53 protein-coding genes (1 of these 53 cut by a window edge) are annotated in these 57244 nt (G+C 61.6%); 25 read left to right on the top strand and 28 right to left on the bottom strand.

Annotated elements, in window-relative coordinates; all coding sequences use genetic code 11:
• The 3 genes in view from FB009_RS23040 to FB009_RS23030 are tightly spaced (each overlapping or abutting the next) and all read right to left on the bottom strand, a layout consistent with a single transcriptional unit that may run on beyond the window.
• Window positions 1-25, bottom strand: partial view of an ATP-binding cassette domain-containing protein gene (locus tag FB009_RS23040; RefSeq protein WP_012061627.1) — the start only. It extends 1724 nt beyond the left edge of the window; 25 of the gene's 1749 nt are visible here — the first part of the coding sequence; its start codon is at window positions 23-25; the stop codon falls past the left edge of the window.
• Window positions 25-1029 carry a secretion protein HlyD gene (gene hlyD, locus FB009_RS23035; protein ID WP_024311715.1) on the bottom strand — a complete coding sequence of 335 codons (1005 nt, stop codon included), beginning with the start codon at window positions 1027-1029 and terminating at the stop codon, window positions 25-27. The genes FB009_RS23040 and hlyD overlap by 1 nt, the downstream gene beginning before the upstream one ends.
• Window positions 1026-1730 (bottom strand): CerR family C-terminal domain-containing protein, encoded by a 705-nt coding sequence (locus FB009_RS23030; RefSeq protein WP_012061629.1) that lies wholly within the window; start codon window positions 1728-1730, stop codon window positions 1026-1028. Before FB009_RS23030 ends, hlyD begins: the two co-directional genes overlap by 4 nt.
• Window positions 1731-1915: 185 nt before the next feature.
• Between FB009_RS23030 and FB009_RS23025 the strand changes: the two genes are divergently transcribed.
• From FB009_RS23025 to FB009_RS23010, 4 genes are all read left to right on the top strand, one after another.
• The gene (locus FB009_RS23025) at window positions 1916-2308 is read left to right on the top strand and encodes a VOC family protein (RefSeq protein ID WP_102045108.1); all 393 of its coding nucleotides are present in this window, start codon (window positions 1916-1918) and stop codon (window positions 2306-2308) included.
• A gap of 139 nt (window positions 2309-2447) precedes the next feature.
• Window positions 2448-2828 carry a hypothetical protein gene (locus FB009_RS23020; RefSeq protein ID WP_024311713.1) on the top strand — a complete coding sequence of 127 codons (381 nt, stop codon included), beginning with the start codon at window positions 2448-2450 and terminating at the stop codon, window positions 2826-2828.
• Window positions 2829-3031: 203 nt separating this feature from the next.
• Entirely contained in the window at window positions 3032-3691 is a 660-nt protein-coding gene (locus FB009_RS23015) for a metallophosphoesterase family protein (RefSeq protein WP_024311712.1), read from the top strand.
• 164 nt (window positions 3692-3855) lie between these two features.
• The gene (locus FB009_RS23010; protein WP_024311711.1) at window positions 3856-4530 is read left to right on the top strand and encodes an HAD family hydrolase; all 675 of its coding nucleotides are present in this window, start codon (window positions 3856-3858) and stop codon (window positions 4528-4530) included.
• A gap of 75 nt (window positions 4531-4605) precedes the next feature.
• On the opposite strand, the gene FB009_RS23005 is transcribed toward FB009_RS23010, so the two are convergent.
• The 10 genes from FB009_RS23005 to FB009_RS22960 form a co-directional block, all read right to left on the bottom strand.
• Window positions 4606-5559: a hypothetical protein gene (locus FB009_RS23005; protein ID WP_024311710.1), complete on the bottom strand. Its 954-nt coding sequence runs from the start codon at window positions 5557-5559 to the stop codon at window positions 4606-4608.
• Window positions 5560-5602: 43 nt separating this feature from the next.
• Window positions 5603-6925, bottom strand: a complete 1323-nt coding sequence (locus tag FB009_RS23000; protein ID WP_028053478.1) for a glycosyltransferase family 4 protein — start codon at window positions 6923-6925, stop codon at window positions 5603-5605.
• Window positions 6922-9129 (bottom strand): hypothetical protein, encoded by a 2208-nt coding sequence (locus FB009_RS22995; RefSeq protein WP_102045121.1) that lies wholly within the window; start codon window positions 9127-9129, stop codon window positions 6922-6924. Before FB009_RS22995 ends, FB009_RS23000 begins: the two co-directional genes overlap by 4 nt.
• A 10-nt stretch (window positions 9130-9139) precedes the next feature.
• Window positions 9140-9847, bottom strand: coding sequence for a hypothetical protein (locus tag FB009_RS22990; protein ID WP_024311707.1), 708 nt, complete (start codon window positions 9845-9847; stop codon window positions 9140-9142).
• A gap of 11 nt (window positions 9848-9858) precedes the next feature.
• Window positions 9859-11121 carry a glycosyltransferase family 4 protein gene (locus FB009_RS22985; protein WP_024311706.1) on the bottom strand — a complete coding sequence of 421 codons (1263 nt, stop codon included), beginning with the start codon at window positions 11119-11121 and terminating at the stop codon, window positions 9859-9861.
• Window positions 11118-11963, bottom strand: coding sequence for a class I SAM-dependent methyltransferase (locus FB009_RS22980; protein ID WP_024311705.1), 846 nt, complete (start codon window positions 11961-11963; stop codon window positions 11118-11120). Before FB009_RS22980 ends, FB009_RS22985 begins: the two co-directional genes overlap by 4 nt.
• Complete coding sequence (locus tag FB009_RS22975) at window positions 11960-14209, bottom strand: glycosyltransferase family 2 protein (protein ID WP_024311704.1); 2250 nt, start codon at window positions 14207-14209, stop codon at window positions 11960-11962. The genes FB009_RS22980 and FB009_RS22975 overlap by 4 nt, the downstream gene beginning before the upstream one ends.
• Window positions 14210-14334: 125 nt before the next feature.
• The gene (locus FB009_RS22970; RefSeq protein WP_012061641.1) at window positions 14335-14994 is read right to left on the bottom strand and encodes a calcium-binding protein; all 660 of its coding nucleotides are present in this window, start codon (window positions 14992-14994) and stop codon (window positions 14335-14337) included.
• A gap of 273 nt (window positions 14995-15267) precedes the next feature.
• Window positions 15268-16689 carry an HlyD family type I secretion periplasmic adaptor subunit gene (locus FB009_RS22965; RefSeq protein WP_018012871.1) on the bottom strand — a complete coding sequence of 474 codons (1422 nt, stop codon included), beginning with the start codon at window positions 16687-16689 and terminating at the stop codon, window positions 15268-15270.
• A complete protein-coding gene (locus tag FB009_RS22960) occupies window positions 16686-18455 on the bottom strand; it encodes a type I secretion system permease/ATPase (protein ID WP_127580614.1) in 1770 nt (589 codons plus the stop codon). The genes FB009_RS22965 and FB009_RS22960 overlap by 4 nt, the downstream gene beginning before the upstream one ends.
• Window positions 18456-18663: 208 nt before the next feature.
• Here FB009_RS22960 and FB009_RS22955 point away from each other — a divergent pair, with 208 nt between their 5' ends.
• The 11 genes from FB009_RS22955 (at window position 18664) to rfbD (ending at window position 31970) form a co-directional block, all read left to right on the top strand.
• The gene (locus FB009_RS22955; protein ID WP_018012869.1) at window positions 18664-19236 is read left to right on the top strand and encodes a MarR family transcriptional regulator; all 573 of its coding nucleotides are present in this window, start codon (window positions 18664-18666) and stop codon (window positions 19234-19236) included.
• A gap of 140 nt (window positions 19237-19376) precedes the next feature.
• Window positions 19377-20624, top strand: a complete 1248-nt coding sequence (locus tag FB009_RS22950; protein WP_102045105.1) for a glycosyltransferase family 4 protein — start codon at window positions 19377-19379, stop codon at window positions 20622-20624.
• A 180-nt stretch (window positions 20625-20804) separates the two neighbouring features.
• On the top strand, window positions 20805-22274 hold the full coding sequence (locus FB009_RS22945) for a DUF6212 domain-containing protein (protein ID WP_024311702.1): 1470 nt from the start codon (window positions 20805-20807) through the stop codon (window positions 22272-22274).
• Window positions 22261-24942: a glycosyltransferase gene (locus tag FB009_RS22940; protein WP_145161979.1), complete on the top strand. Its 2682-nt coding sequence runs from the start codon at window positions 22261-22263 to the stop codon at window positions 24940-24942. The genes FB009_RS22945 and FB009_RS22940 overlap by 14 nt, the downstream gene beginning before the upstream one ends.
• A 35-nt stretch (window positions 24943-24977) precedes the next feature.
• Window positions 24978-26156, top strand: a complete 1179-nt coding sequence (locus FB009_RS22935; protein WP_012061648.1) for a polysaccharide pyruvyl transferase family protein — start codon at window positions 24978-24980, stop codon at window positions 26154-26156.
• A 40-nt stretch (window positions 26157-26196) separates the two neighbouring features.
• The gene (locus tag FB009_RS22930; protein ID WP_024311701.1) at window positions 26197-27369 is read left to right on the top strand and encodes a polysaccharide pyruvyl transferase family protein; all 1173 of its coding nucleotides are present in this window, start codon (window positions 26197-26199) and stop codon (window positions 27367-27369) included.
• Entirely contained in the window at window positions 27344-28528 is a 1185-nt protein-coding gene (locus FB009_RS22925; protein ID WP_012061650.1) for a hypothetical protein, read from the top strand. Before FB009_RS22930 ends, FB009_RS22925 begins: the two co-directional genes overlap by 26 nt.
• A gap of 23 nt (window positions 28529-28551) precedes the next feature.
• Window positions 28552-29433, top strand: coding sequence for a glucose-1-phosphate thymidylyltransferase RfbA (gene rfbA / locus FB009_RS22920; protein ID WP_024311700.1), 882 nt, complete (start codon window positions 28552-28554; stop codon window positions 29431-29433).
• Window positions 29426-29989 carry a dTDP-4-dehydrorhamnose 3,5-epimerase gene (gene rfbC, locus FB009_RS22915; RefSeq protein WP_012061652.1) on the top strand — a complete coding sequence of 188 codons (564 nt, stop codon included), beginning with the start codon at window positions 29426-29428 and terminating at the stop codon, window positions 29987-29989. Before rfbA ends, rfbC begins: the two co-directional genes overlap by 8 nt.
• Before the next feature lie 11 nt (window positions 29990-30000).
• Window positions 30001-31071: a dTDP-glucose 4,6-dehydratase gene (gene rfbB / locus FB009_RS22910; RefSeq protein ID WP_012061653.1), complete on the top strand. Its 1071-nt coding sequence runs from the start codon at window positions 30001-30003 to the stop codon at window positions 31069-31071.
• Entirely contained in the window at window positions 31068-31970 is a 903-nt protein-coding gene (gene rfbD / locus FB009_RS22905; protein ID WP_024324820.1) for a dTDP-4-dehydrorhamnose reductase, read from the top strand. Before rfbB ends, rfbD begins: the two co-directional genes overlap by 4 nt.
• Here the strand turns inward: rfbD and FB009_RS22900 are convergent.
• A complete protein-coding gene (locus FB009_RS22900; RefSeq protein WP_012061655.1) occupies window positions 31967-32785 on the bottom strand; it encodes an SIR2 family NAD-dependent protein deacylase in 819 nt (272 codons plus the stop codon). The genes rfbD and FB009_RS22900 overlap by 4 nt on opposite strands.
• Before the next feature lie 457 nt (window positions 32786-33242).
• Here FB009_RS22900 and FB009_RS22890 point away from each other — a divergent pair, with 457 nt between their 5' ends.
• From FB009_RS22890 to FB009_RS22875, 4 genes are all read left to right on the top strand, one after another.
• Window positions 33243-33452, top strand: a complete 210-nt coding sequence (locus FB009_RS22890; protein WP_012061657.1) for a CsbD family protein — start codon at window positions 33243-33245, stop codon at window positions 33450-33452.
• A gap of 70 nt (window positions 33453-33522) precedes the next feature.
• Complete coding sequence (locus FB009_RS22885) at window positions 33523-34020, top strand: BON domain-containing protein (RefSeq protein WP_145161976.1); 498 nt, start codon at window positions 33523-33525, stop codon at window positions 34018-34020.
• Between the two features lie 48 nt (window positions 34021-34068).
• A complete protein-coding gene (locus FB009_RS22880; protein WP_024311696.1) occupies window positions 34069-34428 on the top strand; it encodes a hypothetical protein in 360 nt (119 codons plus the stop codon).
• 191 nt (window positions 34429-34619) lie between these two features.
• Window positions 34620-35327 carry a DUF1236 domain-containing protein gene (locus FB009_RS22875; protein ID WP_145161973.1) on the top strand — a complete coding sequence of 236 codons (708 nt, stop codon included), beginning with the start codon at window positions 34620-34622 and terminating at the stop codon, window positions 35325-35327.
• 117 nt (window positions 35328-35444) lie between these two features.
• Here FB009_RS22875 and FB009_RS22870 read toward each other — a convergent pair whose 3' ends face one another.
• On the bottom strand, window positions 35445-36524 hold the full coding sequence (locus tag FB009_RS22870) for an AI-2E family transporter (protein WP_018012857.1): 1080 nt from the start codon (window positions 36522-36524) through the stop codon (window positions 35445-35447).
• Window positions 36525-36816: 292 nt separating this feature from the next.
• Between FB009_RS22870 and FB009_RS22865 the strand changes: the two genes are divergently transcribed.
• The 4 genes from FB009_RS22865 (at window position 36817) to FB009_RS22850 (ending at window position 41772) form a co-directional block, all read left to right on the top strand.
• Window positions 36817-37698: an AraC family transcriptional regulator gene (locus tag FB009_RS22865; RefSeq protein WP_018012856.1), complete on the top strand. Its 882-nt coding sequence runs from the start codon at window positions 36817-36819 to the stop codon at window positions 37696-37698.
• 126 nt (window positions 37699-37824) lie between these two features.
• Window positions 37825-38484, top strand: a complete 660-nt coding sequence (locus FB009_RS22860; RefSeq protein ID WP_024311695.1) for a 2Fe-2S iron-sulfur cluster-binding protein — start codon at window positions 37825-37827, stop codon at window positions 38482-38484.
• Between the two features lie 3 nt (window positions 38485-38487).
• Complete coding sequence (locus tag FB009_RS22855; RefSeq protein ID WP_024311694.1) at window positions 38488-39474, top strand: FAD binding domain-containing protein; 987 nt, start codon at window positions 38488-38490, stop codon at window positions 39472-39474.
• 21 nt (window positions 39475-39495) lie between these two features.
• Complete coding sequence (locus tag FB009_RS22850; protein ID WP_024324818.1) at window positions 39496-41772, top strand: xanthine dehydrogenase family protein molybdopterin-binding subunit; 2277 nt, start codon at window positions 39496-39498, stop codon at window positions 41770-41772.
• Window positions 41773-41888: 116 nt separating this feature from the next.
• On the opposite strand, the gene FB009_RS22845 is transcribed toward FB009_RS22850, so the two are convergent.
• The 5 genes from FB009_RS22845 to FB009_RS22825 all read right to left on the bottom strand — a co-directional run bounded on the left by FB009_RS22845 (window position 41889) and on the right by FB009_RS22825 (window position 47373).
• The gene (locus tag FB009_RS22845) at window positions 41889-42737 is read right to left on the bottom strand and encodes a phytanoyl-CoA dioxygenase family protein (RefSeq protein ID WP_024311692.1); all 849 of its coding nucleotides are present in this window, start codon (window positions 42735-42737) and stop codon (window positions 41889-41891) included.
• A 45-nt stretch (window positions 42738-42782) separates the two neighbouring features.
• Window positions 42783-43775: an ABC transporter permease gene (locus tag FB009_RS22840; protein WP_024311691.1), complete on the bottom strand. Its 993-nt coding sequence runs from the start codon at window positions 43773-43775 to the stop codon at window positions 42783-42785.
• A gap of 12 nt (window positions 43776-43787) precedes the next feature.
• A complete protein-coding gene (locus tag FB009_RS22835) occupies window positions 43788-44792 on the bottom strand; it encodes an ABC transporter permease (protein WP_024311690.1) in 1005 nt (334 codons plus the stop codon).
• A gap of 1 nt (window position 44793) precedes the next feature.
• Window positions 44794-46287: a sugar ABC transporter ATP-binding protein gene (locus FB009_RS22830; protein WP_024311689.1), complete on the bottom strand. Its 1494-nt coding sequence runs from the start codon at window positions 46285-46287 to the stop codon at window positions 44794-44796.
• Window positions 46288-46389: 102 nt separating this feature from the next.
• Window positions 46390-47373, bottom strand: coding sequence for an ABC transporter substrate-binding protein (locus FB009_RS22825; protein WP_012061670.1), 984 nt, complete (start codon window positions 47371-47373; stop codon window positions 46390-46392).
• A 163-nt stretch (window positions 47374-47536) separates the two neighbouring features.
• On the opposite strand from FB009_RS22825, the gene FB009_RS22820 reads away from it, so the two are divergent.
• Window positions 47537-48649 carry a LacI family DNA-binding transcriptional regulator gene (locus FB009_RS22820; protein ID WP_018012849.1) on the top strand — a complete coding sequence of 371 codons (1113 nt, stop codon included), beginning with the start codon at window positions 47537-47539 and terminating at the stop codon, window positions 48647-48649.
• 48 nt (window positions 48650-48697) lie between these two features.
• On the opposite strand, the gene FB009_RS22815 is transcribed toward FB009_RS22820, so the two are convergent.
• The 8 genes from FB009_RS22815 to uxaC all read right to left on the bottom strand — a co-directional run bounded on the left by FB009_RS22815 (window position 48698) and on the right by uxaC (window position 55983).
• Window positions 48698-49033, bottom strand: a complete 336-nt coding sequence (locus FB009_RS22815; RefSeq protein WP_024311688.1) for a cupin domain-containing protein — start codon at window positions 49031-49033, stop codon at window positions 48698-48700.
• A 9-nt stretch (window positions 49034-49042) separates the two neighbouring features.
• Entirely contained in the window at window positions 49043-49807 is a 765-nt protein-coding gene (kduD, locus tag FB009_RS22810) for a 2-dehydro-3-deoxy-D-gluconate 5-dehydrogenase KduD (protein ID WP_024311687.1), read from the bottom strand.
• Entirely contained in the window at window positions 49804-50649 is an 846-nt protein-coding gene (gene kduI / locus FB009_RS22805; protein ID WP_024311686.1) for a 5-dehydro-4-deoxy-D-glucuronate isomerase, read from the bottom strand. Before kduI ends, kduD begins: the two co-directional genes overlap by 4 nt.
• Before the next feature lie 117 nt (window positions 50650-50766).
• Entirely contained in the window at window positions 50767-51516 is a 750-nt protein-coding gene (locus FB009_RS22800; protein WP_018012846.1) for a FadR/GntR family transcriptional regulator, read from the bottom strand.
• 8 nt (window positions 51517-51524) lie between these two features.
• On the bottom strand, window positions 51525-52808 hold the full coding sequence (locus FB009_RS22795; protein WP_018012845.1) for a TRAP transporter large permease: 1284 nt from the start codon (window positions 52806-52808) through the stop codon (window positions 51525-51527).
• Window positions 52809-52812: 4 nt separating this feature from the next.
• Complete coding sequence (locus FB009_RS22790; RefSeq protein WP_018012844.1) at window positions 52813-53373, bottom strand: TRAP transporter small permease; 561 nt, start codon at window positions 53371-53373, stop codon at window positions 52813-52815.
• Between the two features lie 191 nt (window positions 53374-53564).
• Entirely contained in the window at window positions 53565-54542 is a 978-nt protein-coding gene (locus FB009_RS22785; protein WP_024311685.1) for a TRAP transporter substrate-binding protein, read from the bottom strand.
• 31 nt (window positions 54543-54573) lie between these two features.
• Window positions 54574-55983 (bottom strand): glucuronate isomerase, encoded by a 1410-nt coding sequence (gene uxaC / locus FB009_RS22780; RefSeq protein ID WP_024324817.1) that lies wholly within the window; start codon window positions 55981-55983, stop codon window positions 54574-54576.
• Between the two features lie 154 nt (window positions 55984-56137).
• Between uxaC and FB009_RS22775 the strand changes: the two genes are divergently transcribed.
• The gene (locus FB009_RS22775; RefSeq protein ID WP_018012841.1) at window positions 56138-57157 is read left to right on the top strand and encodes a Gfo/Idh/MocA family protein; all 1020 of its coding nucleotides are present in this window, start codon (window positions 56138-56140) and stop codon (window positions 57155-57157) included.
• The last annotated feature ends 87 nt before the right edge of the window (window positions 57158-57244 follow it).

The following is a 57244-nucleotide window of genomic DNA, read 5'->3' as shown; positions in this document are numbered from 1 at the left end:
CGAGCGCCGTTGCCATGGCGGTCATCAGGACGCTTCCTTCGTTTCCGGCAGCTGCACGGTGACCGGCATGCCCTGGCGAAGATCCTTGCCGGGATTGGTGATGACGATCCTCAGGCGGTAGACGAGGTCGGTTCTGAGCTCGGGCGTCTCCACCGATTTCGGCGTGAACTCTGCGACCGGGGAAATGAACCCGACGGTGCCCTCATAGGCGCGACCGGGCGCCGTGTCGGAGGCGATCGTCACCTTCATCCCCGGATAGAGACGGCCGAGATCGGGCTCTGCGACATAGGCGCGGACCCAGACGGGTTCTGTCAGCGAAAGTACGTAGACGACATCCGCTGGTGAGACGATCGCGCCTGTTTCCCGCACACGCGAGAGCACGACGCCGTCGTTCGGGGCGACGAGCTCTGTGTCCTTGAGCGAGGTGCGGGCGCTCGCAGCCTTTGCCGCTGCGGCGTCCACCTGAGCCTCGGCCGATGCTATATCCTCGACACGGCTTCCCTCTTCGAGGAGTGCCAGACCTTCGCGGGCGGACCTTGCGCGCGCTGCTGCCGCTGCGCGGCCTGCGCTTGACTGGTCTAACTCCGCCTGTGAGATCGTGCCGTTCGGACGGAGCTGCTTCGCGCGCTCATAAGCAAGCTCCGCATTTTCGAGCTCGGCGAGGCGTTCCTCGTGGGTGGCGCGCGCCTGAGCGATTTCGCCGGCGCGCGCGCCGGCCTTGAGCTTTGTCAGGGTCGCCCGGGAAGCCTCGGCTTCCGCTTCGGACGCATCGAGCGTCTGTCGGAATGGCTCGTCATCGAGCCTGGCAATGACGTCCCCCTTCCTAACGCTATCACCCTCGTCCACGCGCAACTCGGCGATGCGCCCGCTCACCCGAAAACCGAGCGATACCTGACGAATGTCGACATTGCCGTAGAGCACCGCCTGCCGCGTCTCGCCGGCAAAGCCGAGGCGAACCGGAAGATCGAACCACCATGCCCCGGCGACGGCCGCGGCGAGGATTACAACGATCAAGGCGATCTTTTTCATGAACGGCGGTCCTTTTCGGCACCGAGCACCGCCACGAGTTCGACGGCATGCCGGTGCAGTGTCTCGATCTCCTTCGGTCCGGCGGTCTCCCATTCGAGTTGGGCATAGACGGCCGCATGCGCCATTCGGAACACGAGAATGCTTCCGACGAAGGAGAGGGTCCTCAGACGGATGTGCTCAGAGGCCGGGTCGTCGTGGAGAATGGCGCCGATCAGCCGCCGCGCCATTTCGATCATCGGCCCCATAATGCTGCCGTAGATGCGCCTGAAGGCCTCGGTCGGCTCCATCTGCTCGCGAATGATGAAGCGCGCCCAGCTTTCCGACTGTTTGCTGACGAAGAGGATGATCATCCGCTGGACCATCTGGGTCAGGAAGTGGCGCGCCTCCGCGGATGTCAACTGCGCGCCCGCTGCGTCGAGTTCGGCTATGCGCGAGACGATCGTGCTGCGCAGGTCGCCGACATGCCCGCCGATCGCCGAGGCGAGGTGCTCGGCGGCCGCTATATAAAGCCCTTCCTTGCCGCCGAAATAATAGGGGATCGCCTGAAGGTTGACGCCCGCTGCGTCGGCGAGCTTTCGCGTCGTCGCGCCATCGAAGCCGTATCGTCCAAAGACGTCGATTGCAATGATGAGCAGTTTCTCCCGCGTCGCATCGCCGCGGTCGCCTCTGGGTATCGTGGGTCGGTTGGCGTCCTTTTTCATGCCTGGAGAATGCACCATTCGATCGAATAAGTCAATCGATCGAATGAGAAAGCTGGCAATCCGGTACGAATGGGTACATTGGCCGTCTTTGGCGGTGCAGTGCGAACCGGATGGGTTGAAAGGGCCTCGCAAGGGCCTTGCCGAAAATCTACAATAATGAGCTTGAATTTCGAGGAAGGAACTCAATGCGCTTTATCAATCCCATCCCTTTCGTGCGCGACATAAGCCGATCGAAGGAATTTTATCGGGACATACTCGGTATAAAGGTGCTGAAGGGTTTTGGAGACTTCGTTCTCTTTGAAACCGGTTTCGCCATCCACGCTGGAAGCTCGCTCGAAAGAACAGTTTGGCGGATGGCTTCAAAGTCGGAAGAATCCTACGGCCGAAGAAATTTGCTCTTGTATTTCGAACATGACGACGTTGAGGCGGCCTTCGAAAACATCGCCCGACACGTGGAATTGATACATCCCATTGAGCGGCAAGCATGGGGCCAGCGAGTGTTCCGTGTCTATGATCCGGACGAACACGCGATAGAAGTTGGTGAGCCGCAAGATCTCGGCGGTTTGCACGGTTCCTGAAAACCTCGGTGATTATTCGCTCGCCTGGGTTCGGCGGATACCTCCGCCGGGCAAGCTGTTGGCGCTCCGCCAAATCTGGTAGACTAAAGGCGCCACCGCATCCGCGCCCCGGCGGGGCGTGCATTAGAGGGAGAAGCCGATGCAGATCGCGGGAATTCAGGTCTATCCCGAGCGCGGCGGGAAGGCGGGCTTCACCGTCGAATTCGTTGGCGCCAACGGCGAGGTCATCTCCGTCTCCTGTCCGCAAAACGCCGAAGGCAGCCTGAACAGGCTGAATGCCGTTGCCAGGGCAAAGGAGATACTCTCCGCAGCAATCGACGCGGATGAAACACTTCTCGCCATCACCGGGACGAAACGGTCTCCGTCCGTCCCTGAAGGCGCGCTTGCGAACGCCCGGCAATCACACGACCAGCATGCTATGGAAGAGCAGTTGGAAGAGGGCCTCGAAGATACGTTTCCCGCAAGCGATCCGGTCTCGATTACCAGTTCGGCGATTCCGAAGGGTTCGTCTGGCCGCTAGACCCGACGAATAGCGGTCGAAGCTTGATGGGGGCGGCTGTTCAAGCCATTTAGGAGGGCGCGCTTTCGAGTGGAAACCCATTCCTGACGGCTGCCGAATCCGTTAGAGCTTTTCTCGGATATACCGGTGCGGCCACCGACGGCCGATTCTGTCAAACAGCGAAAGGAGCACGCCGTCTTGGACGAGCAAAGGAGAAGCGATTCATGAATGGCCGGCGTCTCACCTTTGCCGTCGGAGACATTCACGGGTGCCTCGCACAACTCGAGACCTTGCTGGCCAGTATTGAATCGATCGCCGCCGGCGGCAGGGTGATCTTCCTCGGCGATCTTGTCGATCGCGGCCCGGATAGCCGCGGGGTCGTCGAGCGCATCATGGCCGGGCCGCGTACAACGGGCTGGAAGTGGATAACGCTCAAGGGCAACCACGAAGCCATGCTGGTGGCGGCGCGCAAGGGCCGGCCCGAGATGTCTCTTTGGCTGACCAACGGCGGCGAGGAGACGATGGCCTCTTATGGGGGTGCCATTCCCTTGAGCCATCTGGTCTGGATGGCAGAACTGCCATCGATCATCATCGAGCGCCATCGCATTTTCGTCCATGCAGGCGTGGACGAGAATATTCCTCTCGACGAACAGGGCGATGATATTCTCCTCTGGATGCGCACCGATCCGAACTATTCCGGCACCTATTGGGGCAGGCATGTCTGTCACGGGCATACGCCGAGCCGGAGCAATCCGCGCACTGTCGGCAACAGGACCAATGTCGATTCCGGCGCGGTCTTCGGCGGCATGCTGTCCTGCGCCGTCTTCGACGACGACCGGGCGGGAGGACCGATCGACTTTCTGGTAACGGACGGATACGGCTAGGGCACTGCACGCCTTCGCCCCCCTCCCGTTGGCTACCTTGCTACCTGAATTGGGTAATGCTGTGTGGGGCCATAAAACCCCCGCTGAAGCATTGTGCCGCACCGCTTCAGGCGATAGTTGTGCCGACCTGGAAAGCATATGAACTCAAATCCAAAGGACCCGGTTTGGATACCTCCTCCTCCGCAATCTTCACAAAGAATTTCGCCGCCCTCCTTTTCGATATGGACGGCACACTCCTCAACTCGATGGCAGTCGTTGAAAGGGTCTGGGGATCCTGGGCAGTCCGCAACGGCATCGACCCGGTGGCGCTCATGAAGGTCGTCCATGGGGTGCGAGCCGTCGATACGATCCGCGCACTGGGCCTGTCGGTCGATCCGGAACAGGAGGCGCGTATTCTTGCCGAGGCGGAGATCGCGGACGTGGACGGGATCGTCGAAATCCCCGGGGCGGTGACCTTCCTGAAGACGCTGCCACCGGAGAAGTGGGCGATCGTAACCTCCGCACCGCTGGAACTGGCAGCGCGCAGGCTGGAGGCGGCTGGAATCCCGGTACCACGCCTAATGGTGACAGGCGAGGATGTCACGGTCGGGAAGCCGGATCCGCAGGGCTACCTGCTTGCTGCCGAGCGGCTCGGAGTTCGTGCTGAGGATTGCCTCGTCTTCGAAGACGCGCCCGCAGGCGTTCTCGCTGGCAAATCCGCGGGCGCCGAGGTGGCCGTCATCACCGGAGCCCATGCGGCGGCGGCCGAACTGCCGCATGTCATGCTTGCGCATTACAGCGATGTCGAGGCACGTCTCGTGGAGGACGGCTGGCTTTCGCTGCATCGGCGCCGCGGCTGACGCGGGCAGACTCGTGTGCCAATTAGGTCTAGAGCGGGACCCAGAGGCCGAGCTGGCAATATGGCCAACCCACCCCTATACGGCTTCGAGCGTGGCGACGCGGGCGCGCGACATCCGGCTTTCAAGCTCCTCGAGGCGACGGGCGAACCCGGCATTGGTCGGCTGAAGTGCTACCGCCTGGGCAAGCATCGCACGCGCGACCGAAAGCTCGCCGTCCCGGATGTGGCGGTTGGCCCGATGGTAGAGGAAGTTGACCCGCTCGACAGGCGAAAAGCCATGCCCGAAGCGTTGAAGGAACCGGTCGGCCCAGGCTGGATGGCGCGCTATCGCGGCAACCGCGATCTGATAGGGGCGCATGGTGGCACCGACACGGGCCGAGCGTGCCAGCGCTTTCAAACCGGCCCGGTCATCATTCCGGCAGGCCTCTATGAGCGATAGCGCGCGTGCCGTGCCGGCGAACGCTCGGACCGTTCCGTGTCCGGTCATGTGGACGGGGATCAGATGGGTGTCTTCCTGGATCGCGGCGATCCGCTCCGCATGCCGGCGATCCACGGTGTGGAAAGGATCGTAGAACAGGTAGGCGCGCCCGGCCGCCTGATCCGCGGCAATTCCCATTTTCCCGTGCAGGTCTGCCGCAAAGTGGCGGATGAAGCGATTGTCGAATGGCACGGCCTTTGGATCGATCGAGATCTGCGGACAGAAGGCTATAGCGACGGCTGCGCCGAAACGCCGACGGTATCGCAGCGCCGCGTAACCACCCTGCGAGTGGCCATAAAGAATTCGTTCCGGCGCCGCGGCGAGGATCGGCGCTGCGGCCCTGACCGCCGCGACCACGCTTGCGGCCGGAAACCAGTTCGGCCGACGGCTGATGAAGCCGAGCGCGGCAATGTCTGCCTTTTCGCAGAAACGCTGCCCCCAGAAGCGGCTGCCGTTCGCCTGCATTTCCATCTCGTTAAAGGTGACGAGAAGATAGGGCGATCCTCCGCGCCGATGGATGACCTCCAGGTTTTCGTCGGCATAAACAAGCATGTGATTTCCCGAGAAGCAGTGAAATTCGTTTGAACGGCAGCGTCTACGGAACGGCCTGTGCCAAGGCGTCATATTGTTCCGCACCCATCGGGCCCCGTTTGTCGTCCAGCAGGCGGCGGTAGAGATCTGCATGCGCGCGGGCCGACTCCATGTGGCTGGTCGGCTGCCGCAGCATTGCGTGCAGCCGATCCCACATGTCCGGGTTTCCAAGCACTTCGGCCAACCGATCGGCGAGGTCCTGAGCGCTTCCGGCCCGGAAATGCAGCCCATCCCTTCCGTCCCGGACTTTCTCGGCCATGCCGCCGATATCGGAGCAGATGACCGGCCTGCGGTGGTGCAGGGCTTCCTGGATGACGACGGGCGAGTTTTCCCACCAGATGGAAGGAAGCACCACCCAGTCCACTGAGCGCATGAGCCTCGCCATGTCGCCATTCTGATAGGCGCCGTAGAAACGTACGCGCCGCCCTGCCTCGTCGATGAGCTTCTTCAGGCGCTCCTGAAATTCGGGAGGCTGCCGCTCGAGGTTGGCACCGAAGATCATCAGACAGGAATCCTCGCCCCAGATTTTTTCCGGCACCCGCGAGACCGCGTCGACCAGCACGTCTATGCCCTTGAAGGGCGTGATCTGCCCGAAATAGGCGAAGCGGTTCCGTCGGGCGGACGGAACCGGCAGATCGCGTATCGGGGCGGCTTCGCCCAAGACGATGCCGTTTTCGATCACGGAGAGCTTTTCCGGATCTATGCCCCATTCGGCATAGCGCGTGGCGAGGAACATGCTGGGTGAGATGAAGGCATCTGAGAGGCCGAGCATGCCGCGGAGGAACTCTTCCCGCCGTAGAAAACGCGAGACGGGTATGTCGGGAAAGCAACCGTGGCAGCTGATCGGGGACGAACTGTTGCAGAGTTGGGCGGAGGGACGTTTCACCATTTGCCCGTGGTTGTGGCAAAGCGAGAGATATTCATGGAAGGTGACGACGATCGCCGCCTCCGGGAGCGCTTCGCGCAGGGCGTAAAGCGCCTCTATCCCCATGCCGATCAGGTGATGAAAGTGAATGATGTGAGGTGAAAGATCCCCGACGAAGCGCAGCAGGTCGCGACGGATCGCCTCCGTGTCGCCGTTGGACAGGAAGAAGTGATCGTAGTCGTCCGCATGGAAAAGCACCTCGTCCACGGCGAGACGCAGGCTCATGAGGGCTGACGCGCCATGCCGCGGGATCGGATGGCTGACGCGGGCGAGATAGATCGACTCGACACCCGCCAGCGTGTTCAGGCCCTTGTGCAGGCTGTGGGACGCAATTTCCGCCCCGCCCAGCGACATCGCCGGATGTCCATGTGAGACGACGAGAATGCGAAGTCGCTCGCTCATGCGGAAGCCTCTACCATGCGATTGTCTCTGCTCTCTGGCCCCGGCGCCCAACGGGCCGAGAATAGCTTTTCGTCGATCCGCTCGATGAGGGGGGCTGCGGAAGCGCCGTCAGGCGCGGATATCTCGTCGGAGCCCAGCATCTGGACGGAGGGCAGCCACCAGGATTCAATTCCGATGCGGCTGAGCCTGAGGCCGAGATCCTGCCCCTTCTGCTGGGATCCGAGATAGCTGCCGGCAAAGCCTCCTGCGGTGAGGAAAACCTCGCGGGGCAGGATGCAGCATTCGAACGACGCCGCCGCGATCCGGGTGAGCTTGAGCCCCGTCACCGCGCTCAATGGATACCCGGCATACCGACCCGAAAGCGAACCGGATTGCGGGTCCGCCCAGGTGCCGGCCCATCGAACGGAATGGTCCTCGTAGGCGAGAGTCGGCGAAATGACGCCGCCCTTCTCCTCATACGCGGCAAGCAGGTTGCCGTACCAGCCGCTCCTGCGAGGCAATAACGAGCCGGCAAGCAGAACGACCGTCTCGCTTGGGAGCGCTCGAATGCCCGCTTCCAGCAGATCGTAAACATCGTCGGTTTCCGACGACATCAGCCTGAGCGAGAGCCGATAGAACTGCGCGAGCTGCCTGATACGGGCGGCCTGGCGCCGAAAGCACTCGGAGTTCAGCACGAGCGCGATGGGGGCTTGCCGGGTTTCGGGGTCGAGAGCGAGAAGGCCAAGAAACGGCGCCAGCTCTCTTTCTTCGGTCTGGCCGACAGCAACGATGATCGGCGGACCCGGGGCATCGTCGAACGCACCGGCATCCAGGATATTCCCGGCGGTGGGCGAGGGGCTTTCCGACGCGCACAGGAAGGGAACGATCTGGCGGTCGACAATCTCCGCCAGCCCCCAGTTCTCGGGATCGATGGACTTGATCTGCCGGAGGACGGCCTGGCGCGGCGGAAGCCGGGCGGGTGTCAGCGGTAGGAAGGCTCGGCGGGAATCCTTGAGCGTCAACTCCAGGTGCAACGGGGCCATGCCGTCTTCCCCCAGCCCGCTGGCAAACACGATGAAGCCATGAGGATGTGTGTCCTGGTCGAGCATGCTTTTGAACAGGGGCTCGTCGGAAAAGGCGTCGGTCACATCCGAGCGCTCGAGCCGCGTCCAGCGATCGTCGAGCCGCATGTCCGTGCTCCCGCGGCGCAGGCGGACGCTCTGAACATGTCCGTCCGGATCGAGCAGCCAACCGGAGATCAGAAACGCACCGCTGTTCGCCTGAAAGATATTGTCCACTCCCAACCGCACCGGAACCGGGAGCGTGGAGATTGTCTCGCGCCCCTCGAAGCTGTTTGCAGCCGAGCGCAGTTTGAGCAGAACTGCTGGCGAGCTGTGCGTCTGTAGCAGCACGGAGCGGATTTGCGCGGGCGTTTCGGCGGGGCCGGCGATCTGCCGGCTCTGATGAAGCGCTGCATAGCGCCAGCCCCCGCCGCCGCGATAAACGAGCCCCTCGACATCGCGCGCCCGGAAAGGCTCGCTTGCCGCCAGCAGGCCTATGAAGCCCACAGCTCCTTTCGGGATGTCCTGCCGGGAAAAAGTCGCGATAGCACAGTCGGCAAAAACCGGATTCTCGCCACACACGATCACTTGAGTGTTGCCGGGGTCGGCCGCGCGGGCCCAGCCTCTGAGGAAGATCGAACCCTCGTGGGTTTCTCCGACGAATTCGAGGAAGCCGTCTCCGCCCTTTCGCGATTGTATGAGGGCGACTATCACCGCAAGTCTCCGTCTTCCGGCGGTGATCTGTATCATCGCATCGACGAGCGAATCCAGTACCGCGGTCAACTGGCCGCCGGCAAGTTCCGCGAGGATCGTTACGGCCTCGCGAACTGCAAGGGTGCGGGGGGCGAAGATGTAACGCCTGCCCTCCTGGCCGAGCCGCAATGTGGTGAGCGGGCGGTCGGCATCATCGGTCGGCAGCAGCGCCGCGAAACCGTGCGTGACCGATGGGGACGGCGAGGCCAGGCGCCAGGCGGTGACGTAGGCGTTCGTCACGGTAGCGGCATCGTCGTTGATTTCCGCCGGCAGTTGGCCGGCGGCAGGCCCGCTCGCGCCGATCACGAGCAACAGCCCGTCGTCGATCGGGCAGGCGGCAACCCTCCCGCCCCGCATTATCCTCGTTGCAGTATGCGATGTTGCAGGAAGCGCCTGTTCTGCATCACTCATGATCGTCCTCTTAAGCGCCGGCAAAAAGTGAGAGGGCGGCTCCTGCGGCAAATCCCGCGAGTACGAAAAGCAGGAGCAGCAACGGTTTCAACTCTCCATTCGACCGCTTCTGCAAGGCACCGAGGTTCTTCTCCATCGCTGCTACCACGCCATCGAGCCTCATGAGATGGACATCGAGATCGTTCAGGCGCTGCCCGATCTCGGCGGCAGCGCCGGGTCGCAAAGTCCCCCCTTCGCCGCCCTCGTCATTCTGTGTGCGCTGGAAAGACCGCTGTGAAACCTGCAATTGCCGCTGCGCCGCCATGAGGACGTCCAGCTTGTCCAGAACTTTGGCAAGCGGCGCAGCGATAAGGGCTTCCGCCGCCTGCTCGTCCGGGCGCGGAACGCGCAACTTTTGTTCCGTGCCGCGCGCATCCAGGGCAGTTACCGTGAGATCGGCAGCGCGTGAGGCCGCCGCCTCGGGAAGCGCGATTTCGAATGCATGGCTGCCGTCCCCGATTCCGTTGCGCTTGAGATCGGGGCGATTGCGATCGGCAACCGCCTCGGCGATGGCGCTTCCGTCGACATATACCCGGATGGTGAGGCGTTTGGTGGGTGCTGCCGGATCGAAGGCCCAGCCGAAGATGCGCCCCTGGTCGATCGCGTCGACCCGGCCGCTCATCGATTTCGTGTTGTCCTGCTCCGGAGCGGCATTTGATTTCTCGGAAACAGCAGCCATCGATTTCCCCTTTATGCCGCTTCGATTCGTGACGGCGCAATCGTGTCGATCAATTCGAGATAGCGTCGGGCGGTCGTGTCGATGTTCTCGGGTTCGTGCGCGTTTGCGGCAAGCCGGCGCGCCAATCCGCCGTCCTGTGCAAGACGGCGCATGGCAGAGGCCAGCGCCCGCGGATCGTTGGGCGCGACGGTGAGCCCGTTTGACCCATTTTCGATCAACTCGGCCATGCCGCCGATGTTGCTGGCTATGACCGGCCGCCCGAGAGCCTGCGCCTCCTGGATGACCAATGGCGCATTCTCCCACCAGATCGAGGGCACGATCGTGCAATCCACCGAGGCGACGAGGTCGATCACGTCCTCGCGCCGATAGGGCCCCCGCTGCTGTACGGTTGGTGCCGTCTCCTGGAACAGGCGCGTGATCTCTTCGACGAAGCTCTCGCTTTGGAAGGGGGCGCCGCCATGAACGCGCAGCTCGAACTCCAGCCCCTCTGCGATGAGCTGCCGCGCCGCTTCGAGCAGTACAGCGACGCCCTTCCACGGATTGAGATTGCCGAAGTAGCCGAAGATCGGACGATCCGAGCCGATCCGACGAACTGCCGCCGGTTCCTTGCGCGGCGGCAATCCGTTCGGAATGACGCTGATTGCGTCTTCCGATAACCCCCATTCGACGAAGCGCGTTTTAAGGAAATTGCTCGGCGACACGAACCGGTCGACGTCGCTCAACAGCGCCTTCAGGTGGCGTTCGCGCAGCGCGAACCGGTCGAGTGCTATGTCCTTGAAGCAGGCATGGCATCTGTCGGGGCTCGCTCCGTGGCAAAGCTCTTTGCCGCTCGTCCTCACCATCAAGCCGTCGTGATGACAGATGGGATAATAGTCATGCAGCGTCATGACGATCCGGCACTCAGGCAGCGTACGGCGCACGATATGTGGAAACTCCGCGCCGAGCAGCAGCAGGTGGTGAATGTGGACGACGTCCGGCCGGAAGTCGCGCAGCAGTTCCGCCAGGTCGGGAACGACGCCGTAGAGATCGATCTGGCTCATGAAAAACCGGTCGAAGTGGCCAGACCACAGCAGCAGTTCGTCTCCTGCCGGTCCGATCCCTTGAAAGCTGGTGCCCGGGCGTGCCTGTCGGTGGATCTGGTTGGTGGCGCCCAGGAAGAGCGATTCGCAGCCCGCACGCTTATAGGCGCGGAACAGGTCGTGGGCGAAAATTTCCGTGCCTCCCGGGTGAAGGGCCGGATGGTTGTGAGCCGCGACGAGGACGCGCATGCTCACGGGCCGCTCCCCCGGCGTTCGGCGACGAAAATGTCCTGATAGTGCTCCGCCGAAACCCCACGCCAGGCACCGAGCGACTTCAGGTTGATTTTGAGGCCGGCACGCTCGAGTGCGCCGTCAAGAAAGCCTTCATCGAAACCCACCGCGGCAAGACGCGGCATCTCGGGAACGTACCAGCATGGTCCCTCGCCATCGCGTGCGAAGGAAAGGCGTGCATCGCGTCGGCCGCTTTCGTTCGCAGCCGCAACGTCATCGACCACGAAGGCCGTCATGAAGAGGCGGGCCCCCGGCTTCAGCAGCCTTCCAACTTCGCGCAGATAGACGAGCACTTCGTCCGGCGGCAGATGGGTCACGATGGATGTCATGATAACGAAGTCGAAGTGACCGTCGGCGTAGGGCAGTTTCAGCGCATTGCCGCTGATCTTGCCGCTCGGATTATAAAGCTCATGGGCGATATCGACTCGCTGGAACGCGAAATTCTGATAGGCCGGAGTGATGAAGCGACGGCACCAGGCTATGCCGCCTTCAACCGGGTCTATTCCGCTGTAGCGTCCCTTTTCGAAATCCAGATACTGGGTGAGCGGGACGGCCATTCGACCGATGCCGCAACCGATATCGAGAACGCGGCTTTCCGGTCGTAACCCTGCCAGACGGATGAAGTGGCCGAGGAATTCGACGCCCACCGCTCTGAAATCCCCGTCGCCCACAAAGACGCTGTCGGGGTTGGGTTCGGGCAGAAAGCGGTTTCGAAGAATGCTTCCCAGCAGGGTCTCCACGCGCTCGTCCCGCGCGGGCAGGACCGTTGCATGCGTGTTTTCTTGGCGTAGTGCAGTCTCGGTCATGCGGCGCTCCTCGCTGTGGCACCGGCCTCTTGGCGGACGAGCCCTTGGATGCCGCTGCCGAGATATGCTGCCATCAGCGCCTCGATATCGTCATCCCACCGCTCCGTGTGCAGCCAGGAGTTATACTGACTGGCGACGCCGCGCATGTAGTCCTCGCTGCGGCGGATCGAGCGGCGTTCGAAATGATAAAGACACGCAGACGGCTCGTAGACGATGTCATAGCCGCACCGGCGGATCTTCAGGCACAAGTCGCTATCCTCGTAGTCGCCGATCACGTAATCCTCCGTATATCCATCCACGCGCTCGTAGGTCTCCCGACGCGTGACGAGGCACGCACCTGTGATCCCCGGGACGCTCCTGGAAAATTGAGCGGGCGCATAGTCGCCTGGCATGCCCTTGTGGAAATGGTGGTTGAGCCATATGCCGCGCTGATCGCGAGCGAAATAGAGTCCCGCGTGCTGGAGCGATCCGTCCTCGAAGATCAGCTTCGGGCCGATGGCGCCGAGGCTCTTCTGTTCCATGAGCGGCCGGATGAGCCTCTGCAGCCAGCCGGCTGCTGACGGAACGACGTCGGAGTTCAGCATGACGATGACCGCGCCGCGGGCGAAGCGCGCGCCGGCATTGCAGGCCCGGGCATAGCCCCCGTTGCGGCTCATCACCACGAGCTTCATCGGCAGCCCATGGAGGAGATGCAGCCCGCCAAGAAGATGCTCCGTCTCGTCCTGGATCTCGGGTGAATCCAGAACGTAGATGATCTCGACATTCTTTGCGAGCCAGCGGTCGGTCGCCATGCCGGAGAGCTGGAACCGCAGAAAATCGAGAACACGGTAAAGCGGCACGACGATCGAAACCAGGGGCGCCGTCTGCGGCAGGTCGTAATCCTTGGTATAGTCGACCGTGGCAGTTCTGCCCAATCGATGTTCTACGTCCTGCAGCGCGGGGGCAAGGATCGTCCGGAAGGCCAGGTCGACTGCGTGCTGGGGCGGCACCGCGCGCAGGATGCGGTTGCGCTGCGCCGAAGCTTCGAAGGGTTGTGGCTTCGGCACGAGCGGTTTTACGACGCCGGAAGCGAGCCGCATCTGGAAGCGCGGCTGGAGCAAGGCGCCCGGCGCCTCGTTTAACGGCAGCCAGGCGACGAAGCCGGTTACGTCGGCGCGCGTATTGTCGTCCGTTCCGCGTGCCCAGGCAGGAAACTCGTACCAATTGCCGTCGAGGGGCACCGCCGTGCCGTTCTCATTCAGGTAGTCGATGCCGGCGAGCGTGGCTGTTGGATCATGGGACCAGCCCCCGGCGAGCAGACCGCCCGAAAGGCTCAATGCGAGATCCACTTCTGCGGAAGGATGCATCGAGGACCTGTCGACCCGCCTTGCCGGAAGCGGTGTCCGAAGCTGGAGGTCGACGGCGGTCGAATGTCCGCCCTCCGGTGTCGTCGAAAGCCATCGGACGACCAATTCGCGCAGCTCCAGCGCGCCACCCCGTTCGGCCCACCATGCCTGGAGACTGGTGTAATGTGGTTTTCCGGAGGAGAGTTCGCGAACAGCCACGCCTCGTTTTCCGACGAGAACATAGGATTGAGGGTGTCGAGGAGACTCGACAATGAAGTGGCAGGGGCGCAGGTCGTGCTCGCGATCTGGGCCGGTCACAGCTTGCGACTCCAGCGGCAAAACGGCATTGGCACCGAGCGAATAGACCGCGCTGATCTCACCGAAGTCGGGAGTTATCGCGGTCTCGATCAGATACCGGCCCGGCATGATCGGGCAAGCGATCTTTGCAGGCCGCGGCCTCGATGTCAGCGCATGAAGGGCGTCCTCGACGAGGCCTATGAAGAATGCATCCCGGGACAGGCGGAAGGCGCTCCGCCAAACAGTAAGCAAAGTGTTCACAAACTTGACGCAGCCCTCCGCCGATAGCACGGCAAACAGGGCTTCCACGTCGAGGGGCGGGAGTTCGCCGACGGGCTGCAGGACAACCGTTCGGACGAAGTCGCTATCGACGGAAATCTGTCCGCGGCGCGGTTCGCCCCTTGGGCGCATGGCCCAAAGGACCCGCTGACCGCCTTCCGCCAGAGGAAGGATGGTGCTGACCAGCGGCACGGGTTGCTCCGGCATGACGAGCCTGTGTTTTGCTGCGGCCGGCAGTTTTTTCTTGAGGTCCGAGATCAATACGGCCACTTCGGAACTGAGCCGAAAAACCTTCGCGTCCTCGAAAATGCCGCTGGCGGCCCCCATGCGGTCGTCGAACGTCACTCGCCACTCCTCTGCTGCAGGGAAGACGCGCCCCGCGGGAGGAGGGCAGGGCGCGCCGTTCAAAGTCAAAGCGGGATAAAGAAAACCGCCTGCGGTCTTCGGCCTGCATCCCGCGTCTCAAACTATCAGTGCACAGTGAAGTAGTTTTCCGGATGGGCCTGAATGTCTTCGGCGTCGGCATTGACCAGCGTCAGCGTGTCGCCATGGCCGAGGTCGATAACGACATTGCCTCCGACCTGGGTGATCCGCGAAGCGAGATCCTCCGGTGCGGTGACGTCGAGGCCGTTAATGCCCTTCGATATCTGCAGAACGTCTTCGCCGGGGGTAAAGTCGAGGATGACGTCGTTGCCGCCGCCGCCGTCGAAAACGAAGATATCGCTTCCCTGACCGCCGGCAAGAAGGTCTGAACCCGAGCCACCGTCGATGACGTCGTTGCCGGCACCGCCGAGCAGAACGTCGTTACCCCTGCCTCCGAGAAGGAAGTCGCTGCCAGCGCCCCCAAGGAGAATGTCGTCGCCGTTATCGCCATAGATGAGATCGTCACCCGATCCACCGACCAAAACGTCGTTGCCATTTTCGCCATGGAGAACGTCGGTACCTTCACCGCCGAACACCGTGTCATTTCCGTTGCCGCCGAACAGCAAGTCGTCACCTTCATCGCCGAAGATGATGTCGTCCCCGTTACCCCCGTTGACGAAATCATCACCGCCATGGGCGCGGATGAAATCGTCAAAGCGAGAGCCGAACAGGGCGTCGTCGTATGCGCCGCCTTCCAAAGTGGCCATCTGCTTCTCCTCTTCGTGGTTTGATGCATGCGTCATCGGCACGGAGCCGAGGATTGCGTGCCGGAGTGTGCACCGCAATAATTTCGAACGCAACACAGATGTACCAATAAAACGGGGCAGAAATTGATATAAATTCAGCACATGAAACATAACTGGTCCATGTGCTAATATGGGCACAATATAATTTTAGGAGTTATTCTTGCGGAAATGCCGGCAAACCGGTTCAAAATTTAAAGTAAATTGCCAATTGATGCGTTGGATGAGAGAACGACTTCAATCCTCCCGGAAGGCGCGGTTGAAACTGTCCGAGACGGGAGAGACGAGGTAATCGATTGCCGAGCGGGCTTTGTGCACGATCAGCACTTCCGCGGGCATGCCCGGATAAAGCCGAATGTCAGGATTTGCGGCAAGCGATTCCGGCGCGATTTCCGCCCGTGCGACGAAATAGGCGACATTGGACTTTTCATCCATGGATTGGTCCGCGGCGATATAGGTGACCTTGCCGTCCATGGGCAGGTGCGAACGCTGGTTATAGGCGGTGAGGCGGATTTGCGTGCTCGAGCCGATCGTTATGCTGTCGATGTCCCGCGTGCTGACATGCATCTCGACGAGCAGCGGCTCGTCCTCGGGCACGATGTCGAGAAGCGGCTGGCCGGGCGTGACGGCACTGCCGGGCGTGCGCAGCTGAATGTTGGCGACGATGCCCGCCTGGGGCGCACGGATTTCGAGGCGGCGCAGCACGTCCTTGGCGGAGATGATGCGCTCCTCGACTTCCGCAAGCTCGAGGCGCGCCGTTGTAATCTCTCCGGCAATCTCCGACTGGAAATCCGATTCGATTCCGGTGAGCGTGAGCTCCGCGCCTGCCATCGCCTTTTCCGCCTGCGCCCTGTCGCCCGCAATTTCGCCCCGCGTCGCGGCGAGTTCGCTGAGCCGCGCGTCGATCTCGATGAGTTTCGATCGCTGGGCGAACGCCTTTTCGACCAGGGTCGCGATCGCCGTTCGCTGCTCGTTCATCAGTTCAATCTGCCGGTCTGTCGCCTGCAACTGAGCTGTGAGAGACTTCGCTTTCTCCGAATATTCCTCGATCGTCTTCCGCTGGATCGCTATCCGGCCCTCCTTGGCCTCGTTGCGCTTCTCGAAGAACGCGGTTTCCGCCGTGACTGCATCCGCGGCGGCTTCCCCCGCAGCGACGAGGTCGTCCGGGAAGTCGACCGCCTGCAAGCCCGACCGCTCGGACCGAAGCCGCGCAAGCTTTGCGATCAGACCGACACGGCGGCTCTCCAGCGCCTGCAGGTCGGAGCGCGCACGCGTATCCTCCAGTTGCATCAGCGGTTGGCCGGGAGCCACATGATCTCCCTCTTGCACGAGGATACGGCTGAGCACGCCTCCCTCGAAATGACTAACCGTCTTGCGTTTCGAATCGACGATGATAGTGCCACTCGTGACCGAGGCACTGCTGAGCTCCGTTGAAAATGCCCAGCCGAAGAAGCCACCGAAGGCAACGAGGATCGTCGTCAGCCCGGCGATGACGAGGCGCCGGATGGGCGACCGCGTATCGTTCTCCAGGAGGTCCGGCTCCGGCATTGTCATTGGCAGCCGCCCCTGCGCGGCTACCGGCAGGCGACGTTCCGTGCTTTCCGTCTCCGCGGGCGGCTGCAGATCGAGGCGAGCCGGCAGGATCGTTTCCGTCTTCATGTAGCAGTACCTTCGCGTCTCGTTTCGCCCGGGATCATCGAGGCCACCACATCCGTTCGTGGGCCGAACTGGCTGATGCGGCCGCCTTCCAGCACGAGCAGCTTATCGGCCACCTGCATGATAGCCGGCCGGTGGGCGATGAGGATGACGATGGCGCCGTCTCTGCGCGCCTCCTCGATCGCGCGGATAAGAGCGCGCTCGCCGATGGCGTCGAGATTGGCGTTGGGCTCGTCCAGGACAAGCAGGCGGGGCCGGCCGTAGAGGCAGCGGGCCAGAGCGATGCGCTGCCTTTGCCCTCCGGAAAGGGTGAGGTGGCCATCGCCGACCGGCGTATCATAGCCGAGCGGTAGCCTGCCGATCATGTCGTGCACATCGGCAAGCCGCGCCGCCTCGAGCACCTTGTAAGGGTCGCTCTCCGCCATGCGTGCGATGTTTTCACGTATCGTCCCTTCGAGCAGGGACACCGACTGCGGCAGGTAGCCCGCCACCTGACCGAACGAGCTGCGCTCCCAGAGGTAGACGTTGTTGCCGTCCAGAAAAACACCGCCGGCAGTCGGCTTCAGAATGCCGGTGAGGAGCCGCGCCAGCGTGGATTTACCCGCGGCGGATGGGCCGACGATACCCAGCACCTCACCGGGCGAGAGCGAGAAGTTGATGCCCTTGATGATCGGGACATCAAGGCCGGGTGCCGCATAGACCAGCTTGTCGACGACAAGCTCGCCTTCCGAGCGCGGCGTCGACATCGTCTGACGAACGGCGAGGTCCTCCTTCAGTGCCGCTTCGACGCGGCGCCAGCTTGCGATCGCCAATACCCATTGCCGCCAGTTTTCAATGACGGAGTCGAACGGCAGCAGAAGGCGCCCCACGAGAATGGTCGTCGCCATCATCGCTCCGGGAGAAATCTCCTGCCGCATGACGAGCAGCGCGCCGGTGCCGAGCGCCGCCACCTGAATGGCAAAGCGCAGCGATCGGGTGATCGAGGCCATCGCCCTGCTTCTGATTCCGCTGGCTTCCAGCACGCTCAGGGCGTGCAGCTGAGCGGCGCGCCACTTTTGGGAGAGCGCCGGGAGCATTCCCATCGCTTCGATGGCTTCGGCGTGACGTAATGTCGCACCTATATTCGAGACTGCCTCAATATTAGCCTGGCTTGCCTCTTTCATGAGCTGACGCGTCAAGAGGTCGTTGAGGAGGCCGCAGCAGACGAGCACGACGACGGAGATCGCACCGATCAATCCGAAGAGGGGATGCAGCAGAAAAAGGACGCCCAGAAAGATGGGCGACCAGGCCGCGTCGAGCGGAGCGCTCACCGCAGAAGAAGTGAGGAAGCTGCGCAGCTCCGTGAGGTCGCGCAGAGACTGCGTCGCCCGTGCAAGCCCCTGATCGGCCGACGCCTGCACGGCGGCGGTCAGAACCGGCAGGTTCAACCAGCGGACCACGGCGCTACCCATGGCCTGAAAGGTGAGAGCGCGAATGAAATCGAGCACGCCGAGCACGATCAGCGCGCCGACAGCAAGAATCGTCAGCATGACGAGCGTATCCATGCTCTGGCTGTTCAACACCCTGTCATGCACCTGCATCATATAAAGCGGCATGGTGAGTTGCAGGAGGTTGATGCAGGCGCTGAGCAGGGCTGCATAAAGAAGCGTCACGACGAATACGCGCCGGGCCCGCAGAACGAGCAGCTTTGGAGCCATTGTTCCATTTTGTGGCGCCATCGATCGGCTATGGCCCTTGCCAATCAAAGGATTTCGAACAGTATCACGCATGTGGCGATCTTCTGAATAACGCTTTCGCGGGTTTCATGGGGCGATCTGGTTCAGATTCACTCAAATCACAGTATTGTTGCGATGAGTGTGACACAATAAACATCGCTCGCTCAAGGGCGTTGAATTTCGGGGCAGGGGTGTCATGAATTTGCTTCAAATATTGAAGTAAATTTCCGAAATATGAAGTACGTTCTCTATGGAGAGAGGGATGAACCACAGGATGCTCTATCCGTTCGCAGACTTCGGAGACACTGTTTCAGTCCTTCCCGCGAATGAAACAATGCGGAAAGGCCTCGAGACCCTAGCAGCCGACCAGGACGGGGATAATTCGCTCGTTACCTATTTTGAGCTTGCCAGGGTGATGGAGCGCGCAAGCCGCAGGTTTTCCGGCCTCTTGCGGGCGGAGTTGACAAAGCTCGGGGTCGACGACATCGGCCCGGCGCAGGCGATGGTTCTTCTTGCCATCGGCGACGCGGAGCTTTCGGTGGGAGAGCTTTTGGACCGAGGCCACTATGTGGGTTCGAACATTTCCTATTACCTGAAACAGCTTGCCGATGGCGACTACATCGATCGAATCGCATCGCAGCGTGACAAGCGGTCGGCCCGCATACGGCTGTCGGTGAAAGGCAGGCAGGTCTGCGCTGGCCTGCGGGAGGCAGCGAAGGGCTACGAACGCGCCCTCAGCCACGGAGAGCAGGACCGGCGGAATCTCGAGACCGCCTTCCAGACCCTGCACCGCCTCGAACTGGTCTGGGGCAATGCCGCGCGTTACGGGATCTGAGGCTCCTCCATCGCATTCGTCCTTTGATCATAGCGGACCAAGGGACAGAGACATGCAAAATGCTGCTCAGATCTCAGCGCGTCCGATCGGACGCGCGTGCACTGTAGCGGCGATCTCTCACCAATAGCTGGTTTAAGAACATGCATGTAGCATTCGTACACCGCCGTGGATTCGGCCAGTTCGCCGCCTTGGCGCGGCACCTTGCCGAGGCGGGGAACGAGGTCACCCTCGTGACGGAGACCGTGGATCAGCGGATACCATCCGTTCGGGTCGTCCGGCATCGGGCGGAGCCCGGTCCGCAGCCGAACCCGCATATTGCCCGTCACTTCGGGGTTCCCGATCATCATGTGCGCATCGGGCACAGGGTTGCGGAGACATTCGACGCCATGCGCCGCCTCGGGCAGGCTCCCGACGTCATTCTCGGCCATATAGGTTGGGGCAGCATGATGTTCGTGAAGGATGTCCTGCCGCGGGTGCCGGCACTGGGCTATTGCGAGTTTTTCTATCGGGCTGAAGGAGCGGATGTCGGCTTTGCGCCCGACGACCGTCCCGATTCCGAGACGCGGAAACGCTTGCGCCTTCGCAATGTGGCGCAGCTCCTTTCTCTCGAAGCGATGGATGGCGGCATCAGCCCCACGAACTGGCAGAGAAGCCTCTATCCAGGTGACGCGCAGCAAAGAATTGCCGTTTGCCACGAAGGCATAGACACGCGCCGTTTTCGCCCCGATCCTGCAGCTTCGCTGAAGCTTCCGGACGGGCGTGTCCTGAAGGCTGGCGATCCGGTCGTCACTTTCGTCGCGCGGGACCTTGAACCTTATCGCGGGTTCCCGCAAGCACTGGAGGCGGCGGCGAAGGTCGTCCGACGGCATCCGGACGCGCTGTTCGTCTTCGTCGGCGGCGACGGGGTCAGCTACGGCGCGCCGCCCCCCGGCGGGGGATCGTGGAAGGATCATCTGCTTGCGTCGCTGGACGTTCCGCGTGAGAGACTTATTTTCCCGGGCGTCGTGCCGCATTCGGTGTTGCGGCAACTCTTTCAGATCTCCGCGGCGCATCTCTACCTCACCTATCCCTTCGTGCTTTCCTGGTCGGTGCTTGAGGCAATGGCCTGCGGCGCACTTGTTATCGGATCGGATACGGCGCCGGTTCAGGAAGTCATCCGCTCGGGCCGCAACGGGCTTCTCGTCCCGTTCTTTGACCCCGACACGCTGGCCGGAACGATTCTGGACGTGTTGAAGGGTGCAGAGGGGGTCAGTGCAATGCGCCGCGCGGCGCGCAGAACGGTGGAGCAGAGGTTTCGGTTGGACGATTGCCTCGCGCGCCAGTTGAAGCTGGTAGACAATCTCGCCGGGCGGAATGCTGCACTAGCGAAGGAAACGCAGATTGCGTAGACATTACTTCAATTGTTGAATTATAAATACCCGTAAAAACCCCAAGAATCTATTGTTGTGCAGTGCGGAATCCGAGGATATGTTTTCCGAAAATGAAGTTCCGATCCGTGAGTATTTACGGTTCCAAAGTTCATCTGTAATTTAATCGAAATATTCTGGGGTCGCTGCGTGCAAGAGTTGATGTCTTCTAGCGTGAGGCAATCGCCGACGAAGCGAAGGCTGGTTGTGGCATCCGGTCTTGACCGGGAGAACGTCGAGGGGAGCGACATCGAGCATCTGGTCCATTTTCTCGATCCGGATGCTTCACGCTTTCCCTTGCAGAACGCCTTTCCCCTGATTGCGCTGGCCTTCTCCGATGAGGGCGAGACCGATCTGCGCGAAGGGCTTGCATCTGTCCACGCGCTTGGCACCATACCCGAGATACCGCTTCGACGGATCGACGTGCCCGTCAAGGCGGAGAGTCTTTCGCTGATACGGACGCTGGTCGAGGGTGGAGTAGGGCGGCTCTCCCGCTTCACCTCGGCCGTAACCGCCGAGCTCGCGATTCTCCGTCGCGAGCGGGAAACGCTGCTCGAGAATTACCGCGCACTCGAGGACGCCTTTCAAGCTCACAATTGGGAGCCGGTCGCGGAGATTTTCGCCCATGATCCCTATGCCGATCCAAAGGACGAGGGCATCGGGCAACTCCTGTCCACCGGCTGTGTCGAGCAGTTGCTGCCTGTCTCCAGCCATGGCGTGGCGGGATTCGCGCTGCATCTCCATTCCGTGCCGAGGGACGGGGGCGAACTGGTCGTCATGCTGGGCTATGTCGAGAACGGCGAGGGCGTAGCCGAGTGGACCGTCCCCTATGCGCAGCTAACGGCAAACTGGAATTTCTTTGCGCTCCCACGCGCTTGCGGCGGCGCGGCGAGAACGCTGCGCCTGAGGATTTCTACGACCGGGACGGAGACTGTCGAGCTGTCGCTCGGCTATCCGATTGCGAGCGAGCGCTACACGGCCCGATCGGAAACACCGCATCCTGATCTCGATCTTCGGCCGCTGGCATTCCGGGTGTTTACGGGGCTGCCCGGCGTGAAGCCGGCACGAATGCCCAACATGATCGCTCCGACGGCGTTGCTGGAGGGTCACTTCATCGAGGACTATCGTCTGGCGGTCGACCTGCTAAGTCAGATCGTCGATGTTTCTGTGACCCCGGTCGTCCCGGAGTTTCAGACCGTTCGCTTCCTCGAGCACGAGAACGCCGTCGTTTGTCATCCGCTACCGAGCGGGATATCCGCCGGCACAATTGGCCGGGCCGTGGAACCCGGCACCATCTCCTTCTCCGCGAGCGCGATAATCGATCACCCGAAGGGCGCGCCCGCGGCCGTGAGCTTCCTGCTCGCTCCGGCGAACTCCAACGCGCGCTCGGAAGTGGCGGAACTTGCACGCAAGGGCGCTGCGAAGCCCTCGGCCTTCTTCAGCGGCTGGCGCGAGGTTACGGCCGCGCAGGCGATCAACATCAACTTCCAGCTGGACAAGCCCGTGCGTGAGCCGATGGACCTCATGATCCTGAGCCGTGCCGTGACGGATACGGTCGATTTCTCCTGGCTCAAAGTCTCCGGCTTCCGGTTGGTGAAGCAGTCCGCAGGGGCGTCCAATGTCCGGCAATAGGGAAGATACCGACCTCATAGTGGTGGCGATGCCGCTCTACGGCCATGCAGCCCTCGTTCTGGAGGCGATCGAATCCGTTCTCGCCTCGAAGCTCTCCGGATGCAGTGTAGCGGTCGTCGTATCGGTCGATGGGGATCCGCGACAGGAGACCTTCGATCAGCTGCTTCTCTACGCGGCGGCCCATCCGGCGGTCCATGTTCTCTTCGGCGCCAATGCCGGGCCGGGCGGGGCGCGCAACCGTGCGATCGAATACGTTCTCGCGAACCTGCCGGAAGCCGAAGCAGTCTATTTCCTCGATGCCGACAATCGCGTGCTGCCCGGGACCATCGAGACCCTATACAGGCAACTGCGCACAAGCGGTTGCGGGTGGATTTACACCAATATCGACACTTTCTCGGTGAGCTGGCGCGCCCATTACGGCAATCGCTACTCGCGGCTCCTGCACTGCATAACGGACAATATCTGCGACACCGGCTCCATGATCTCGCTCGATGTGTTTCGGGCGGGGGTTCGTTTCGACGCCGACAGGCAGAACGGTTTCGAGGACTGGGAATTCTGGCTGTCCTGCATCGAGCACGGCTTCGTCGGAGAACCATGCCACGACACGACCTTCGAATACCGGCTAAGGGCGGAGAGCCGGTTCAAGGAGGCGAACCGCGATCGCGCTGCCTCCGTGAGCTTCCTCCGAAAGCGCCACAGGGCGCTGTTCCAGCGCCCCATGCTCGTCGATTTCGAGCATGAGGAATGCCCGCGTTATCTCTTTGCGCGGACGGAAGACGCCGCCATTTCTTACTTTACCGACCCGACAAAGGCACCCAAGCGGCTTCGCCTCGACGATATCATTCCGGCGTTCTGGGCGAGCGTCGGTGAGCCGGACAACGTGCATTTCCCGCCCTTCCTGATCGCCGGAAGCGGCGCCACGCTCGACCTGCTGCTGCGCTCCCGGATGCTGCCAAACGTGCTCTCCCACCTGGAGCGCCTGAGCGAGAAGGCCAATGTGGTATTCGTCCAGCTCGGCAACGATGCGGCTCAGCGCAAGATCGAACCGGTTTTCCTTGAGGCCGGCGCCCAGCATAACGCTTCGCCGGACCTCATTTTTCTGTCCACATCGCTCGTGCGCGACGTCATCCAAAACAAGGCGCTGGACTGGTTCGCCTCCATCGGCAATCAGCAGGTCTGGCCGACATCGGCTATCTTGAAAGTGCGTTTTCCCTTCCCGAGAAGCCTGCCGCGTCGTTTGCTCATCACACCCCAGCAGGTGATGATCAACTGCGTCAACGCCATCGCGACCAGCCCGCTGCGGCGCACGGCCGGCAAACGCTGGACCTGGCGCCCGGCACGGCTCGTTCCCTATTCCGATCTTCACAAAGCCCTTCGCCAGGAGGTCGGAGGCTCGCCCATATTGCCGCTCGGCCATAGCGAGGGGGGCAGAAAAACGGCGGCCCTGCTCGTGCCCAATGCATCCTTCGGTGGCGCCGAGAAGGTCGTATACGCTGCTTCGCGCGAGCTGAAGGCTGCGGGCTACGAGACACATCTTTTCGTGCTCGGCACATCCAGAATGGATGTGATCGACGAGTCCGACCAGAGCTTCGATTATATTCACTTCTGGGACCAGGGTATCCCCGCCTGGGGCGGCTCCGGCTCGTTCCTGGGGCACGATTTCATTGCCGAAGGCCATGACGTCGATTGGGCCGCGCTCAAGGGTCAGCTTTCAGGCTTCGATCTCGTGATCAACAATCACGTCATGGCGGTGCATCCGCTTATCGCGCGCCTGCGCTCGGAAGGAACCCGAACAGCCTGCTACCTTCATGTGGTCGACAATACCGCCTTCAAAAGACCCGCCGGCCAGCCTTTTGCGGCGATCGCCCACGAGCATTGCTATGATGCGTTCCTGACCTGCTCGGAACAGCTCAAGCTTTATCTTCACAGTTTCGGCGTGCCGCATGAAAAGATCTTTGCCGTACCCAACGGCGCGAGCTTCTCCGTGCCGCCCAAGGTCCTGTCTGAAGTGCTTTCGGTCAGACGGATCGAACGGAAGGACGATCGGCTTCGGGTGCTCTATATGGGCCGCCTCGACCAGCAAAAGGGGATCGATCGTCTGGCTGCGGCCATCGCCGAGCTGCGCGCGTCGCGCGTGCCTTTCGATGCCCGGGCGGTTGGCGGTGAGATCCTTGCGGATGCCACGATATCCTGGACGGATCGCCTGAGGGACTTGGGCGTCGAAGTGCGCTCACCGGTCTTCGCCAGCAAGGATCTGATCAAGGCGCTCGGTTGGGCGGATGTCCTTCTGATGCCGTCCCGCTGGGAGGGGGCTCCCTTGATGATTGCCGAGGCACAGCAGCTCGGCTGCGTACCGATCGCGACGGCGGTTGGTGCCGTCGACGAGCTCATCACCGACGGCGAGGACGGCATTCTGATCGAGGCCGCGGCCGATCCACAGGTGGTGCGGGATATGGCAAAGGCCATCGAGGAAGTGGCCCTCAATCGTGAGCGGCTGGCGCCCCTCATGGAAGGCTGCCTCAGAACAGCGGCACGCCGTTCATGGGGATCGTCCTTCTCCGAGTTCCTCGGCTGGTGCGATCGCTCTGTGCATAATTCATCGCTTTCGCGCGCAACGGTCATACGTGGCCGCGAGGCATCCAATCCCGGAGTAGCGGCTGTGGGCTGAGGCCCCGCCGATTTAAGAAAAGAAGGGTCGATTGCATGCGTCCACGGATCCTCGTGACGGGAATTCCTGGTCACTACACGCGCCTCGCCAACGGCGCGCAGGGATTATCCGTCTCCTATTCGGAGCGGCAGAAACAGCCCGAAACGAAGGAGGAGTTCCTGCAGGAGCTTCGCAATATCAGCAATACCGGCAATTATCTGATCGGCGAGGGGGCGCTGCGGGCGATTGCCCCGCATGCGAAGCAGGTGCCGTTTTGGCACCTTTACAATTGCAGCCAGAACGGCGTCGGCCTCGAGGAGTTCAATGCCAATTTCGACATCTGCGTGTTCACCTGCGCGAACCTTTTGCGAAAGGGCCTGTCAGCGGATGCCGAGGCGGAAGTGCTGGGCAAGCTCAAAATGCCGATCGTCATGCTCGGCATCGGGCTGCAGAACCGGCGGGACCTGGAAAACAGCCTTCCGGAAGGCACGAAGCGGCTTCTCGACGTTCTTAAGGAGCGCGAGCACTATTTCCTGACGCGTGGCTTCGAGACGGCAGGCTTCCTCAAGGATCAGGGTTTCTCCTACGTCCAGCCGACCGGATGCCCTTCCATCTATCTGATGCCGCACAATATGCGCGCCTCCCTGAAGAAGCTGCCAAAGGTACCGGTGGGCAAGGCGCGGACGATCTTTTCCGGTTATCTAGGTGCCAATCACGACTGCATCGTCGATGCCGCGGCACTGGCGCCGGAGGGTTCGCGTCCCCAATACGTTATTCAGGACGAATTCCTTCACTTCGACATGAACGTGGAAGCGAACGGCGATGGACGGGTGTACGATTCCGCCTCGGGAGTGATGCTCGGTGAGCTGAGTTATCCGGGCACGGAACGGCTGAAGACGCCCTTCGACGTCCGTACCTTCTTCGACACGAACCAGTGGCGCGCCTGGGCTTCTTCCATGGATTTCAATTTCGGCCGACGCTTCCACGGCTCGATTATCGCCATGCAGGCAGCCGTGCCTAGCCTGATGGTGGCAGTAGACGACCGGATGCGCGAGATGCTCGGCTATACCGGGCTGCCGGCGATCGACGCCGTCGAGGTCGACAAGGCGGATAACCGGGCTGAATTCGTCGCCGACCACTTGGCCGGACTGAACGCATCCGAACTGGTCGACAGATATTCCGATCGCGAGCGCACGTTCCGCTCGGCGCTCAGAGAGATCGGAATAGGTCAATAGTTTTCATGAGCGTGTGCTGGCTCCAATCTCAGGTGTATCGATGCGTATCTTGCTTACGGGTATCCCGTCCTATCTGCAGCGAACCGTCTCGGGCGTAAACGGCGCCGAGGTCCGCCACAGGCCCTATTTCGATGAGGTCAGAACCAAGAAGGAACTGATCGATCAGGTCAAGAAGATCGCCAATACCGGCAACTACCTGATCGGCGAGGGCGCGGCCCATGCCCTGCGCGGGCACGACGTCACCTATTTGCCTTTCTGGCACCTCGTCAATAGCCGGAACTCCGATGAGGTTTATGAGCGCCTAAATGAGGAATTCGACATCTGCGTGTTCGCTTCGGCCAACCTTCTGCGTCCCGGCTATTCGGCCGATCTGGAAGCAGAGGTATTTCAGAAGCTGAACATGCCGGTGGTGATCATGGGGATCGGCATTCAGCGGAGGGAAGGGCTCAAGGAAAACCTGCCTTCCGGCACGCTCAAGTTCCTTGAGGTTCTGAAGAAAAAGGAGAGCTTCTTCCTCACGCGCGGCTACTTCACCGCCGAGTTCCTGCGGGAGCAGGGTATGAAGTTCGTCAAGCCGACGGGCTGCCCTTCGCTCTTCTTTGCGCCGGTCGAGATGAAGCGTTCGCTCACCGCGCTGGCCAATCCGGAGCTCGCCTCGTCGCAGAAGATCGCCTTCGGAGGCTATCTCGGAAGCGTTGCCGACACGATCGTCGACGCCCACGCACTACTGAAGCCGGAAAGCGTTGCGAGCTATGTCATCCAGGACGAGGTGGTCGCCTACAATCTTTCCCTTCCCGTGGATGACGACCTGCCTGTTTACGACCGCGCGAGCGGGCGCATTACTGGCGAGACCGCTTACAAGCATTCGGAAAAGTGGCAGCGTAAGCACGAGCTGTTGGTGTTCTTCGATACCAATCAGTGGCGAAGCTGGGTCTCCACGCGGGATCTCTGCTTCGGCCGCCGCTTTCACGGCTGCATCATCGGCATGCAGGCGGGCGTTCCTTCGCTCATGATCGCGGTCGACGACCGCATGCGGGAAATGCTGGAGTTTATCGGATTCCCCTACATGGAAGCGGCGATCTGGAACCGGGAGGCGGACAGGAAGGCCTATCTTTCGAGCTTTCTGTCCAAAATCGACTCGCAGGCGGTCATCGACCGGTATTCGGCGTGCGAGACCAACTTCCGAAATGCTCTGGCTCATGTCGGGCTCTAGAGCAATTCCAGGAAAAGTGCGCAGCGGTTTTCCGTCCGGAATTGCGCAGAAACATAGGGCTGGAGCACTTCTCCTTACCGCGTTGCTGGCACTCACGGCACCGGCGCATGCCGGCGAAGTGCCGGCGGTTCGTATCGGAATCAACCGGATGAATCTCGCCTGGCTGCCCCGCAGCGAACAGGAGAAGGTTTTGAAGGACATCGCCATGAGCGGCGCCACTGATATCCGCCTTTCGCTTTCGCGTCCGATCGACGAGAGCATTGAGGCGCTGGCGATCGCTCACCGGCTGGGCCTGCGTATCCTTCTGGAAATCCAGCTGGGCAACAAAAGCTACTATCCGCAGAGCGCAGGTCCGAGAACGGGCCATGGCCGCATCTGGGATGTCTATCGATTATCGGATCTTGATCTCGCGCGATACCGCAGGGAACTGCATGATGCGCTTCGGCGTATCGACGCCCTGGGAATTCGTCTCGAAGCGATCGAGCCCGGGAACGAGATCAACTACGCCGGATATAACGGCGACCTTGCCGTTTTTCGCAAACCGGGCACCCGGACCCCGCGCAGCCTCGGCGAACTTCAGGACCGGGCTGGCTTCGAGCGCGGCCTCGACAATTACGTGCAGGCGGTCGCGATCACCCGATCGGAGGTGCGCCGGACCACGCATAGCCGCGATGCAGCCGTCATTTCCGCTGGCCTCTCGGATATGAGTGCCGCTGAGGCCGACAGGCGCGGGATGGAAAGGCTCGATCCCCACCAACTCGTAGCGCTTCTTCAAGAGCGTGGCATCGATAGCCTGGTGGATGCCTATGGCATCCACATCTACCCCGGCAGGAAAGCGGCGCCTGCCATCGCCGCGCGCGTCAGAAGCCTCCTTGAGTTCTGCCAACCGGCGGCCACGGGCAGGTCCTGCTGGGTCACCGAATGGGGGATCGCAAATACGGCGCGCTCGTGCCCCGTGGATGATCGATCGCGAGGAAAGGCGATCGGCGCCACGCGCGCTGCTTTCGGCGAATTTATCGAGGCAGGCCGGCTGACGGCTGCCTACTATTACGACTGGGACAGCGAGCCTTCCTATAGTCTCTGGCGCTGCGGCAAGCTCAGCCCGGACGCGGCCACCGCACTCAGCCCGCTCGAGTCTGCCGGAGCGCGAGCACGATGATGTCGGCGAGCGAAGGCAATCCCATGAGAGGCATCATCCTTGCAGGCGGCCGGGGAACCCGGCTTTACCCCGTGACGATTTCGGTCTCGAAGCAATTGCTCCCCGTACACGACAAGCCGATGATCTACTACCCGCTCGGTACGCTGATGCTGGCGGGCATACGCGAGATCCTGGTGATCACCATGCCCAGGGACCGGCCGCTGTTTGAAGAACTCCTTGGCGACGGGAGCCAGTTCGGCCTCGCGATCTCCTATGCGGAGCAGCCGGAGCCGAATGGACTTGCCGAGGCCTTCGTGATCGGCCGGGACTTTATCGGCGATAGCGCTGTCGCCCTTATCCTCGGCGATAATATTTTCTACGGCGCGGGCCTGCCCGAGCTGTGCAGCGCGGCCACGGCCCGGGCGAGCGGTGCAACGATCTTCGCCTACCGCGTCGATGACCCCGAGCGCTACGGCGTCGTAAGCTTCGATGGCAATACGGGGCGGGCGGAGACGATCGAGGAAAAGCCCGCGCGGGCACGATCGAGCTGGGCCGTGACAGGCCTTTATTTCTATGAAAACAGCGTCGTTGAGATAGCTTCTTCAATCAAACCTTCAGCGCGCGGCGAGTTGGAAATCACTGACGTAAACCGCGCCTATCTGGAGCGCGGTGACCTGCACGTATGCCGCCTTGGGCGGGGTTTTGCATGGCTCGACACGGGCACGCACCAAAGCCTGCACGATGCCGCTTCCTTCGTGCGCGCGATCGAGCATCGGCAGGGGGTCAAGATCATGTGCCCCGAGGAGATCGCCTTCGAGCTCGGTTACGTCTCGGCCGATCAGGTGCTCGAGCGTGCCAACCTGCTCGGCAAGAATGATTATGCGTTCTATCTCCAGAGGCGGATTAGGGAACTGGCAGATGCTTGAAGTGAGGCCGTTGTCCCTTGGTGGCGTGCTGGAGATCGTGCCGCGGAAATTCGGTGACGAACGGGGCTTCTTTTCGGAAACCTTCAATGCGGAGACCCTGGCCGCCCAAGGAGTCGAGCTCAGCTTCGTGCAGGACAATCATTCCTACTCGGCATTGGCAGGTACCCTTCGGGGGCTGCATTATCAACTTCCGCCCAAGGCGCAGGCGAAGCTCGTTCGCGTCGTGCGGGGCCGGGTATTCGACGTCGTTGTCGACATCCGCAAGGGTTCGCCGAGCTTCGCAAAGTGGCTCGGTCTCGAACTCTCGGCCGAGAGATGGAACCAGATCCTGGTGCCCGCCGGCTTCGCACACGGGTTCGTCACGCTCGAGCCGGAGACGGAAGTTCTCTACAAGGTCACCGAGCATTACAGCGCGGAACACGAGCGGTCGATCCGCTTCGATGACCCTGCGATAGGAATAGGCTGGCCAGTGGCTGCCGATCGCCTGCAACTGTCCGCGAAAGACAGGAACGCAGCATTACTCAACGAATCCAATTTATTCGAGTTCACCGCATGAGGGGAGAAGCCATGCGAGTCTTGGTAACGGGTGGCGCGGGTTTCATTGGTTCGGCGGTCTGCCGGCATCTGATCCGATGCGGGGCGGAGCGCGTGGTCAATGTTGACAAACTGACCTATGCCGGCAGCCTTGCGTCATTGCGAGCGGTGGAAGGCGACCCGCGCTATGCCTTCTACCGTGCCGACATTCTCGACGAAAAGGTCCTGCTGCAGATCATGCGCCGGGAGCGCGTGGACGCGATCATGCATCTTGCTGCCGAGAGCCATGTCGACCGTTCTATCGAAGGCCCCGACCTTTTCATGGAGACGAACGTCCTCGGCACGGTACGGCTGCTTAACGCGGCACTCGCCTATTGGTCCGGGCTCGGCCTCGAAGGGCAGGAGCGTTTCCGCTTCCATCATGTCTCGACCGACGAGGTCTTCGGCGACCTCCCGTTCAACCGGGGCATCTTCTCCGAGGAGAGCCGTTACGCGCCCTCGTCGCCTTACGCGGCTTCAAAGGCGGCGGCGGATCATTTTGCGCGCGCCTGGCATCGCACCTACGGCTTGCCGGTGGTCGTCTCGAATTGCTCCAACAATTACGGCCCATTCCATTTCCCGGAAAAGCTGATCCCACTGACGATCATCAATGCCATAGAGGAAGAGCCTTTGCCGCTCTATGGCTCCGGAGCGAATGTCCGCGATTGGCTCCATGTGGACGATCACGCAGCTGCCCTGGACCTGGTCATAAGCCAGGGCAGACCAGGGGAAAGCTATAATATCGGCGCCCGTGCCGAGCGCAATAATCTCTCGGTCATGGAGAGCATCTGCGATCTCATAGACATGAAATTGCCGCGCAAGGGCGGCGGCAGCTACAGGGACCTCATCACCCTTGTCCCCGACCGTCCCGGTCACGACCGGCGCTATGCGATCGATCCTTCGAAGGTCGAGCGTGAGCTCGGCTGGAGACCGAAGCGGAGCTTCGAGGCGGGGTTGAGCGAGACGGTCGACTGGTTCCTCGCAAACCGCTGGTGGTGGGAGCCGATCCGACGTGAACGCCATTCGGGATCCCGCATCGGCGGGCTGCATCGGAGCGTGGCGTGAGAATTGTCGTGACAGGTTGCAAAGGTCAGTTGGCCCGCAGCCTGCTCGAACAGGCACGCGGACTGCCTGGAACTGAAGTCATCCTGATCGGGCGGCCGCAGCTGGACCTGACGGACCCTCCAACGATCCTGGCGGCGATCGAACCGCACCGGCCGGATCTCGTCGTGTCCGCCGCGGCCTTTACGGCTGTCGATCAGGCCGAAGGCGAGCCGGAGACGGCCTTTGCAGTCAATGCGTTCGGGGCCGAGGCGGTCGCCGGAGCGGCTGCCTCCCTCGGGGCGCCGGTTCTCCATGTCTCGACCGATTATGTCTTCGACGGGAGCAAACACGGAAGCTACGCGGAGGACGATATGCCGGCTCCGTTCAGTGTCTATGGCGCCTCCAAGCTTGCCGGCGAACTGGCCGTTGCCGAGGCGAATCCCCGCCATGTCATTCTGCGCACGGGCTGGGTCTATAGTCCTTTCGGGAAGAATTTCATCAAGACCATACTGCGGCTCGCCGGGGAGCGCGAGGAGATCGCGGTCGTCGCGGACCAGTGGGGGAATCCGACATCGGCGCTCGATCTTGCGGATGCGATCCTGGGCATTTCCGCACAGCTGACACGGTCCGGCCGGGATTTCGTTTTCGGTCTCTATCATCTTGTCGGCGCGGGCACCGCCAGCAGAGCGGATCTGGCGCGGCACGCTCTTTCGGCAAGCCACGCTTTAGGCGGTCCATGGGCGCATGTTCGAGATGTCGCGACCAGCGCCTTTCCCACGCCCGCAAGACGCCCAATTAATTCCTCGCTGTCGAGCGCCAAATTCACCGCGGCTTTCCGCTGGTCGATGCCCCCCTGGCAATATTCGGTTGAGTGCACCGTAAGGCGGCTCGTTCAAAGCACTTCCAGTGAAACGATCTAACCACCGAGTTCAGTGCGGAGGCTTCGGGTGAAGGCCAGAAGCGATTGCTGCGGATCGTCGCCTTCGCCGGCGAGAACGGTCACGCCCCATTTGCCGAGAACCGCTTTCTGGACCGGATTGGGCCGATACATGAAGACATAGGAGGCCGGCCGATCCTTTTCGTGACCTGATCTCTGCCAGGTGCTCCAGATGCGGTGGAGAAGCAGGCGGATGTTCAGGTCAGACATGCTGTAGCCGACGAACAGCACAGTTGCTTCCAGAGCGTCGCTGCGAAAGCGGACGTCGAGCGGGGATTCGAAGGACAGCCGGTTGAAATAGTCCGTTTCGGTCAGGATGAGCGTGTCGTCATCGTCGAAGTCGCCATGATACTTGATGATCCGCGTGACGCCGGCCGGCGCGGAGGCGATGTCACGCACATGGCTGATCTTTGCGTAGCGCTTGCCGTAAACGTCGTAGGCGCTTTCCAAATTGCTGTCGTAGTTGGTCGTGTAGATCACCGGGAAGTCGAGCTCGACGATCAACCGATGTAACTCCGATCGTTTGATGCGCTCCGGCGAGATGCGCCAGTTGTGCCGCATCCATTCGCAAAGCGAGGCAATGTTTCCATGTTCCAGGCGATAGCATTCGGCAATCGTCTGATACGAAATGTCGGGATCACGCATGACGGACTCGTCGAGCCGCAGCTCGCTCAGCATATGATCGACCAGCGTTTTCCAGGAGGGCAAGCCGACACTCATCGACACGCCCGCTCCGACAAACAGCACCGCATGCCGGCGCTTCAGCGCCGAAACGATCTGCTGGATGTGCTCCTTCATATTCGCTCCTGCTCAGGAGCGCTCAACACACGAGTCGCAAAGATGTTCCAGGCTGGTTTTCCGACGAAGATTTCACCGGCGGTTTCCCGCCTTTGGAGCGTCCGCGCGCACGGGTGGATCCGGCGTGGCCCATTCCGCCGCCGCGATCGCCGAGCCAAGCAGGAGGGCAGGTAAAGCGAGCGCTGAAAAGAACCGGAGGACGTGACGGCGACGCTTGCGCCTTTTATCCCGATCGTGGACCACCTTCCGCCCCCTTCGCCAGATGTGAAACAGCTGCATATGATAGAAGCAGAGATGCCGTGAAAGTCGAGTTCCCAGAGTAACACAACTTTGTGTCTGCAACGTCACGTCCGGAGGCCGGCTCCTTCCGGGAGTGCACAAGCATCTGCGATCACGATGAACCAATTTCGTTCTCGCGAGTTCCACTTACGAGACAATCAAACATGGAGGACGACTCATGGACTGGAATCGTGTGGAAGGTAACTGGAAGCAGGTCAAGGGGAGGATCAAGGAGCAGTGGGGCAAGCTCACCGATGATGATCTGGATCAGATCTCCGGGAACCGTGATCAACTTGAAGGTAAAATCCAAGAGCGCTACGGAATCGAGAAGGACCGTGTGCGGCGTGACCTAGACGACTGGTACGGCCGCCAGACTTGGGATTGGTGACGAGCGGGACGGAGATCCCGCTAGAGCGGGATCTCTTTCCCAAACCGATCCTCACTGAAAGGAGACGCCAATGAAGGTGCCCCACAAAGAAAAGGCGCTCTCGCGCGACGAGGATTATCGCGACTATGAGGAGCGCGATCTTCGTGAAGGCTGGCCCTATTCAGACGGTAGCGGTAGTACCTCGCGCAGTCCTGAAAACGGAAGCTATGGCTCCACCGGCGCAAATTTTGATGAAGAGCGCGGTGAGGGCTTCATAGTCGATGATGCCGGTGCAGATGGACTTGAGGAAAATCCCGTCGACAACGGGCGCCCCCTTCCAACGAACCGCATCGACAGCGACGAACTGGAAGCGGTCATTACGGACCGGCTGACCCAAAACGATGAAACGGAGGCCGACGGCATCGAAGTGCGTGCCGTAAACGGCATCGTCACCCTTGAAGGTGCTGTCGAAACCCTGGAACGTGCACGTCGGATTCAGGCCGTCGTGGAGGCTGTCGCAGCGGTACTGGAGGTTCGCAACAATCTGCAGACCCTGGGCGTGGATTCACACATCCCGGACGACGGCTAGGCAGCACCGTTTCTTTGCGCGTGGCGCCGGGGATTGATGGAGGAGCCGATGGCAATCTTCGAGGTGTTGGCCGACCCGGAGCTGGCCCAGGAACTCGCCGTGGCCGTGGTCATGCTGACCCGGGACGAAGGCCGTGATCGCCCTCGCAAGGGGATCATGCTGACCCGCGAACTGGTTGAAGATGCGTTCGAAGGTGATCGCGAACGGGCGGCCGAAGCGGCGAGATCCGGCTTGATAGACCAGGAGGCGATGCGCCGAATCGACAGCCCTGACAGGCTGACCTATCAGCCACGTGGTCAGGCCGGTCAAGCGGCATGGGTGCTTGCGGCTTTCACCCGTGACGATCTGGGATTGTTTGAAGGGCCAGTCCGTTCCGGCGGGGCCGGGGCGGGTGGAATCACGGCCTGAACCACACCCGCTTTTCTCCGGATCACGAAATTGCTCTGGCTTCTTGTTTTTCAGCAATTCCGGACGGAAATCCGCAAACATTTTTTCTCATCCCGCTCTCCAAAATTCCGCCGCCCACGTAGGTTGATAGGGAACAATCCTGCCAATCAGCGGTTGGCTGCCGGAAGGGACGTTCGAATGGAGAACATCCGATGAAGGGTATCCTTATCAGGAGTGCGATCGCCTTGAGCCTGGGGGTAGCGTCCACCCCGGTCTTATCGCAGACGGAGCAGCCGGCGCAGGGCCAGTCGAGCGGCCAATCCACCGACTGCCCGGCCGGCATGGAATGTCCGCAAGGCGGCACGCAGCCGGACCAGCAGCCTGACCCCCAGGGGGGTGCAACACAGCAGGGGCAGACCGGCCAGGACCAGCAGCAACAGCCAGCTGATCAGCAACAGCCCACCGATCAGCAACAGGATCAGCAAGGCCAATCCGATACACAGCAGGATCAGGGCGGCACGCAAACGCAAGAGCAGGGGTCGGACGCGCAGACCCAGCAGCAAGATTCGGAACAGCAGCCTTCGCAAGGCGGAACCGATCGACCGGCTCAAGGAGAGTCCCGTTCGACCGAGCAGGGTCAGACTTCCGGCTCTTCCGGAAACGTGGACGTGACGGTAGAGCAGAAGACGGAAATCACGCAGGTCATCAAGGAAGAGAACGTCGACCCGATCGACGTCGACTTCGATGTGTCCGTCGGCGTGGCAGTACCGGAGACTGTCAAGGTCAAGCTACAACCGGTTCCGACGCGGATCGTACAGATCGTACCCGAATACGAGGGTTACCTGTTCTTCGTACTGGCAGACGGCAGGATCGTCATTGTCGAACCGTCGTCTCTGGAGATCGTGGTGATCCTTTCCTAGAGTGACGATTTAGTCCCGCATCTGACAGACCTGATTCAGGGTCCGCCGGCTTTTTTCGGGCGGGCCCTTTTTCCGCCCTCCGTCGATCGGACGTGTACTGATAGACCGCAAAGCGCTTCAGGCCCTGGGCTCCGTATTGTGTTGGCGCCAGATGTCCAGAAGCAGCAGCGTGACGGTGAAGGCCACCGGCCCGATCACCAGCCCTGCCGACCCGAAGACGATGATGCCGCCGATCATGCTCATGAAGGCCGTGAGGGTGTGAAGCTTCAGGCGGTCCCCCACGAAGATGGGGTACAGAAGATTGTCGATGGTCGCGACCACCCCCGCGCCCCAACCGGCGAGTATCAACGCCTTTCCCCATTCGCCGCTCAACGCCAGCGATAGTGCGGCCGGTAGCCAGACGATGAAAGCGCCGAGCACCGGCACGACGGCGAGCAAGCCCATGGCGAGCCCCCATACCACCGGCGCCGGTAAGCCGAGCAACCAGAACATCAGGCCGCCCATGGCGCCCTGCACGGCAGCAACGGCCACAGTGCCGAAGACAACGGCATGCACCGTTTCGTGTACCCGCGTGAACAGCCGGTTCATCTCCTGCTCGCTGAGCGGGGAATGTTCCTTTAGCGCTGCCAGCACTTGCCGGCCGTCACGCAGGAAATAGAACAGGAAATAGAATGTCAGGACGGCATCGATGATCTGGGCAACGGAACCGCGTACGAACGAGGCGCTGAAGTTGGTAAGCCAGCTGGTGGCGCTTCCGGCGATCCCGGCCAGATCGAGCTGCGTCTCGATCCAGAGGACGGCCGGCGCGAGACGTGGATAATTGGCGAGCGCGTCGCGCCAGGTGCCGGACCGCAGCGCCTCCTCGATGATCTTTGCGCCTTTGGCAGCCTCGTTCACCAACCGCTCCGCCATGAAGGTAAGCGGCACGGCGACGACGAAGACAGCGATGGCGACGGTCGCCGCGGCTGCTGCGTCCGGATAGCGGAAGCGGCTTTTTACCCGGCGATGCAGCGGCTGGAACATCACAGCCAACACGAGCGCCCAGGTGAGGGCGGGCAGGAACGGTACGGTGAGGAACGTGCACACGACCAATCCTGCGAGGAGGGCGACTAGGATCGCCAAAGTGCGCGAGCGGCGCGGCGTAAAAAGGCGGTTCGAGTTCTCGTCTTCGTCCCGCACGGAAATACTCTTCGCCATCGCGTCTCTCGCCGTTGCAGCCGTCTCGGGTCCAGTGAGGCAGCCTTGTCAAGGATAACGATTCCAGAGCGAAAGACGTTGCGAACGACTGAGAAAATGAGCGCATGACGTGCGTGTTTGCCGCGTCACACCTCAGTCTTGACGCGGAGAGGGCACTACACGAGACTTTGAATATGGTTTGATAGCGCAATCAGGATCGGTGCTGGAGAATTCGTGCGGGCGGTGGGGCGAACTGCGATGGCGCATTCTGGCGCCCGCGCGGTTTCGGTTTGGCGAAAACAGGACGTTCCACATGTCTTTCAGACCGCTTCTCGGTAATGGTCGGATCCGGACTGCGGGTGAGCGGCTGGCGAAGCCGTTGACAGCTTCGTGGGCCAACTCATCGATCATTTTCGATCGCCGCCGCTGGGCATGCCGGGAAGCGGAAATGCGCTGGACCGCTCCGCATCACCTGTTCGTTCTGACGGAGCGAGGTGGCACATCCCAGACGCACATCCGTTCCGACGGGAGCCTGTATCAAGGGCGGGACGGACCGGGCGCCCTGACATTCGTGCCCGCGGGCACGGAACGGCTCGGCGCGTATCGCGACGTCGATCTCACCTATTCGGCGCTCTGGATCGATCCCCGGTCCATCCCTCCGGGCAGCGATCACCTGAAGAACCTGCCGGTCCTGATAAACAAGAGCGACTTTGTCACGGACGCGCTGCTGAAATCGCTGAGTTGCGAGATATCCCGCGGCCACGTTCCCGATACGGCCTATATGGAGCATCTGGTTGCACTTATAGCTTTGCGGATACGTTCTGTCTTTGATGAACCCGTAAAGATCATCCGCCACGGATCCCTTGGCAGCCCCGTCGTGAAGCGGGTTCGCGACTATATCGATGCCCATCTGGACGGAGACATTTCGCTTGGCGAGTTGGCGCATGTCGCCGGTGTTGCGGCGGATACCTTTGCGCGTCGCTTCAAGGCCACGACAGGCCTTGCACCGTACGCCTATGTCATCGAGGAACGCGTCCGGCGGGCGGAGACCCTCCTGCATGAAACCGACATCGCGCTCAGCGAGATCGCATTGAATTGCGGCTTTTCGAGCCAGAGTCACTTCACCGCCACATTCAAGCGCCTGCGAGGGATAACGCCGCGCGCTTATCGATCGGACGTTATTCCGGAATTCTGATAGTTCCGCCGATTTCCTGAAAGAAATTTTACGCGTCCAGCGCCAACTTGTGTGGCGTCGATGCACGCTGCCGGCTGCAATGCAGGCGGCAAGTATCCTCCTCAACAGGCGAACCGGAGATGACACGTGCCAGAAAAGCAAAAAGAAACTGGTCCGACGCGACGGGCGCTTCTGGAGGGCGGGGCAGCCACCACCATGCTCCTTGTCGCCGGGCTGCCAGTTGGACGTTCCGCGGTCGCCGCCGTTGCTGCTGAACCCACAGTAACCCCGATGCCCACATTGCCGGTTAAGCTCAATATCAACGCCAGAAATATAGCGGTGGAAGTGGATCCGCGAACGACGCTGCTCGACACCTTGCGCAACCATCTCGGTCTCACCGGTTCGAAAAAGGGTTGCGACCATGGTCAATGCGGCGCCTGCACCGTCCTTGTGAACGGGCGCCGGATCAATGCCTGTCTGTCGCTGGCCGCCATGCATGAAGGCGATGAAATCACCACGATCGAAGGGCTTGCAGCCGAGGGCGAACTTCACCCGGTTCAGGCGGCTTTCATCGAACATGATGGTTTCCAGTGCGGCTACTGCACGCCGGGCCAGATCTGCTCCGCAGTCGCAATGTTGCGAGAGGCGAAGGAAGGTTGGCCGAGCCATGTGAGCGCGGATGTTGGCGCCGCTCCCGCCGCGTTGACCGACACCGAAATCCGCGAGCGCATGAGCGGCAATCTCTGCCGTTGCGCCGCCTATCCCAACATCGTCGCCGCCATTCGCGATGCCGCAGAAAGGTCATGAAGCATGCAGCCCTTTACTTATCAGCGAAGCGAAGACGTGGCGGGGGCTGTGGCGGCCGTCGCGGGAAGACCGGCAGCGCGTTTCATCTCCGGTGGCACCAATCTGCTTGATCTGATGAAGCTGGACATCGAGCGCCCGCAGCATCTCGTGGACATCAGCCGACTGCCGCTGGACCGTGTCGAGCCGACGGAGGAGGGCGGGTTGCATATCGGCGCCCAAGTTCGCAATAGCGACCTCGCCGCTGATCCGGGCGTCAGGTCGCGCTATCCTGTTTTGTCTCAGGCGCTGCTGGCGGGCGCTTCCGGCCAGATCCGCAATAAGGCTTCCACTGGCGGAAACCTTCTCCAACGCACGCGATGCCCCTATTTCTACGATAGCAACATGCCTTGCAACAAACGGGAGCCCGGCGCCGGCTGCGCCGCGCTGAGGGGCTTCAACCGAATGCATGCGGTGATCGGAGCGAGCGATTCATGCATTGCCGTGCATCCGTCCGACATGGCGGTGGCCATGGCAGTGCTCGATGCAAGGGTCGAAACAGTGTCACCGGGAGGAGAAACGCGGTCGATCCCGCTCGGTGACCTCTATCTGCTGCCTGGGACAACGGCGGACCAGGAGACGGTGCTCGCCCATGGCGAAATGATCACTGGCGTCACTCTGCCACCGCCGCCGGCGGGCCGGCAGGTGTACCGTAAGGTGCGCGACCGTGCCTCCTATGCGTTCGCCCTTGTTTCCGTTGCAGCGATCATCGAAACTTCCGGCAATCGGGTGCGAAGCGCGCGCGTCGCCATCGGCGGCGTGGCGCCGAAACCCTGGCGGGCGCCCGAGGTCGAGAGCAGGCTTGCTGGTTCGGCTCTTTCGGATCAGGACTTATCGGAGGCCGCCGAGGCGGCTCTCCCCGAAGCCGTCGGGCATGGCGGCAACGACTTCAAGATACGCTTGGCCAAGCGGACGGTGCGCTACACGCTCGCCGCCGCGGCCGAACTGGTTTGACCGAAAAAATTGGTGGAAACAATGACCGAAAATGCGCAGCGACGTACTACAAGCGGCGGCGACCAATTCATAGGGAAAGCGGTCGACCGCGTCGATGGGCCGCGCAAGGTCACCGGCACCGCTCCCTATGCCTACGAAATTGCGGAGGGCCCGCCTCCGGCTTATGGCTATATTCTCGGTGCGGCCATTGCCAAAGGCCGCATTCTGAAAATCGACGCGGAACTCGCCGAACGAGCGCCAGGCGTCCTTTATGTGATGACGCATTTGAATGCGCCGCGCCAACAGGAATTCGGTCCGGCCGTCACGCCGGCCGTACGCGAGGTTTTCACCCGTGCGCGACCCGTGCTCCGTGGCGATCATGTGCATTTCTACGATCAGCCCGTCGGGCTGGTGGTCGCCGAAACCTTCGAGGCAGCACGTGCCGCGGCGGCCCTCATCAAGATCCGTTATCAGGAGACTGCCGGCGACTTCGGTCTCGAAGAGCACCTTGCCGCGGCCTATGCGCCCAAGCGGACCAATGCAGGCTTTGAGACGGACAGCGCGGTTGGTGATTTCGAGACGGCATTCGCGGAGGCAGAGGTGCGGATCGACGTGAGCTACCGTACGCCCTACCAGCATCACAATCCCATGGAACCGCATGCTACCTTGGCAATCTGGCAGGGGGACGATGTAACGATCCACACCTCGGCACAGACTCTCTCGAACTTCCGTGCAGGTCTTGCCGCCACGCTCGGCGTCCCGGTCGAGCGAGTGCGTGTGGTTAGCCGTTATATTGGTGGTGGTTTCGGTTCCAAACTGATCGTCCATGCCGATTCGGTATTCGCGGCCCTGGCCGCCCGTATCCTTAAAAGGCCCGTCAAGATTACCCTGACGCGGCAGCAGATGTTCGCCAATGCCGGTCACCGTGCGGAAATGCTGCAGCAGGTAAGATTGGGCGCGCGTGCGGATGGCAGGTTGATAGCCCTTGGGCATGACGTCTGGTCCGCTACCGCCCGCGTCGAGGAGTTCTGCGAGCAAACAGCGGTTTTTGCCCGTTCGCTCTACGCCGCATCCAATCGCCTGACCCGACACCGGCTCGTTCCCGTCGACCTCAACCGAGGCGAATGGATGCGATCTCCGGGTGAGGCGCCCGGCATGCTCGCGCTGGAATGCGCCATGGACGAACTCGCCGAACACCTGGATCTCGACCCGATCGAGCTCAGGATTCGTAACGAGCCCGATCAGGATCCGGAACGCCGGGTGCCGTTTTCCACGCGCAACCTCGTAGCCTGCATGCAGGAAGGGGCGCGTCGATTCGACTGGGGGCGGCGCAGCCCAGAACCGGGCCGCCTTCGCGAAGGACGAAAGCTGGTGGGGATAGGCATGGCCGCTGCGATCCGGCCGAACTACATCGGAGCCGCTGCGGCTTGGGTCCGGATTGATGCCGAGGGACAGGTGACCGCTCGCCTTGACATGACCGATATCGGCACCGGCACCTACACCATCCTGACTCAGATTGCCGCCGATACTCTGGGCGTTCCCCTTGCTGCAGTTGCGATCGAACTCGGCGACAGCCGCTTTCCTCTGACGGCGGGCTCCGGCGGATCCTGGGGGGCGGCGAGCGCCGGAACGGCTCTTTTGCGTGCGTGTGAAGCGTTGAAAGAGAAAATTCTTGCCGCCGCCCGCGTGCATGGCGCGCCGGTTCGGAATGCCGCCGACGTTTCGATGGCGGCGGGAGCGGTGCGGTTCGGCAATCGGGCTGAGGACCTGAAGGACGTCTTACGCCGGGTCGCACCCGAAGGTCTCGACGCCCGGGGTTCGGTCGAGGCGGGGGCCGGCACAGAGGCCTACCAGGCATTTTCGCAGCATTCATATGGTGCGCATTTTGCCGAGGTCAGCGTTGACTGCGACACGGGCGAGATCCGTGCAAGGCGCCTGCTTGCCGTGATCGACGCAGGCCGTATTCTCAATACAAAGACGGCGCGTTCACAGATTCTCGGAGGCATGACCTGGGGGCTCGGCGCAGCCCTGATGGAAAAAACCGTGCTCGACGGCCGCTACGGACGTTTCGTCAATCATGATCTTGCCGAATACCATATTCCGGTCAATGGTGATGTCCCCGACCTCGATGTCGTGTTCCTCGAGGAGAACGACGACAAGGCCAATCCCCTCGGCGCCAAGGGCCTAGGAGAACTCGGCGTCTGCGGGGCGGGCGCGGCTATCGCCAATGCGGTCTATAACGCCACCGGGGTGCGGGTTCGTGAGTTCCCGCTGACATTGGACAAGCTGCTGCCGGGCCTAACTGCATTTGTCCTTTAATCGGAGACGATCAAAGGACAAGAACATGCAGCAGATCATGGTGCTGCGGCGGTCTTTGTTGTCGTAAATCACGAACGTCGCTGTAGTGACCGTTGCGCTCCGAGCGCCGGAGCCGTTCAGGTAGGCGTCGAGCCCATCACAAGACCTTCGATGTCGTGTTTCTGCGTGACGGGGATCAGCTCGTCGACGATCCTGCAGACGAGGTGTTGCTTCACCAGTTTCGGTAGCGCGTCGTAGTAGTCCTGCGTCACCATCATGTCGTGCAGTTCGGCATGGCCGGCGCCGGGCGCGTCGACGCCGAGGACCATGACAGGGCGGGCGATCGGCGAAGCGTGTTCCGTCCCGCGATGGATGGTGAGCGCGGACCGGCATGAAACATCGCCGAGCCTGGGATATTTGCGTGTCGCGAGCTTTTGAAACTCGGGCCACCTTTCCTTGGGCGGGAACATTTCATGTTTCCACTCCCTGCCGTCGAGCCACTGGGTGCCGGGTGCGATTTCGAACGGCCCCATATCCTCCGTCACGTCCACGCCGGTGAGGTTGAAGGCGAGCGAGGTGATGCGGCGCTCGACACAGGTCTCGGGCGGCGAAGGGAAGTCGCGGTGCCAGGGTTGGTACTTCGCTCCCTGAAAAGGTACGTCGAAACCGATCTCGACGATCTGATAGTCCGGACCGAGCATCGCCTCGCATATGCCGACGACCCATGGGTGGGTGACGAGATCGACGAAGCCGGAAAAGTCCTGCGGATGGATCTCGACATACCAGCGGCGCGGCCCGCGACCGACGGCGCCGCCCGGCCGCTGAATGGCCGACCAGAAGGCCGTCATCATGTCTTCACGCATCGCCTCCGCCCATTCGCGCGAGAAGGCGCTTTTGAGGCCGGTAATGCCTTCGCGCTGCAAGGCTTCGACGGACGCGTCGAGGTCATAGCCAGGGCTCGTTTCGCGTGTTGCTGTCGTATTCATTGCTTGTCCTCTTGCTTTCTCTTTGTCGCGGGCGTCACCTGCACCTCAGACGCGTCCCTCACTCGCACCGCGCGACATCAACCGCGCCTGAAGAACGACGACGACGAGCAGGAAGCCGCCGCGGATGACAGACTGCCAATAGGCCGAAAGGGAAATCCACCCGAGGCCATTCTCGAAATTCAGGATGTTGAACACCATTGCGAGCAGCAGAGCTCCCGCAAGTGTTGCGCCGACGGACCCGGAACCGCCCGTCAGGAGCGTACCACCGACGACCACCGAGGCGATGGCGAAGAGTTCCCAGCCGACCCCCTCGGTAGGCTGGCCGGCGCCGAATTGCGAGGCAAGGATGACGCCTGCAAGCCCCGCCAGCGCGCCGGAGCCGGTATAGACCGCGGCGAGCGTTCGTCTTACCTTGAGGCCCATCAATGCGGCCGTCGCCTCGCCGTCGCCTATGGCCAGAACATGGCGGCCGACGGGCAGCCGTTCTAGCACCAGCCAGCCGGCAAAATAGACGAGAAGGGCGATCCAGGCGGGAATGGGGAAGCCCAGGAAGTCGTCCTGGCCAATCGCCGTGAAGCCGCTGTCATAGGAAACGGAGACCGACTGGTTACCCGCGAGCAGCAAAGCGGTGCCATAGGCAGCAAGCATGGTTGCGAGCGTGGCGATAAAGGGCTGGATGCGCATCACGGTTACGGTGAAGCCGTTCAGCGCCCCGACGGCAAGGCCCGCCGCAATGCCACCGAAGAGACCTGCAGCCCAGTGATAGGGCGATAGAAGCGCCGCGACGACGCTCGCCATTGCCGCGGTGCCGCCGACCGAAAGATCGATACCCCCCGTCATGATGACGAAGGCCATGCCCAGGGCGATCAGCGCAAACATCGAGTTGTAACGCAGAAAGCTCAGGATGTTGTACTGTGAGAGGAAGTTCTCATAACGCAGGGCGCCGAACAGGATGAGACCGGCGAGCGCGAGAATGACGCCGAGCCGGGCCATGTCCCCGGAAGACTTCAGCGCAAAAGTGTTACGGAAGGCGTTCATCGTCATTCTCCCTCACGGTTTTCCTGCACGCTGCTGGATGAATACCGCAAGCAGGATCAGGGCAGCCTTGACGATCAGCGCAGCCGCGTCGGGCACACCATTTGCAAGCAGGGTGTAGCGCACCAGCTGGATAACCAGGGCGCCGATCAAGGTGCCCATGATGTTCGCGCGCCCGCCGGTCAGAAGCGTGCCGCCTACGGCGACGGCGGCGATTGCGTCTAGTTCCATGCCGAGGCCGACAAGGTTTGCATCGCTTGCGGAATTCCGCGCGACGACGATGAGGCCCGCCACGCCGGCAAGCGCGCCGCTGATCATATAGACGAGCAGTTTGACGCGGTGCACGGGGATACCGGTCAGCCGGGCTGCCTTCTCGTTGCCCCCGACCGCGATGACCTGGCGTCCAAAAACCGTGTGGCGAACTGCCGCCCATGCGATCGCCGCAATCACAATCATCAGAATTACCTGGGCGGGAATGCCGGCAATGCGCCCGAGAGCTATGAATTGGAAGCCTTCGTTGCGGAAGACCTGCAGGTTGCCGTTGGTCATGACCTGGGCGATGCCGCGGCCGGCAATGAACAGGACGAGGGTCGCGATGATCGGCTGGATGGCGAAACGAGTCACCAGCAGCCCGTTGAACAAACCGAGCAGCGCCGTGGCGATGACCGGCAGAATAAAGGCAAGTGCCACGGCGACGGGCATGGACGAAACCGGAAACAGCGCGCCCGTGAAGATCATCGGTGCAAGCGCACCGCCTATCGCCATCAGTGAACCCACGGAAAGGTCGATGCCGCCGGTAGCAATCACCAGTGTCATGCCGGCGGCGACGATCACGATCGTGGCGACCTGGGTCAGGTTGACGTTGAGCGTCTGCAAGGACAGGAAGTTTGGAGTGAAGAGGACGTTGAATAGGATCAGTGCGAGGAACGCGGCGACAGTGCCGTATCGTCCGGCCAGTGTGAAGAAGCGTTTGCCGGAGGGGACGGTGCCCGCGGTGGCCTGTGTCTCGATCGTCGTCATGCTACTCCACCTGATGCGCCATGGCGGCAAAGAGCGCTGCCTCGCTCAACTCCCTGCGCGGCAGAACCGCCACCGAGGTTCCATCGCTGAGGACGGTTACCCGGTCGGCTGCCGCGAGCAATTCCTCGAGCTCCGACGAAATCATCAGCACGCCCAAACCCTCGTCCGCTAACCTGCGCAAAAGGCGGAGAATTTCGGCTTTGGCGCCGATATCGATGCCGCGAGTCGGTTCGTCGACGATCAGGAGTTTCGGATCGGTGCAGAGCCATCGTCCGAGCAGCACCTTCTGCTGGTTGCCCCCAGAGAGTTCCTTGATAGGCTGGTCGGGCGAAGTGCATTTGATCCCAAGCGCGGCGATGTAGCGCGCGACGATCTCATCCTGGCGCGCGCGATCGACAATGCCGCTACGGGCGAGCTTCGGCAGAAGCGCGAGCGTCATGTTTTCACGGATGCTCATATCCGGAATGATGCCGTCGACTTTCCGATCCTCGGAAACGAGACCGATGCCGTCCGCAATGGCTTCCGCGGGCCGACGATAGGATCGCGCTTGGCCTTTGTAGCGAATTTCCCCGCGTTCAAGCCGGTCGGCGCCGAAAATCAGATTGGCGGTTTCGGTTCGGCCGGAGCCGAGCAGACCGGCAAGCCCCGAGATCTCGCCTTCGCGCACCGTCAGGCTGACATTCCGCACCCGAACGCCGGCCCCGGCATTCTCGACCGATAGGCGCACCGGCCGCTGCGCGCCCTCGTCCGCATCCTTGGCAATCGCTTCGAAGGCAGCGAGCTCCTTCCCCAGCATATGGCGCACCAGTGCGAGCTTCGGCATCTCCGCCATCGCGCCCGTCGCCACCGTCTTACCGTCCCGCATGATCGTAACGCTGTCGCAAATCCGATAGAGCTCGTCCAGACGATGGCCGATGAAGACAACGGAAACGCCGGCGCGTTTGAGCGTTCTGATCGTTTCGAAGAGGATGGCGACCTCGCGCTCGTCAAGGGAAGAGGTAGGCTCGTCCATGATAACGAGACGCGCCTTCTGAGTGACGGCGCGCGCAATCGCGACCATCTGCCGGGTCGCGGCGCTGAAGTGGGCGACCGGCTGATCGACGTCGATTTCCAGGTTGAAGGTCCGCAGGACGGCTACCGCGCCTTCGCGCATTGCACGCCTATCGATCAAACCGAAGCGCCGGGGTTCGCGCGAAAGATAGATGTTCTCGGCAACGGAGCGTTGCGGGGCGAGGTTGATCTCCTGGTAGATCGTTGCAATCCCCCTGGCCTGGCTCTCGGCCGGCATGTTGAAGGAAACGTCCTCTCCCGCAAAGGCGATCGAACCCTCGTCGCGCCGGTACGCGCCGGTCAGTATCTTGATAAGCGTCGACTTTCCTGCGCCGTTCTGACCAACGAGCGCCATCACCTCGGCTTCGCCGACTTCAAGTGAAGCCGAGCGAAGCGCGGGAATGCCGTTGAAGGATTTGCAGATGCCGTGCATGGACAGAAGCATGAAACCTCCCGATGCCGATCTGTCTGGTCGCGACTGTGGGAAACGCGCAGGATCACCGAACCCGTTGATCGGCCGGCATGGGCCGGCCGATCAAGAAGGATGTCAGTACGCGTTGGCGAGTTCGGCAGCCGCGTTGGTCGAGTCGTAGAACTTGTCCTCGTTTATGACCAGCGGGTCGATCTTCTCGCCCTTGGCGTAACGCAGCATCGTTTCGAAGGCCTTGGGTCCGAAGCGCGGATTGCATTCGACGACTGCTGCGATCTTGCCGTCGATGACCGCCTGAACCGCTTCCTTGCCGCCGTCGATCGACAATACCAGCACATCCTTGCCTGGGACCTTGCCGGCCGCCTCGATGGCAGCGATGGCGCCGATCGCCATTTCGTCGTTATGCGCGTAAACGATGTCGGCATCCGGGTGCGCCTGCAACAGGGCTTCGGCAACCTGCCGGCCCTTGTCCCGGGCGAAATCGCCCGACTGCGATGCGACGATCTCAAAGCCGCCTGCCGTTTTGATCGTCTCGTCGAAGCCTTTCTTGCGGTCGTTGGCCGGGGACGAACCGGTGGTCCCTTCGAGCTCGATGATCTTCGACTTGCCGTTGGCGTTCTTGATCAGCCACTCGGCGATGCGCTTGCCTTCCTCTATGAAATCCGAGCCGATGAAGGTGACGTAGTCCTCGCCCGCCTTGGCAAGCGACGGATCGACACTTCGGTCGAGCAGGATGACGGGGATGCCGGCCTTCTTGGCGGCCATGACGGCGGGGATGAGCGGTTTTTCTTCCCGCGGTGCGAGGAAGATCAGGTCGACCCCCTGGGCGATCATCGAGTTGACGTCGGCCACCTGCTTGGCAGCGGATCCGGCAGCATCGGTATAGACCAGCTGATGCCCGAGCTTCTCGGCCTCGGCCTTCATGCTGTTGGTCTGTGCGATGCGCCAGGGGTTGTTGGATTCCGTTTGCGCGAAGCCGACCTTGTAGGTCTCCTTCTGCGCGAGCTTCGGCAGTTCCGCGAATGCGACAGTCCCGGCGACGGCGATTGCGCCAGCCGCGGTCGCGGCAAGCATGAACGCGCGGCGTGAAATCCTGTTCATGGTGTTCTTTCCTCCCGGTTTGCCGGTATTCCTCCACCGGCTGCGAGCAAGTTTATGCTTCACACGGAAAAACCTTGCGCTAATATTATTAGCAGTCAAGGCTAAAGTTATTAGCACATGCACAAATTGAATGCGGCGCTGCAGCGCCGGGTAGGGGAGCAAAATGGGAAAGGGCAACGGAGGCAACGGGTCGCCGAAGGATGCGGGCGGCGGCAGGCCTACCATGACCGACGTGGCGCGTATCGCCGGCGTCTCACAGTCGAGTGTCTCCCTCGTGCTCAACGAGATGTCCGGAGCCCGCATCTCGGCCGAGACCCGGGCGCGCGTGCGCGACGCGGCGCGCAAGATCGGATACAGGTTGCCCAACACACGCCAGGACCTCGACCACGCTCCCGCGATCGAAAAGGACACGATAGCCTTCATCGTCGACGAGATATCGACAAGTCCGCATCCGGTGGTCAGCCTCGACGGCATTCGCGACTATGCCTTCGAGCAGGGCCTGCTCGTCTCTGCCCACGCCACTCGCTCAAATCCGGACCTGGAGAGCGCCGTCCTACGGTCCGTCCTTCGAGATCCGGCAATCGCCGGTGTTATTTATGCGACGATCTTCACACGGAAGGTGAGCGTGCCGCGCGAATTGGAAAACGTCCCGACGATCCTTTTGAACTGCTATGCCGAGCCGCGCCAGCACATGGCGATCGTACCGGGGGAGGTTGCGGGGGGCTTCGCGGCGACCGCGCATCTCACGTCTCTCGGGCACCGGCGCATCGGCTTCATCAACGGCGAACCCTGGATGGACGCCGCTATCGACCGGCTCAAAGGCTACAAGCAAGCCTTGGCGACCGCCGATATCGCCTATGACGAGTCACTCGTGCGCAACGGCGACTGGCTGCCATTGCGTGGCTACGAGGCCGCCCTGGAGCTGCTTGCGATCGACAATCCGCCCACCGCAATCTTCTGCGGCAATGATCTGATGGCGATCGGCGCGCTCGAGGCAGCGTCGGAGCGGGGGCTGCGCGTGCCGCAGGACCTGTCGGTGCTCGGCTACGACGACCAGGAGCTCGCTCGCTACACGCATCCGCCACTGTCGACGCTCGTGTTGCCGAACTACGAAATGGGCCAAAAGGCCGCGGAAATCCTGATCGACATGGCGATACATGGAAAGAACCCGCGCCCGATGACGATCAAGGTGGATGGGCCTCTCGTGAAACGAGGCACGACGGCCGCCGTCCCCGAGAGGATGGCTGGACGTCCCTTTGCCTTGCGCGAGGGGTGAGCCGCTCCACCTCTTTGCAACGACGCGACAAGCCTTTCCCCAAAGTGCCTACTTCAGAAAATCGGCGCGGTGTGGCGTGAAGCTGTCGATCAGCCGACCGGCGTCCAGCGCCCTGACACCATGGACCACGCCGGAAGGTGCGATGAAACTGTCGCCGGCGGAAAGAACCTGCGTTTGTTCTCCGACCGTAACTTCGAACCTGCCCTCGGCGATGTAGCTCGCCTGCACATGCGGGTGCGAATGCGGCGCGCCGATGCCGTCTTTCTCGAAGGCGAATTCGACCAGCATGAGCTCGTCCGTATGCAGGATCACCCGGCGTCGGTTGCCTTGTCCGAGTTCGACCCATTCGCCTTCGGTGCTTTGAGCGAAGAGTTTCGTATCCATTGTCATCTCCTATCGGGCGAGCCAGCCGCCATCGACCGGGACGACGGCTCCGTGCATATAGTCAGAGGCGGGTGCGAGCAGGAACACTGCCGCATCGCCGATATCATCGGGCGTACCCCAACGTCCGGCAGGAATGCGCTCCAGAATGGCGGTGCTGCGCTTTTCGTCGGCGCGAAGCGCTTCCGTGTTGTTCGTGATGATGTAGCCGGGGGCCACGGCATTCACATTGACGCCCTTGGCCGCCCATTCGCAGGCAAGCAATCGTGTGATGCCGAGCGCTCCGTGTTTGGATGCGGTGTAGGACGCAACGCGGATGCCGCCCTGAAAGGAAAGCAGCGAAGCGATGTTGACGATCTTGCCCCGGCTTTTCTCGGCAATCACCCGCCGCCCGAAACCCTGAGACAGGAAGAACAGCGAACGTAGATTGATGTCGATCACGTCGTCCCAGTCGGCCTCGGTGAAATCCACCGCGTCGGCGCGACGGATGATTCCCGCATTGTTGACGAGGCCATGTAGCGGACCGTGCGCGTCCCACAGCCCGTCGATGAGGGTGCGGGCGGCTTTGCGATCCGCAAGATCGGTACGGGCCGGAATGAAGATCCCACCCGCATCAGCGACTTTCTTCTCGGTCTCGTCCATCGCCGAGCGGCCCACGCCGATCACCGTGCCGCCGGCCCGGGCGACCGAAACCGCGATACCCTGTCCGATACCGGTATTGGCTCCGGTGACGACGATGCGCCGGCCGGCGAGGCTGAAGCTCGACGGCAGGCTCATCGAAGCGTCTCCATCGCAACCATCTCCACATCGGTATAGTCGACATTGTCGCCGGCCATCGCCCAGATGAAGGCGTAGTTCGCGGTTCCGCAACCCGAATGGATCGACCATGGCGGAGAAAGCACCGCCTCCTCCCTGGCCATCACGATGTGCCGGGTTTCGCCCGGTTCACCCATCAGATGCAGAATGCGCGCGCTGTCATCGAGGTCGAAATAGAGATAGGCTTCCATGCGCCGGTCGTGCACGTGGCACGGCATGGTGTTCCAGACCGACCCCGGAGCAAGCTGCGTCATTCCGACGACCAGCTGGCAGGTTTTCACGCCTTCCGGATGAATGAACTGAAAAATCGAACGCTCGTTCGATGTGGCGGCACTTCCGAGATCGAGCCGTTTGGCGTCCCCGATGCGGATATGACGCCTTGGCAGCGTCTGATGGGCGGGCGCACTGAGAAGGTAGAACTTGGCGGGGGCGGCAGGGTCTTCGGAGGAGAAGGTGACTTCCTCGCCCATGCCGGCATAGACCATGTCGCGCGGCTCGAGCCGGAAGCTTTCCCCGTTCATCTGGACACGGCCGGGGCCGCCGATATTCACGGCAATGAGCTCGCGCCGCTCGAGAAAGCGCGCCGTCCCGGTCGGGCGGATAGCCTCGAGCGGTAGGGGCGCGTCGACAGGCATTGCTCCGCCGACGATCATGCGGTCGTAGTGGCTGTAGGTCAGCGAAATGCGGCCCGGACGGAACAGGTCGCCAATGTGGAAATTCCTGCGCAACGCGTCAGTGTCCATGCGCGCGGCTGTTGCCGGGTCAACGGCGAAGCGAATGGTGTAGTCGATATGGCCTGTCATCGGCTCACGGTCCTTGGATTAGAGCACTTTCAGGGAACGTTTCCGCTCCTGAAAATACAAGGTTTCAAAAGGTTAGAGCGCTTCTCTGAAGCAGTGAAACGGCCTAACGTCGGGGGATCACGCGTCGCGCCTGGCCGCGCCCCAGGCCGCCTGCTGCCCGCTCAACCGGGCGCGATAGCGCTCCTGGCTTGCGGTCAGGTGGGCACGCATGGCGGCACGGGCAGCTTCCGGATCGTTCCCGGAAATCGCCTGCAGGATCACCAGATGCTCCCGCTGAAGGCCCTTCTGATATTCGCGCGAAAGCGCGCTCTCGGTTCCCCAGGGAGAGCTGACATCGCAAGGGATCGCCCGTAGACCAAGCGCATCGAGAACCTCCACATAATAGGGATTGTTGGTCGCAGCAGCGATCGCCCGGTGGAAGGCAAAATCGCTCTTTCCGGTCGATTCGCCACGCTCGAGCAGCCGGTCGAACTCGAAAAATGCCTCCTGAATCTGGGCTTCCTGCGCGCTATTGCGTCGAAGAGCCGCAAGTCCCGCGCTCTCGATCTCCAGTCCCATGCGCACCTCGATGACGTTGAGCGCATGGGAAATCTTGTTGCTGGCGTCGAGGCTGATCGCACCGAAGGCGATCGTCGGGTGGTCCTTGACGAAAACGCCCGCACCCTGCCGTGGCTCCACGAGGCCATCGGCTGCGAGTGTCGCAATCGCTTCGCGAACGACCGTACGGCTGACCCCGAAGAATTCGCTGATCCTGCTCTCCGTCGGCAGCTTCTCGCCGGCCTGTATTTCACCTTTCAGAACCTGTTGCCGGATCGAGCTTGCGACGCGCTCGGAAAGCTTCGGTTTGCGTTCGGTCGGAAGGTCCATGAAACGTATCACCCTTTGAAGACGGCTGGCAGCCATAGCGAAAGGGCCGGAACATAGGTGACGAGCCCAAGGACGATCAACCCCGCCATGTAGAAGGGCCAGATGCTGCGCATCGCCTCCCAGACGGAGATTTTTCCGACTGCGCAGGCCACAAACTGCACGGCCCCTACCGGCGGTGTGTTCAGGCCGATGCCGAAGTTCAGGATCATGATGACGCCGAAATGAACCGGATCGACGCCGTAGGCCATGGCCACCGGCAGGAATATCGGCGTGCAGATTATGATGGTGGGCCCCATGTCCATGAAGGTTCCGAGAAACAGCATCAGGACATTGAGCAAAAGGAGAACGATGATCGGATTCTCCGAAATCGTGTTCATCCAGTCGATCAGCGCTGCAGGCACTCTCAGGAATGCCATCAGCCAGGAAAAGGCGGCCGCCATGCCAATGATGAGCAGGACCATGGCCGTCGTGCGCACGGCCGCGAATGTGGCCTGGACGAAATCGCGCCAGGTCATCTGCCGATAGACGAAGACGGTTACCGCGAGCGCATAGAGAACGGCGATGCAGGAACTTTCGGTCGCAGTGAACACACCCGAACGTACGCCACCGAAGATGATGCCGATAAGCAGGAGGCCGGGCGTCGAGACAAGCAGATAGCGGCCGACCCTGGCGAAGCCGGGAAAGACCTCCGTCGGGTAGCCCCGCCGCCGCGCGACGAAATAGGCGGTCACCATCAGCGCGGCCGCATAGAGGAGACCGGGGAGGATACCGGCGGTGAAGAGATCTGCGATAGAGATCTTCCCGCCCGCCGATATCGAGTAGATGATCATGTTGTGCGACGGTGGCAGCATCAGCGCGATCAGAGCCGCCATCGATGTAACGTTGACGGCGTAATCTGCGCCATAGCCGCGCTGCTTCATCTGCGGGATCATGAGCCCGCCCACCGCCGCTGCTTCGGCCACGGCGGACCCCGAAATGCCCCCGAACAAGGTCGCAGTGACGATATTGACCTGGCCGAGACCGCCGCGGATGTGTCCGACGAGCGAGGCCGCAAAGGCCACTATTTTCTGGGCGATTCCGCCGCGCACCATCAGGTCCCCTGCATAGATGAAGAACGGAATGGCAAGCAGTGAGAACACGCTCATGCCGGAATTGAGCCGCTGAAAGATCACCAGCGGCGGCAGGCCGAGATAGAGCACGGTCGCGAAGGACGCGACGCCGAGGCAGAAGGCGATCGGCGTTCCGATCAGCATCAGCAGTGTGAATACGCCGAAGAGGATCATCATATCCATCGCGTCAGGCCTTTATTTGCGCGGTTTCGAGATCGGCAGCAACCTCCGCCGGCGGCATTTCGTCGAGAACGTCGTCGATCGGCTCACCGGCAAGCCGCAGGACGATGCGCTCCAGGGCGAACAAGCAGATGAGGACGCCGCCCGCGACGAGCGGCACGTAACTCCAGCCGCCGGAAATCTGCAGAGAGGGCAGGACGGTGTCCCAGGTGAGGGCGACGAGCTGAGCTCCGTACCAGATCATGCCGATGCCGAATGCGAGCGCGACGAGATCGGAAATCATGCGGAGCCAGATCTTGCCGGATTTAGGCACCACGTAGAGCAGCACGTCGAAGCCGAGATGGTAATTTTCGCGTACGCCGACAGCTGCACCAAGAAAGATGAACCAGCTCATCAGCATGACGGCGCCGGGCTCGGTCCAGCTTGGTGAGTCGTTCAAGACATAGCGGCAGAAAACCTGCCACGCGACGATGAGCGTCATCGCGACGAGGCCCACACCCGCCGTCCAGAGCGAGAGCGTACCCAGCCAGGACAGACCCCGGCCCAGTTTTGACAATCCGTTAGACAAGGCTTCATTCCCATCGAAAGTGGGCGGGCAGTCTGCTGCAGAGGCTTCGGCTTGTGAGCTGTGGGTGCTGCCGGCCTGCCCGTCTGGAGCAATTCCAGGAAAGTGCGTAGCGGTTTTCCGTCCGGAATTGCGGTAAAACAAGAGGTTAGAGAGCTCCGCAATTCGGAGAAAAGCGGAAACTCTCTAAAGCGTCACTGTACCGCGCGCACGTCCTCAACCATTTTCTTCAGGACGGCATCGGTAACGTGCTTTTCGTAGACCGGCTTCATTGCATCGATGAAACCCTGCTTTTCGGGTGTGGTGATCTGTGCGCCGGCCGCTTCGACCTTCGCACGCGACTCCTTGACCTTGGCAGCCCAGAGCTCGCGCTGTTTGGCGACACTGTCCTTTGCGGCCTGCTTGAAGATCTCCTGATCTTCCGGCGTGAGTTTATCGAAGACGGCCTTGTTCATGACGAATACCTCCGGAAGGATGGTGTGTTCGTCGAGCGAATAGTTCTTGGCAACTTCGAAATGCTTGGCGGTGTCGTAGCTTGGAAAATTGTTCTCCGCGCCGTCGATGACGCCCGTTTCGATTCCGGAATAGACTTCACCGTAAGGCATGGGCGTAGCGTTCGCCCCGAGCGCGGCCACCATGTCCACGAAGATGTCGGACTGGATCACGCGGAACTTCAAGCCTTTCATGTCGGCAACCGAACTGATCGGCTTCTGTTTGTTGTAGAAGGAACGCGCGCCGGCGTCATAGAAGGCGAGCACCACCACTCCGGCGCTTTCGAACGCCGTCTTGATCTGGTCGCCGATCGCCCCGTCCATCACCTTGTGCATGTGCTCTTCCGAACGGAAGAGGTAGGGAAGCGCCGGAACGATCGATTCCTTCACCGTACCGTTGAAGGGGGCCATCGAGACGCGGTTCAGCTCGATGACGCCGGAACGCACCTGCTCGATCGTGTCCTTTTCCTCCCCGAGCTGCGCGGAGTGATAGACCTCGACGGAGTAGCGGCCGGCCGTACGCTCCTTGACCAGTTCACCGAAGTACTCGACCGCCTCGACCGTCGGATAGCCGTCCGGATGCGTGTCGGATGAGCGCAGCATCGTCTGAGCGTTGGCTGCATTGCCCATGAATGCAGCGGCGACTACTAGACCCGCCGCCAGTTTTACCAGGATTTTCATGCTTTTCCTCCCGTTGGCATGATGTGATTTCTCAAAGCCGGTACGCCTTCTTGGCGAGACCATAGGCAAGGTCCCGCGCAAGCTCGTACGCTTCATTCTCCTGCAGGCGATGTTCCGCGACCAGACCTGCGAGAAATGCGCAGTCGACCCGGCGCGCAATGTCGTGGCGTGCGGGTATTGACGGAAACGCCCTTGTGTCGTCGTTGAAACCGACGGTGTTGTAGAAGCCCGCCGTCTCGGTGGTCATTTCGCGGAAGCGGCGCATGCCCTCCGCACTGTCGTGGAACCACCATGCGGGCCCGAGCTTCAGAGCCGGGTAGACGCCGGCAAGCGGGGCGAGTTCGCGCGCATAGCTCGTCTCGTCCAGCGTAAAGAGAATGATGGTCAGATTGCGCTCGAGCCCGACGACGTCGAGCAACGGCTTAAGAGCGGTCACATAATCCGTGCGAGTCGGAATATCGAAACCTTTGTCGCGACCGAACTTCGCCAGAATGGCTGGAGAGTGATTGCGCAAGGAGCCCGGATGGATCTGCATGACCAATCCATCGTCCAGGCTCATCTTCGCCATCTCGGTCAGCATCTGAGCCCGGAACAGTCGCCGCTCGTCCGCATTCGCTTTGCCCAAGCGTACGTTATCGAAAAGTGCCGCTGCTTCGTTCTGGGGAAGATTGGCCGTGTCTGCCGTGGCGTGGCCGTGATCGGTCGAGGTTGCGCCAAATGTCTTGAAGTAGGCTCGTCGCGAGCGATGGGCGTCCAGATATCCGGTCCAGGTTCCCGTGTCGGCGCCAGTGATCTCGCCGAACTTATCGAGGTTGGTCCCAAAACCCTGAAAATCCGGATCGACCACCGCGTCTGGCCGGTATGCCGGAACGACTCGCCCTTTCCAGCCGCTATCACGGATCCTGGCGTGCCAATCCAGATCGTCCAGGGCGCTATCCGTCGTGGAAATCACCTCGATATTGAACCGCTCGTAAAGCGCACGCGGCCTGTATTCAGGGCGTGCGAGGCATTCGGCCACATGGTCGTAAAGGCGGTCCGCGTTGGCAGCCGAAGGCAGTTCGTCAATGCCGAACAGCTCAGAAAGCGTATAATCGAACCAGAGCCGCGTCGGCGTGCCGCGGAAGAGATAATAGTTCTCGCAGAAAAGTCGCCAGATCGCGCGGCCATCCGTCGCCACCGGAGAGCCGTCAAGCGTCGGTACGCCGAGCATTTCCAGGCTGATGCCCTGGCTGAACAGCATTCGGAATACATAGTGGTCGGGGACGATGAGAAGTTGAGCCGGGTCGGGAAAGGCCTCGTTCAGCGCATACCAGCGTGGGTCCGTATGACCATGCGGGCTGACAATCGGCAGGCCGCTTACTTCGGCATACAGCCCGCGCGCCAGCGCACGTGTGCTCTCCTCGCCCGGAAACAACAGATCTGGATCGATCAGTCCCTTCATTACGCTCCCGCTCCTCCAACAGGACTCTATGGCTAGAGCCTGTAAATTCACTTGTCAACATACAAACTTCGTAAATTTGTATGATGACTTTCTTGCCGCGCATCGGGCCTCGGTGTAGGTATATTTCGGACGAAGCCGACTGGGAGCGACGGAGATGGAAAAGACGCGTATCGGCATGATCGGACTCGGCATGGCGGCCGCGCCGCATGTCAAGAGCCTGCTGGACCTGAAGGACAGGGTTGAGCTGGCTGCCGCCTTCAGCCCGACGCCGGACAGGCGGAGTGCTTTTTCCGAGAGCTATGGTTTCAAGACGTGCGACTCGGTCGAGGCGATCTTTCGGGATCCGTCAATCGCGGCCGTTATGATATTGACGCCGCCAAACACTCATCTCGACCTGGTGCGGCAGGCGGCGGAAGCAGGAAAGCATGTGCTCCTCGAAAAGCCGCTGGAGATCACGCCGGGCCGGGCAGAAGCCCTGGTCGACGTGGCCGCGCGCGCCGGTATAAAGCTGGGCATCGTGCTTCAGCACCGCTTTCGCACGGTCAGCGTGGAACTTGCAAAGCTTATCGGTGAGGGGCGCCTTGGCGAGATCGTCAGTGCTTCGGCCCGGCTCCACAATTGGCGGCCGCAAAGCTATTACGACCAGCCGGGTCGCGGCATGCGGGCTCGCGACGGCGGCGGCGTGCTCCTCACCCAGGCCATCCATACGCTCGACCTTCTCGTTTCGCTCGCCGGTCTTCCGGAAGAGGTCAAGGCATATGCGACGACAAGCAGGGTGCACCGCATGGAAACCGAAGACCTGGCAATGGCGGCAATCCGCTTTGCAAGCGGCGCAATAGGAACCGTGAGTGCAACCACCTGCGCATATCCGGGCTATCCGGATGAGATTGATATTATCGGCACGCGCGGCATGGCGCGCCTCGGCGGACAGCGACTCGCCGTTTCCCTGCACGACGAAGCCGAGCTTTCGTTCGAGGACGAGGCAGCGGGTGGGGCCGGCGCCGATCCGATGGCCTTCCCGCATTGCCATCACCGAGCGGTGCTCGCCGACTTCCTGGATGCCGTCGATGGTGATCGCGAGCCACGTGTCAACGGACGCGAGGCACTGAAGGTCCACCGGCTTATCGCCGCGGTTCTCGGCGCTGCCGAAAGCGGCATGCCGCAGCGCCTCTAGTCACCTGGAACTAAAATTCACTACATTGTATGCTTGGCCTCTTCATTGGAGGTTGAGGCATGGCAAATGCGACTGGCCGACCAACGC

This window comes from Sinorhizobium medicae (assembly GCF_007827695.1).
GTDB lineage: Bacteria > Pseudomonadota > Alphaproteobacteria > Rhizobiales > Rhizobiaceae > Sinorhizobium > Sinorhizobium medicae.
This window is presented reverse-complemented; position numbering and strand designations above follow the sequence as displayed.

What these genes read in the sequence shown, in the direction of transcription:
- FB009_RS22955 (WP_018012869.1), top strand. Translation starts at nt 18,664, where the DNA reads ATGAACCACAGGATGCTCTATCCGTTCGCAGACTTCGGAGACACTGTT.
- FB009_RS22925 (WP_012061650.1), top strand. Translation starts at nt 27,344, where the DNA reads ATGCTCTGGCTCATGTCGGGCTCTAGAGCAATTCCAGGAAAAGTGCGC.
- FB009_RS22870 (WP_018012857.1), bottom strand. Translation starts at nt 36,524, where the DNA reads ATGGCGAAGAGTATTTCCGTGCGGGACGAAGACGAGAACTCGAACCGC.
- FB009_RS22960 (WP_127580614.1), bottom strand. Translation starts at nt 18,455, where the DNA reads ATGCGTGATACTGTTCGAAATCCTTTGATTGGCAAGGGCCATAGCCGA.
- FB009_RS22865 (WP_018012856.1), top strand. Translation starts at nt 36,817, where the DNA reads ATGTCTTTCAGACCGCTTCTCGGTAATGGTCGGATCCGGACTGCGGGT.
- FB009_RS22940 (WP_145161979.1), top strand. Translation starts at nt 22,261, where the DNA reads ATGTCCGGCAATAGGGAAGATACCGACCTCATAGTGGTGGCGATGCCG.
- FB009_RS22890 (WP_012061657.1), top strand. Translation starts at nt 33,243, where the DNA reads ATGGACTGGAATCGTGTGGAAGGTAACTGGAAGCAGGTCAAGGGGAGG.
- FB009_RS22935 (WP_012061648.1), top strand. Translation starts at nt 24,978, where the DNA reads ATGCGTCCACGGATCCTCGTGACGGGAATTCCTGGTCACTACACGCGC.
- FB009_RS22850 (WP_024324818.1), top strand. Translation starts at nt 39,496, where the DNA reads ATGACCGAAAATGCGCAGCGACGTACTACAAGCGGCGGCGACCAATTC.
- FB009_RS22825 (WP_012061670.1), bottom strand. Translation starts at nt 47,373, where the DNA reads ATGAACAGGATTTCACGCCGCGCGTTCATGCTTGCCGCGACCGCGGCT.
- FB009_RS22835 (WP_024311690.1), bottom strand. Translation starts at nt 44,792, where the DNA reads ATGACGACGATCGAGACACAGGCCACCGCGGGCACCGTCCCCTCCGGC.
- FB009_RS22785 (WP_024311685.1), bottom strand. Translation starts at nt 54,542, where the DNA reads ATGAAAATCCTGGTAAAACTGGCGGCGGGTCTAGTAGTCGCCGCTGCA.
- FB009_RS22855 (WP_024311694.1), top strand. Translation starts at nt 38,488, where the DNA reads ATGCAGCCCTTTACTTATCAGCGAAGCGAAGACGTGGCGGGGGCTGTG.
- rfbB (WP_012061653.1), top strand. Translation starts at nt 30,001, where the DNA reads ATGCGAGTCTTGGTAACGGGTGGCGCGGGTTTCATTGGTTCGGCGGTC.
- FB009_RS22830 (WP_024311689.1), bottom strand. Translation starts at nt 46,287, where the DNA reads ATGCTTCTGTCCATGCACGGCATCTGCAAATCCTTCAACGGCATTCCC.
- FB009_RS22815 (WP_024311688.1), bottom strand. Translation starts at nt 49,033, where the DNA reads ATGGATACGAAACTCTTCGCTCAAAGCACCGAAGGCGAATGGGTCGAA.
- FB009_RS22995 (WP_102045121.1), bottom strand. Translation starts at nt 9,129, where the DNA reads ATGAGTGATGCAGAACAGGCGCTTCCTGCAACATCGCATACTGCAACG.
- FB009_RS22875 (WP_145161973.1), top strand. Translation starts at nt 34,620, where the DNA reads ATGAAGGGTATCCTTATCAGGAGTGCGATCGCCTTGAGCCTGGGGGTA.
- FB009_RS22775 (WP_018012841.1), top strand. Translation starts at nt 56,138, where the DNA reads ATGGAAAAGACGCGTATCGGCATGATCGGACTCGGCATGGCGGCCGCG.
- FB009_RS22845 (WP_024311692.1), bottom strand. Translation starts at nt 42,737, where the DNA reads ATGAATACGACAGCAACACGCGAAACGAGCCCTGGCTATGACCTCGAC.
- FB009_RS22950 (WP_102045105.1), top strand. Translation starts at nt 19,377, where the DNA reads ATGCATGTAGCATTCGTACACCGCCGTGGATTCGGCCAGTTCGCCGCC.
- FB009_RS22800 (WP_018012846.1), bottom strand. Translation starts at nt 51,516, where the DNA reads ATGGACCTTCCGACCGAACGCAAACCGAAGCTTTCCGAGCGCGTCGCA.
- FB009_RS23005 (WP_024311710.1), bottom strand. Translation starts at nt 5,559, where the DNA reads ATGCTTGTTTATGCCGACGAAAACCTGGAGGTCATCCATCGGCGCGGA.
- FB009_RS22900 (WP_012061655.1), bottom strand. Translation starts at nt 32,785, where the DNA reads ATGAAGGAGCACATCCAGCAGATCGTTTCGGCGCTGAAGCGCCGGCAT.
- FB009_RS22795 (WP_018012845.1), bottom strand. Translation starts at nt 52,808, where the DNA reads ATGGATATGATGATCCTCTTCGGCGTATTCACACTGCTGATGCTGATC.
- kduD (WP_024311687.1), bottom strand. Translation starts at nt 49,807, where the DNA reads ATGAGCCTGCCGTCGAGCTTCAGCCTCGCCGGCCGGCGCATCGTCGTC.
- FB009_RS22930 (WP_024311701.1), top strand. Translation starts at nt 26,197, where the DNA reads ATGCGTATCTTGCTTACGGGTATCCCGTCCTATCTGCAGCGAACCGTC.
- rfbC (WP_012061652.1), top strand. Translation starts at nt 29,426, where the DNA reads ATGCTTGAAGTGAGGCCGTTGTCCCTTGGTGGCGTGCTGGAGATCGTG.
- hlyD (WP_024311715.1), bottom strand. Translation starts at nt 1,029, where the DNA reads ATGAAAAAGATCGCCTTGATCGTTGTAATCCTCGCCGCGGCCGTCGCC.
- FB009_RS22965 (WP_018012871.1), bottom strand. Translation starts at nt 16,689, where the DNA reads ATGAAGACGGAAACGATCCTGCCGGCTCGCCTCGATCTGCAGCCGCCC.
- FB009_RS23000 (WP_028053478.1), bottom strand. Translation starts at nt 6,925, where the DNA reads ATGAGCGAGCGACTTCGCATTCTCGTCGTCTCACATGGACATCCGGCG.
- FB009_RS22990 (WP_024311707.1), bottom strand. Translation starts at nt 9,847, where the DNA reads ATGGCTGCTGTTTCCGAGAAATCAAATGCCGCTCCGGAGCAGGACAAC.
- FB009_RS23020 (WP_024311713.1), top strand. Translation starts at nt 2,448, where the DNA reads ATGCAGATCGCGGGAATTCAGGTCTATCCCGAGCGCGGCGGGAAGGCG.
- FB009_RS22945 (WP_024311702.1), top strand. Translation starts at nt 20,805, where the DNA reads ATGTCTTCTAGCGTGAGGCAATCGCCGACGAAGCGAAGGCTGGTTGTG.
- FB009_RS22880 (WP_024311696.1), top strand. Translation starts at nt 34,069, where the DNA reads ATGGCAATCTTCGAGGTGTTGGCCGACCCGGAGCTGGCCCAGGAACTC.
- rfbA (WP_024311700.1), top strand. Translation starts at nt 28,552, where the DNA reads ATGAGAGGCATCATCCTTGCAGGCGGCCGGGGAACCCGGCTTTACCCC.
- FB009_RS22885 (WP_145161976.1), top strand. Translation starts at nt 33,523, where the DNA reads ATGAAGGTGCCCCACAAAGAAAAGGCGCTCTCGCGCGACGAGGATTAT.
- FB009_RS23015 (WP_024311712.1), top strand. Translation starts at nt 3,032, where the DNA reads ATGAATGGCCGGCGTCTCACCTTTGCCGTCGGAGACATTCACGGGTGC.
- FB009_RS22970 (WP_012061641.1), bottom strand. Translation starts at nt 14,994, where the DNA reads ATGGCCACTTTGGAAGGCGGCGCATACGACGACGCCCTGTTCGGCTCT.
- uxaC (WP_024324817.1), bottom strand. Translation starts at nt 55,983, where the DNA reads ATGAAGGGACTGATCGATCCAGATCTGTTGTTTCCGGGCGAGGAGAGC.
- FB009_RS22980 (WP_024311705.1), bottom strand. Translation starts at nt 11,963, where the DNA reads ATGACCGAGACTGCACTACGCCAAGAAAACACGCATGCAACGGTCCTG.
- FB009_RS23025 (WP_102045108.1), top strand. Translation starts at nt 1,916, where the DNA reads ATGCGCTTTATCAATCCCATCCCTTTCGTGCGCGACATAAGCCGATCG.
- FB009_RS22840 (WP_024311691.1), bottom strand. Translation starts at nt 43,775, where the DNA reads ATGAACGCCTTCCGTAACACTTTTGCGCTGAAGTCTTCCGGGGACATG.
- FB009_RS23030 (WP_012061629.1), bottom strand. Translation starts at nt 1,730, where the DNA reads ATGAAAAAGGACGCCAACCGACCCACGATACCCAGAGGCGACCGCGGC.
- FB009_RS22820 (WP_018012849.1), top strand. Translation starts at nt 47,537, where the DNA reads ATGGGAAAGGGCAACGGAGGCAACGGGTCGCCGAAGGATGCGGGCGGC.
- kduI (WP_024311686.1), bottom strand. Translation starts at nt 50,649, where the DNA reads ATGACAGGCCATATCGACTACACCATTCGCTTCGCCGTTGACCCGGCA.